Raw genomic sequence first — 55,579 nt, 5'->3', positions numbered from 1 at the left:
GCGCCACCCGCTGCACCCCGTGCCGGTACGCACCACGGGCGGCCCGCCGCACGATCTGCCGGACAGGCCCCGGCTCCTTGTCCGCGACGGGAGCCCCCGGCAGCGGACTGCCGTCCGGACCCAGGTGGTGGCGGGCGAGGATGCCGGGCAGATAGCCGGGTGCCGTCGCGGGCGTGTAGTAGGGGGTCAGCGGCGCCAGCCCGCCCGGCCGGCCGAGGAGTTTGGCGATGCGCTCACGCGCCGCGTCGAAGGCGGTCGCGTACGAGCCGTCCGCCACGACACCCTGCCGGGCCACCCACTCCTCGTCCGGCACCGGACGGTGCCCGGCGTCCAGCTGGTCCCAGGAGGCGAGACAGCCGGAGCCGACGAAGTGGTGGTTGCCCAGCACCTCGCGCACGCCCAGGTCGGACAGGATCACCGTCGGGATGCGCCGGTGCAGGGACTCCAGCGCGGCCGTCGAGCTGATCGTGACCAGCAGGTCGGTGCGGTCGAGGACCTCGCCCATGTTCCCGTACACCAGGCGGAAGTTGGCCGGCGGATCGAGCCGCTGGACCAGCTTCTGGTAGGGCAACTCCTCGATGTGGGTGGTGTGTTCACCCGGCCGGGAGCGCAGTTTGAGCAGCACCTCGCGGTCGGGGTGCAGCCGGGCGTGCCGGATCAGCCGGTCGAGCAGGTACACCCGGTCCCTGCGGTTGTCCGGGACGGACGGCTGGACGGCGAACACCACGGTGTACGGGTCGTGTTCGCCTTCGTAGGGCGCTCCGCCGAGGAAGGGCAGTGCCACCTCGGTCACCGACGAGGCGTCGGCGCCCACCCCCTCGTACACCGCCCGGAAACGCTCGGCGTCCTGGCGGGAGTTGGCGAGGACGAGGTCGGCGCCGTGCCGCAGCAGCAGGCCGTCGGCGAGCTTCTCGTAGACGACGCCGACATAGCCGGTGACCACCACGGGTCGCGAGCTCCGTCCCTCCCACACGCGCTTGAGGCCGTGCAGCATCGCCTGCACGCCGCCGCCGACGAGCGCGAGCACGACGACGTCGTACTCCTGCTCGCCCATGGCGCGCAGGAACTCGACGGCGGTGACCTCCTGCAGGGAGTCGGCTCGCACGCCCACCTCGGCCAGCTGGCGCGCGGTCGGCGTGGCACGGCCACGCAGCAGGAATCCGCTCAGCTCGAGACCGACTTGCGCGTCCTCGTCGGGTGCGGTTTCCATGGACGTGCCCGGAGCGATCCGAGCAGCGGTCAACGCACCCCATTTCCAGCGGGTGTCGGAGTCCGCGAGCACGGCGATTCGCGTGGGCTTCGTTGAACTTGGTGGCACGTCCACGACGCTAGGAAGCAATTCCTAGGTGCGGCCCAACCGCACTTGTCCAAAAAGTTAACAGCAGCCCGCCGAGAGCCGAACTGGCCCGCTGAATCGCCGGAAGCACAGGGGATGCACCGATCCGACACATGGAGTTCACCCTCTGTACGGACATCGGAAAAGTACCCAGCTGGGCGGCCTCCTAGGCTCTCAGCTGTGCCAAAGCTTTCCGTGATCGTGCCGTTCTACAACGTGCAGCAATACGCCCCGGACACCCTCAGAAGCCTTCGACTGAACGCCCGCAAGGATTTCGAGTTCGTACTGGTCGACGACCATTCGAAGGACGAGACTCCGGCGATTCTCGAACGCGCGGCCGACGAGCTTTCCGATGTCGCGCAGGTGCGTTATATCCGCCATGAGAAGAACGGGGGACTCGCCACCGCCCGCAACACCGGCCTGGACGCGGCGCAGGGCGAGTACCTCACCTTCCTGGACGGCGACGACTGGCTGGCCCCCGGCTACTTCGCCGAACTGGTGGCGGCCATCGAGGGGCTGGGCTGCGACTTCGTACGCACCGACCATGTGCAGGCGACCGCCCGCGCGCGCACGGTGCAAAGGGTGCCGATCGGGCGGCGCTGGGAGGTGTTCGACCCGCGTGCGGCGATCCTGCCCGCCGACCGCTCGACCTCCGTGGACTACGCCTTCGCCTGGGCCGGCGCCTATCACCGCCGACTGCTCGACAAGGGCCTGCTGCACTTCACCGACGGGCTGCGCACGGCCGAGGACCGGCCGTGGATCTGGAAGCTGCACCGCGAGGCGGAGTCGTTCGCCGTGGTGAGCCTGCTCGGTGTGTTCTACCGCCGTGGGGTCGCCTCCTCGCTGACCCAGATCGGCGACGCCCGCCAGCTCGACTTCATCCGCGCCTTCGACCAGGTGATAGAGGAGACGGCGCAGGACCCGGACGCCGACCAGCTGCTGCCGAAGGCCGTGCGCACCTACTGCGCGATCATCGCCCACCATCTCTCCGACGAGGAGAAGTGGGAGCCGTCGGTGCACCGGCAGCTGCGGGCGATGAGCGCGGCGGCGATCAAGCGGATGCCGCAGGACATGCTCGGTGACGTCCTGGAGACCATGGACTTCCACCGCTCCACCAAGCTGCGGCGGCTGCGCCGCCGGGTCACCACTGCGAAGGCGGCCGCCTGATGCCCCGTACCACTCGTATCTTCTGCGTCTCGACGCTGTACGGCGCCGCCACCCTGGCCGCGGCGCTGGACTCGGGCTGCTTCCCGGAGCGGGACGGGGAGGAGGAGGCCCGGCGGCTGCTGCTGGTGTTCAACAACTCCACGACGCCGGAAGTGACGTTGCCGGTCGACGAGATGCCGGGCTTCGAGCCGCTGCGCCACCACTTCGACGGCATACTGTCCTGGAACGAGGCGATCCGCCCCTTCCATCCCGGTGCCTGGACGCCGCGTCCGGACGACGTCCCGCTCTTCGAGCGCTATCTGCGCATGCTGTGGGAGCTGGGCGAGGACCGGGTGGAGCTGGTCCTGGAGTCCATCCAGGTCGCCCCGGCGCTGTCCGTGGCCCAGCTGTTCACGGACGCCCCCATCCACGTCTACGCCGACGGCCTGATGAGCTACGGCCCCACCCGCAACAAGCTCGACCCGCTGGTCGGCACCCGGGTGCGCCGACTGCTCCACCTCGACCTGGTGCCGGGTCTGAAGCCGCTGCTGCTCACCGAGTTCGACGTCCCCGCGCAGCTCCTGCCGACCGAGGCCTTCCGCAAGGTCATGGGCGAACTGACCGCCGCCGTACCGGAGTTGCCCGCACTGCCGGACAACGCGGCGCTGCTGCTCGGCCAGTACCTGTCCGCGCTGGACATCCTCTCCCCCGAGGACGAGGAGAAGCTGCACGTACGGATGATGCGCGGGGCCGTCGAGCGCGGTCACCGCGCGATCGTGTTCAAGCCGCACCCCACCGCACCGGCCCGCTACAGCCGCGCCCTGGAGGCGGAGGCCGAGAAGCTGGGCGTCGAGCTGACCGTGCTCGACATGCCCGTCCTCGCCGAGGTGCTGTTCGAGAAGTCGCCGCCCGCACTGGTCGTCGGCTGCTTCTCCACCGCGCTGTTCACGGCGTCGGCGTTCTACGACCTCCCGGTCGCCCGCATCGGCACCGAGCCGCTCCTGGAGCGGCTGACGCCGTACCAGAACAGCAACCGGGTCCCGGCGGTGCTGGCGGACGCGCTGATCCCGGACCTGGAGGGCCGCAAGGGCGAGGAAACGATCCCCGCGCAGACCCTGGACGGCCTGGTCAAGGCGGTCGGGTTCGCCATGCAGCCGCAGATCTACCCGTCGCTGCGCCGGGACGCGGAACGCTATCTCTCGAAGAACCTCGCGGCGCGCACCAAGCGGTACTTCAGGCGCCGCCGGCTGACCTCGCTGGGCCTGCCGGGCGGCATCCCGGAACGGCTCGCCTTCCTGCCGCACAACTCCACCGCGCGCCGAGTGGTGCGGCGCGCACGGGCGTTGAAGAAGGCCGTCAAGCGCTGAGTCGGCCCGGCCCACGAAGCTCCTTGCGGTCGCACGGTGGCGACACCGCGCGACCGCAAGGAGCTTCCTACTTTTTTGGCCCCTTTTGGTCTCCCGCATAGGAACCCCATAGGCCCGCATCCCCAGCTGTTCACCGATGGTTCCCCCGAAGTTCGATTACGGAGGGAACCCGTTCGTATTTCATGCCCTCTTATGAAGGTTATGCGCATCGCAGTCTTCGTCGAGAACCGCAACGGTGTCGGTCTCGCGGCGGAGATCATGAAGGCCCCCGGAGCCCACGCCCACTCGTTCCACCTGGTCACCGCCGACCGGGACGGCGATGTGGCGGGCTGGATCGAGCAGGAGGCCGCGGCCCGTTTCGACGACCTCAAGGTGCACAACCTCTTCCAGGTCGACGAGCCGCTCAGCGCCGCCGAGTTCCTCGAAGAGGTGGGCCGCCGGATCCGCGCGTTCACCGAGCAGGAGCACATCGACCGGCTGGTGTTCTTCAACGACCAGTCGCAGCGCGGCCGCCGGGTCGCCGGGGAACTCGGCCGGACCCTGCCGCTGGTCCTCGTCCAGGACGGACACCTCGACTTCCACTTCAAGAGGACCGACGCGGGCCTGCGCGACCAGAACTGGTACTACGGCTCCTCCTCCCCCGCCGCCGTCTGCGTCTGGGGCCCGGCGACCGCGCACCACCTGTTGTTCCGCTCCGCGGACGCCGACGCGCCGGTCCACATCACCGGCGCGCTCGGCCACAGCGACGACCCGCTGCTGCTGCGCGCGGCCCGCTCCACGACGCACCGGCACGCGAAGCGCCCGGGGGAGCCGCTGCGCATGGTCGTCCTCGACCAGCCGCTCAGCGACCAGCGCAAGCTCTCCCGCAACGACCACCGCGAGCAACTGACGGAGCTGTGCGAAGCGCTCACCGCCTTCGGCGAGGTGGAGATCAAGCCGCACCCCTCCACCCTGCGCGGCCACCTCGAATGGCTGCGGACCCTGCCCGACGTGACCGTGCTGGACGAGAGCGCGCTGCTGGAGGCCGAGGCCCTCGACGGCTACGACCTCGCCATCACCTTCTTCTCCACCACCTATCTGCAGACCCTGCGCGCGGGCACCCCGCTGATCCTGTTCAGCCCGCCCGCGCTGAACATCGTCTTCCCGACGATCAACCACCCGCTGCTGCGCAACGTCGGCACGGTCGGCGAACTCGTCGACGTCGCCGCCGACCTGCAGCGCTCGGGCAAGTTCACGGCCAACGCGCACGGCGAGCCGGTCGAGCACTTCATCACCTTCCACGACGACGTCCCGGCCCGTGTGCTGCGCCGCATCGAGCAGGCCGAGATCCCCCTCGAGCGGCCGGCGCCCCGCTGGTCCGCCCCCGAGGACGGGCCGCGGGGCCACCTCTCGCGCGCCGACCGCGCCCTGCGGGCGGTCGAGGGCCGGATGAACCGGCCGCGCTCGCTGGCGATCCTGGGTCTCGGCTTCTCCTACGTCACCGGTGTGGCGATCCCCGTGCTCACCTACACCCAGGCCCTGCTCGCGCAGTCCCCGGTCGACATCCGCTACTTCGACCTCGGGGTGTACTCGCGCACCGAGGACGTGCTGGCCGACCTGGAGGGCACCGAGGTCGTCCTGATCAACAGCCTTGCCCCGTTCTGGCGTTCGGCGCTCGCCAACGAACTGACCGAGGCGCTGGTCGCGCTGGGCAAGTCCGTGGTGCTGTACGCGCACGAGACCGAGTACGTCATGAACTTCGAGGGCGAGCAGCACGCGCTGCGGCACGCCGAGATGCTCAAGGTGCTGCCGAAGATCAAGGTGCTGTGCGTGTCCACGGCGCAGGCCGACATGTTCCGGCAGATCGGCGTGAGCGATCCGGTCGTCGTCTACAACACCGTGCCGCTCGACACCCACCGCGCCCGGGCCCGGCAGACGCCGGGTGAGCGGCCGCGGATCGTGATGGTCGGCTCGATGCAGGACCGCAAGGGGCTGGACCTGTTCTCGCGGGTCGCGGAACTGGCGTACGCGCAGGGGCTGCCGTGGCGGTTCGCCTGGATCGGCCACAAGACCTGGCGGATCGGTCCCTCGACGCTGCTGTCGGACCGCGTCGAGTGGATGGGAGCGCTCTCCCGGGACCGGGTGCGCGAGGAACTCGCCGCCTCCGACGTCTTCTTCCTCTCCAGCGTGGACGACCCGATGCCGCTGTCGGTGGTCGAGGCGGTGCAGCAGCGGCTGCGGACCGTCACCTACCACCGGGTGGGCTCGCGCGAGGTACTGGAGGGCGTGCCCGGCTACCGCTCCTTCGCCGAGTACACGCCGGAGGCGGCGCTGGACGCGCTGCGGCACGTCCTCGACGAGGAGGTCTCGGAGGAGGAGTACCAGGACGTCGAGGCGCTGTTCGACATCTCCGCCTTCACCGCCCGGATGACGACGGCGCTGGGCCTGGCCGGCCCCGAGGACGTAGCGCCCGCCGCGGCCTCCGAGGAGCCGGACGGCGACACCGCCTACGGCGAGGGCCCCTTCTCCGCGGTGCTCTCCCGGCACGGCAAGTACCTCGCCGAGGACTTCACCCGGCACTTCACCGCGGGCAAGCACGACGACGCGCTGCGGGTCGGCACCGAGATCCTGCGCCGCCGGCAGCCCGTGGACGTGCTGATCGGCATGGCCGAGATCCGTTCCGGGCGCGGCGACGTCGACGAGGCGTGCCGGTTGCTGTCCGCCGCCGCGATCGCGGGCGGCGACCGGATGCGGGTCTGGTCGGAGATCTACCGCGTGGCCGGCGGCCTCGGGGCGCGCGGCAAGGCGATACGGCAGCTCGCCCGCAAGGAGTCGATCCGGATCGACCTCGCCAACCGCTCGGCGCGGCTGCTGAAGTCCGACTGAGGGTGATCCTCGTGGGGTGAGGTCCTGACGTTCGCGTCGGGGCCTCACCCCTTCGGCTTGTAACGGGCCTCGATCCCCGCGACGATCAGCGCCAGGCCCTCCTCGAAGTGCCGGTCGTAGTCCTCGAAGATCTCCGCGCCCACGGACGCCGACAGCGGGAACTCGGCCAGCAGCCGGGCCCGTTCCGCCACGTCGTAGCCCTCCCTGCGCTCACCCGGCGTGGGTTGGACGCCCTGCTCCTCGGTGACGAAACCGATGGTGTACGCGTAGGCGGTCGCGCTCGCCCGGACGGCCTCGGCGAGGGTGAAGCCGGCCGCGGTGAACAGGCGCAGGTTCTCCTCCATCTCCCGGCCGTGCTCGGCGCCGGTGAAGCGTGAGCCGCTGTAGACCTTGGCGCCGTCGCGGTAGCCGAGCAGGGCGGCGCGCAGACCCCGGTTGGCCTTCAGCATGCGCTCCTGCCAGGTGTCGTCCGGGTCGAGGTCGGTCCTGGCGACCATGCGGCGGTACATCTCCGTCGCCATCTCGTCCAGCAAGGCCTGCTTGTCCTTGAAGTGCCAGTACAGCGCGGGCGCCTTGACGTCCAGCTCCCTGGCGATGGCCCGCAGGGTCAGGCCCTCCAGACCGCCCTCGTTCAGCAGCCTCAGGGCGGTGTCCGCGACCCGCTTGCGGTCGAGGGGCGCGCGCTTCTCCGTACTCACGCTTGACAGCTTAACAGCGTTAAGGGCACCCTCATGACCGACGGAACTTAACGACGTTAAGGAGAGTGTGACCGTGGAGGAGTGGATCATGAACACGGACGTACTGGTCGTGGGCGCCGGACCCACCGGCCTCACGCTCGGTATCGACCTCGCGCGGCGCGGGGTGGACGCGCTGGTGGTGGAGCGGGGCGAGGGACTGGCGCCCGGCTCGCGGGGCAAGGGCCTGCAGCCGCGGACTCAGGAGGTCTTCGACGACCTCGGGGTGATCGACGCGATGCGGGCGGCCGGCGGCCCCTATCCGGTCGGGATGATCTGGCAGGACGGCGAGCCGCAGGGCGAGCACCGGATGATGGACCCGGACGAGGACACCGACGAGGACTCGCCGTACCTGCTGCCGCTGATGGTGCCGCAGTGGCGCACGCAGGAGGTCCTGTACGCGCGCCTGACCGAGCTCGGCGGAAAGGTGGCCTTCGGGCACGAGCTGGTGGGCCTGGAGCAGGACGCGGACGGAGTGACGGCGCGCTTCGCGAGCGGCTCCACGGTGCGCGCCCGCTACCTGGTGGCCGCCGACGGAGGACGTTCGGCGGTACGGCGGGCGGTGGGGATCGGCATGGCCGGGGAGACGGTCGACCCCAACCCGGTGCTGGTGGCGGACGTACGGATCACCGGACTCGGCCGCGAGTACTGGCACATCTTCCCGCCCCGGGGCGAGGATGCGGGCTACCTGGCGATCTGCCCGCTCGCCGGGACGGACGAGTTCCAGCTGGTCGCGCAGTTCCCGGACGGCACGGAGGTGGACACCGGCCTGGAGGGCGTGCGCAGGGTGGCCGCCGAGCGCACGCACATCGCGCCGGCGGACATCACCACCCTGTCCTGGTCCTCCGAGTTCCGCCCCTGCGCGGCCCTCGCGGACCGCTTCCGCGCCGGGCGGGTCTTCCTCGCCGGGGACGCGGCACACGTCCACTCCCCCGCCGGCGGACAGGGCCTCAACACCAGCGTCCAGGACGCCTACAACCTGGGCTGGAAGCTGGGCGCGGTGCTGCGGGACGGCGCGGCCGCGGATCTCCTGGACACCTACGAGGAGGAACGGCGCCCCATCGCCGCCCATGTCCTGGGCCTGTCCACCGCCATCCACCGCGACGAGGCGCGTCGCGGCAGGGCGACCCGTCAGCTGGGGCTCGGCTACCCGGACTCCTCGCTGACCGCGGAGACCCGCACGGACCCGGCCGGCAACGTCCGCGCCGGCGACCGCGCACCGGACGCGGAGTGCGACACCGGCCGCCTCTTCGACGCCTTCCGCGGGCCGCACTGGACCCTGCTCGCCCTGGACACCGAGGCACCGGCCCCCGGGGAAGGGGTACGGCTCGTGCACGCGAGCACGCCGAAGCCGTACGGCAAGGGGCTCCTCCTGATCCGGCCGGACGGTTACGTCGGCTGGGCGGGCGACTCCGCGACCGGACTGGACGCCTACCTCACCCGGGTGGGCCTGAGCTGACCCCTGGGCGCTCGCCGGCGACCGCATGTCAGCGCGCTGAGGTAGAGGAAGCCGGCGAGCTGGCCGAAGTCTCGCAGGAGGGGTCTGATCAGAAGGCGTCCGAGGGGACGTAGGTGCCCCAGACCTCCCGCAGCGCGTTGCAGACCTCGCCGACCGTCGCGCGGGCGCGCAGGGCGTCCTTCATCGGGTAGAGGACGTTGTCCTCGCCCTCGGCCGCCTTCTTCAGGGCGTCCAGGGCCGCGTCCACCGCCTGCTGGTCGCGCTCGGCGCGCAGCTTCGCCAGGCGTTCGGCCTGCTGGGCCTCGATGGCGGGGTCGACGCGCAGGGGCTCGTAGGGCTCCTCCTCGTCGAGCTGGAAGCGGTTGACGCCGACCACCACCCGCTCGCCGGAGTCCGTCTCCTGGGCGATGCGGTAGGCGCTGCGCTCGATCTCGCTCTTCTGGAAGCCGTGCTCGATGGCGGAGACGGCCCCGCCGAGGTCCTCGACCTTCTGCATCAGTTCCAGCGCCGCGGCCTCGACGTCGTCGGTCATCTTCTCGATGACGTAGGACCCGGCGAAGGGGTCGACGGTCGCCGTCACGTCCGTCTCGTAGGCGAGGACCTGCTGGGTGCGCAGCGCCAGGCGGGCCGACTTGTCGGTCGGCAGGGCGATCGCCTCGTCGAAGGAGTTGGTGTGCAGGGACTGCGTGCCGCCGAGCACCGCGGCCAGGCCCTGGACGGCGACCCGGACCAGGTTCACCTCCGGCTGCTGGGCCGTCAGCTGCACGCCCGCCGTCTGCGTGTGGAAGCGCAGCATCAGCGACTTGGGGTTCTTCGCGCCGAACTCGTCCCGCATGACACGGGCCCAGATGCGCCGTGCGGCACGGAACTTGGCGACCTCTTCGAGGATCGTCGTGCGCGCCACGAAGAAGAAGGACAGGCGCGGGGCGAAGTCGTCGACGTCCATGCCGGCCGCGACCGCCGTGCGCACGTACTCGATGCCGTCCGCGAGCGTGAACGCGATCTCCTGCGCGGGCGAGGCACCGGCCTCCGCCATGTGGTAGCCGGAGATCGAGATGGTGTTCCACTTCGGGATCTCGGCCTTGCAGTACTTGAAGATGTCGGCGATCAGGCGCAGCGAGGGCTTGGGCGGGAAGATGTACGTCCCGCGGGCGATGTACTCCTTCAGCACGTCGTTCTGGATCGTGCCGGTCAACTGGTCGGCGGACACGCCCTGTTCCTCGGCGACCAGTTGGTACAGGAGCAGCAGCAACGACGCCGGCGCATTGATCGTCATCGACGTGGAGACCTTGTCCAGCGGGATGCCGCCGAACAGCACCCGCATGTCGTCGACCGAGTCGATGGCGACGCCCACCTTGCCGACCTCGCCGTGCGCGATCGGCGCGTCGGAGTCGTGGCCCATCTGGGTGGGCAGGTCGAAGGCGACCGACAGACCCATCGTGCCGTTGGCGATCAGCTGCTTGTAGCGGGCGTTGGACTCGGTCGCCGTACCGAAGCCTGCGTACTGGCGCATGGTCCAGGGCCGGCCGGTGTACATGGAGGGATACACGCCCCGCGTGAATGGGTACTCGCCCGGTTCGCCCAGCTTCTCGGCAGGGTCCCAGCCCTCCAGGCTCCCAGGCCCGTAGACCGGCTCGATGGGCAGTCCGGACTCCGACTCGCGCGCCATGGTGTGATGCCTCCCGCTGAGCTACTGGCCAGTACAGACCGACCCTCCTGCGGAGCGTAGCGGTGCCCGTGCGGCCCTTGCAGGGGAGCACGCTGGGACCTTCCTCACAGGTGTTCTGCGGCCTCCGTCACAACCATGCACCGCCGTTCGCGAGGCGTCACCCGCGGGCAGCATGTCAGGTGACACACGGGCTCATCGGTGAGACGTCGGGGGTCGGATTTGCGTACTACGGGCATGGGCACCAAGGCCGCCGTCGGCGCGGCGCTCGTGGCTCTGGTGAGCGTCTGGGGCTGCACCGTGCAGGGTGGCGACGGCAAGGGCGGATCGCCGGTGCACATCGTGCTGCCGAGCAGCACCCCGGCGACCGCCCGGTCCCACGACACGCGGAGCACGCCCCCCGCCACGTCCGGCTCCGGCGCCGCCGTGCTGTGGTCGCGCGGCGACTCGGGATCGGGAGTGCGCGAACTCCAGGCGCGGCTGCGGCAGGTGGACTGGCTCTTCGACGGTCCGACGGGGTCGTACGACGACCTGACCGAAGCCGCGGTCAAGGGGTTCCAGGGCAAGCGGGGGCTGCCGAAGACCGGTGAGACGGACACCGTCACCTGGCAGCGGCTGAAGAGGATGACCCACGAGCCGGGCACATGGGAGCTGTACCTGATGGGCGGGCAGCCGGCCGGCGCCCCCGATCCGCGCTGCACGACCGGGCGTGTGCTGTGCATCGACAAGACCACCCGCACCCTGCGCTGGATGATCGACGGCCGGACGGTCTCGGAGATGTCCGTCCGCTTCGGCGCCATCGGCACGCCCACCCGGGAGGGCGTGTTCCACGTGTACTGGAAGTCCCGCGACCACTGGTCGACGCTGTACGACTCCCCGATGCCGTACGCCATGTTCTTCAGCGGCGGCCAGGCGGTGCACTACTCGTACGACTTCGCGGCCCGCGGTTACGCCGGCGGCTCGCACGGCTGCGTCAACGTCCGGGACGAGGCGGCGATCTCGAGCCTGTACGCGCAGGTGCGCAACGGCGACAAGGTCGTCGTGTACCGCTGAGGCGTACCGAAGGGGATGTGTGGGGCGCGGGCGGGACCGGGGGAACGTGTCCCGCCCGCGCCGAGGTGCACGAGCCGTGGGTACGGGGGGAACCCCGGCTCTGTGCGACGGCCGATGACCAGTCGGCTCACTCTCTACTGCGTCGGAACGGCCGAAAACGTTACTGGCGCGGCCGAGAAAACATCCCGGCTTGCGTCGGCCCAGGTCAGAGGGGGCGACTGACGGTTCAGAGGGCGGTGTACGTCGGGGTCGGCGCCGGAGTGTGCGCCGCCAGGGGCGCGGCGGACGTGAGGGGGCCGTCGCCCGTGCCCGTTCCGCTGCCGCCGGAGCCGCCGCCAGGCGCTATGTGGTTGCCTTCGTCGTCGCCGCCGTGGCCGCCCTGGTCGCCCTGACCTCCGGAGCCGTTGCCCTCGCCCCGGCCGCCTTTGCCGTTGCCCCTGCCGTTGCCCCGGCCGTCGTCGCCCTTGCCGTTGCCCTTGCCGTCGTTGCCCTTGCCGCCCTTGGCGTTCTTGCCGTCGCGGGAGTTGGCCTCGGCGCCGAGGACGGTCTTGCAGTACTTCCAGACGCGGTCGGGCGTGGCGCCGCCGGCCGCGTTCTCCAGGGCCTGTCTGCGGTGGGCGGTCAGTTCCTTGCCGCCGAGCGCGTCCCGGCACGTCGAGGGAGCCTGCTCGCGCCACCAACTCCCGGCTTCGGCACCGGACTTGGCCGTCGGGTCGTCGTCGGGCGGGCCGCCCGGCGTGCCCGCTTCTGGGGTACCGCCGGTGGAGTCGTCGGGCGTGGGCGCGACCTGGGCTCCGCTCGGCGTGGGCGAGACCGGTGGACGGTCGGGCGTGACCCCGGCCGAGACGGCCGGACTCGGCTTGTCACGGCCGAACGGCGTCGGCAGGATTCCGCTTGTCGCCGCGGCGGCGACCCCGCCGACCATGCCGAGCGCCAGCGCGGCGGCCATCCCGAACCGCGCGGGCCGGCTCCAGCGGGGCCGCCGGGCGGCACGGTCGGGGGCGCCGATACTGATCAGCCCGGCGTCATGACCGCCCCCGGGAGGGCCGCTGTGACCACCTGCACGGCGATCGACATCGGAGGTCTGGCTCACCGCGGGGGTGGTCCGGCCTGGGGTGCGGGGGCCGACGGCGGTCATTCGGCCGGGATGAGCGGCCGAGGCATGTCCGTCACGGTGTCCGTCTCGGTGGCCCGCGCTGGTCTGCTCGGCGGCGCCCGCGGTCGAGCGTGCTGCGCGGAACGCGGCCAGGGCGGCTGCCTCGCCGGGGAGTTCGGCGTGGGCCGGCGCCTCCGGGGTGAGCGACTCCAGGGTTTTCGCGAGCCGTTCGGCCTGGTCGCGGGCGGCGGCGTCGACAGCGTCCAGTGACCCACCGCGCAGCAAAAGCTCCGCTGTTTCGCGGTCCAGCCACTTGTACTGCTCGTCGGCCATCACATGTCCTTCTGCGTCCGCGTGCGCAGATGCGTCACACTCGCGGACGTCACCGCACGCCCGTGCGGTTCTCGCTGGGGCGGCAGCGCGTCGAGGCCGCCGCTGGATTCCGGATCCTCGCCGAGCAGTTCGGCGAGACGCTTCAGACCGCGGTGTGCGGCCGTACGGACGGCGCCCGGCCGCTTGCCGAGCGTCTCGGCCGCGCTCTTGGCGTCGAGGCCCACGACCACGCGCAGCACGACCGCCTCGGCCTGGTCCTGCGGCAGCCGGGCGATCAGGGAGAGGGTGTGGTCGGTGGCGAGGGCCTCCATGGCCTCGCCCGCCGTGTCGGACTCCGCGGGCCTGGCGGTCAGTTCCGTCTCGTCACCGCCGATCGCGGGGCGGCGGCCGCGCATCCGTATGTGGTCCAGGGCGCGATTGCGGGCGATCCGGGCGGCCCAGCCCCGGAAGCGGTCCGCGTCTCCGCTGAACCGGTCCAGATCGCGGGCGATCTGCAGCCAGGCCTCGGAGGCCACGTCCTCCGCGTCCGGGTCGCCGACGAGGGTGCGGACGTATCCGAGCAGCCGGGGGTGCACGGTTCGGTACACAGCACGGAACGCGGTCTCGTCCCCGTCCTGTGCCGCAAGCACCGCGGCGGTCAGCTCCGCGTCGTCCCCCAGCACCCGTAATTCCTCAGTCGACGGTCGGCCGGTGGTCACGGCGATCATGCGAGAGCCACGCCCGGCGCGAAAGGCACGTTACGACCTGAAACCGCTGCTCGTCCATGTCCGTACAATTCTCAACCACTCCGTTACGAGACTGGTCGCACCCGGGGTGTGACAGAAACCGCACTCATGGCGCTGTAGGAGATACGGGCCGCAGCGCGGCCCGACCGCGCGACGGCCGGGGCCTCTCCTGTGGGGGGTGGCGGCCCCGGCCGTTGCTTCGGTGGCCGAAACCGCCGGGTTCGCCGGGGTGGCTGTCAGCCGTTCTTCCCGTTGCCGCCGTTGCCGTTGCCCTTGCCGGCGCTCTTGCCGTTGTCGGACGTGCCGGCGTCGTCGGCTCCGTTCCCCTTGCCGTTGCCGGGCATGGTGGTGGCCGTCTGGAGCCCCAGTTGCTCGGCGCAGTAGGCCGCGACGTTCGCCTCGCCGCCCGCGGCCGTGATCAGCCGTTGCCAGGCCGTCGACTGCAGTGCCTTGCCGTTGCCCTTGACGTGTTCGTAGGCCTTGCAGTGGGCCTCGGTGTCCTGCGCCGTGGACGGGCGGTCCGGGTGCGCGGTGCCGGGCGCGGTCGAGCCGTCCGACGGTCGGGGTGAGGGGTGGGTGGTGGGTGCGGTGGGCTGCGCCTGGGGCGGGTTCTTGTGGTCGGGGCCGGACGAGCCGACGGTGCCGATCGCCGCGAACGCGACGCCGCCCAGGGTGAGACCGGCCAGCGACAGGGTGAGCGTGGCCCTCAGGGAACGGCGGGTGCCGGTGCGCTCACGCGGGCGCCAGTCGTCACGGCGCCGGGTCCGCGCGCGGTGCGCGCCGGCGTCCCTCGCCTCCCGGAACGCGGCCACCGCCCGTCGCTCGGCCTCGCCGTCGACGCCGCCGGACCGCATGACCCCGGCCAGCAGGAACTCCAGTTCTGGTCCGTCCGCCCGCTGCCCGGCCCCGGACACGCTGCCGTCATGGTGCGCACGCCGACGACCGGGGGCACCGCCCTCGCTCTGCCGTTCACCCATGCCCGCATCCATCCGTGTCCGACGGCCGTCCGCCGTCGCCGTAACCGTCACCACCAGGACCGACCCGAAGGCCGAGCCACACACCCGCGCGACCACCGAAGCCGCCACGCGAGCCACCACCGACACCTGCGCCGGCCCATGAACCGACCCATGAACCGACACCGCCAACAGCAGCTCCCGTGCCGGAGTCGGTGCGCGGAGCCGCGGTGGTGTCCTCGTACGTCGTGCGTCCGGTCGGGTCCGTCGCGTCGTCGGCGTCCACGCCGTGGTTGACGTACGTTCCGCCGCTGACGTTCATTTCGACTCCCCCAGCGTCCGGGGGTCGTCATTCGTCACACCCGGGGCGCCGAGCAGGGCGGCCAGGCGCTTCAGGCCCCGGTGGGCGGCCGTGCGGACCGCGCCGGGGCGTTTGCCGAGGACGCGGGCCGCGGCGGGGCCGTCGAGGCCGACGACCACCCGCAGCAGCACGGCCTCGGCCTGGTCGCGGGGCAGTTCGCGGAGGAGTTCCAGGGCGCGCTCGGTGGACAGCGCCTCCAGGGCCTGGTCGTGGGTGCTGTGCGGCCCGGGCAGGTCCAGTACGTCCTGCTCCAGCCCCGCCGACCGGGGCCGTACCTTCTGCCGGCGCAGATGGTCCAGCGCGCGGTGCCGGGCGATGGTCGCCGTCCAGCCGCGGAAGCCCGCCCCGTCGCCGCGGAACCGTCCGAGATCGCGGGCGATCTCCAGCCAGGCGTCCGACGCCACGTCCTCCGCGTCGTCGCCGACGATCCCGCGCAGATAGCCGAGCAGTCCGGGCTGCACGATCCGGTACGCCGCCGCGAACGCGGCCTCGTCGCCCTCCTGGGCCCGCGCGACGGCCGCGCCCAGCTCCCCGTCGGACGCCTGCGTGCGGCGGGATTCCCGTGCCTGGCCCAACGACTGTCCTCGTTCGTACGCGTGCGAAGGTGGCCCTGCCGGGCCCGCCCCGTGCGGCACCTCCGTCCGTGCGCACACCTCCACGCTCATCAGCGCCAGGCGTCACGGAAGTGTCACAGCCCGTCAATCGGGAGCGCCCGGAACCCCGGGGGTGACGTTTGGCCATCGGTCAACGCTGTGTGTATGTGCCACCTGTGCAACACCAGTGACAGGTGTGGCAGGTGTGGCAGGTGTGGCACGTTTGCCGGTCACGGTCTTTCTTTTCTAGGGGTGGGGTAGTGAGTCCACGCGGCACGCGTGCGTACAGACCGCTGAGCTTCAAGCGCCGGGCGTGGCTGACGCTCGGCGCGGTGGTGCTGGGGAGCGGGGGTGTGGTGACGTACGCCGTCGCCGGCCCGTCCGCCGACCACGGCGCCGGTGTCCGGGCCAAGCGCCCGGTGAAGGTCTACGACCTGGCGCTGAAGGGCACCACGAGCGGCAAGCGGGAGCTGCCCCGCACCGAGACCAGACAGTTCTCGATGCTCGGCGTCTCCTGGACGGGACCGACCCAGCGGCTGCACGGCACCGCCCAGGTCCGTACCCGCAGTCTGGAGACCGGCGCGTGGTCCGCCTGGCGCGACCTGGAGACGGACACGGCCCCGCTGGTCGACCCCGAGGCCGGTTCCGACGCCCGCGGCGCGTCCGAGCCGCTGTGGGTCGGACCCTCCGACGGCGTCGAGGTCCAGGTCGTCCACAAGGACGGCTCCACCAGCGCCGGCCTGCCCAAGGGCCTGCAGGTCAACCTGGTCGACCCCGGCGTCGCGACGACCGCCGAGACGAAGGCCACAGAGCCGGCCGCGTACGTCGCGGAGGCGAGCCCGACGGACGGCACGTCCCCGAGCGACAGCCCGAGCCCGAGCGACTCCGTGCCGCCGACGGATTCCGTCCCGCCGACGGACTCCGTGTCACCGACCGACTCCGTCTCCCCGAGCGCCAGCGTCTCCGCACCGCCGAGCGACTCGGCCTCCCCGTCCGCGAGTTCGTCCCCGTCGGCGAGCGCGTCCGTGAGCGTCCCGCCGGCGCCGCCGTCCACCGTCCCCGAGCCGCCGGTCGTCTCGCGGGCCGGCTGGGGCGCCGACGAGTCGCTCAGCCCCGATCCGTCGGAGTACAACGCCGATGTGAAGGCCGTGTTCGTGCACCACACGGACGGCTCGAACGACTACTCGTGCGCCGACTCAGCGGCGATCGTGCGGGGCATCTACGCGTACCACACGCAGACCAACGGCTGGAACGACATCGGCTACAACTTCCTGGTCGACAAGTGCGGCACGATCTTCGAGGGCCGCAAGGGCGGCGTCGACCGTCCCGTGCTCGGCGCGCACACCTACGGCTGGAACCGTGAGTCGGCCGGCATCGCGGTGCTCGGCGAGTACACCACCACCGGCGCCTCCAACGCCGCGCTGGAGTCGGTCGCCCGGATCGCGGCCTGGAAGCTCGGCCAGTACGACGCCGACCCGGCGACGACCGTGCAGCTCAAGTCGGGCGCCGCGCAGACGAACTACTTCGGCACCGGCTTCACCGCGGGCGGTTCCTACACCTTCAACCGGATCTCCGGTCACCGCGACGGCTACAACACCCAGTGCCCCGGCAGCTCCCTCTACGCCCAGCTGCCGACGATCCGCGCCTGGGCGTCCGGCCCGGTGCAGGGCCTGAAGCTCACCTCGCTGTCGGGTGCGGCCCTGTCCGGCTCGACGTACTACACCAAGGGCGCGATCACGGTGAAGTGGTCGACGACGACCCCGGGGTCGCTGATCTCCCGGTTCGAGCTGCTGGTGGACGGCAAGGTCGCGGCCACCGCCTCCGGCACGGCCACCTCGGTCGGCGCCACGCTGCCCTCGGGCCGTCACAGCGTCGCCGTACGGGCCGTGCACCAGTCCGGCAAGACCGCGACGAGCTCCGCGCTGACCGTTGTCACCGACACCACGGCGCCCACCTTCACGACCGCGCCGCAGATCTCCCTGCGCACCGGCACCGTCAACACCACGGCCGTCCCGGTCACCCTCGGCTGGAAGGCGGCCGACGACGCGGCCCTGAAGTCGGTGAGCCTGCTGTCGCCGACGACGGCCACCTTCGGCCCGACCACGACCAGCTCCAGCCGCACCGCCACGTCCGGTACGGCGAGCACCTGGTCGATGAAGGCGTACGACTACGCGGGCAACACCCGCACCTCGTCGCCGTCCTACACGCCGGTGATCCTGCAGGAGACCTCGGCCGTCAAGTCCGGCAGCTGGACGGCCCGTTCGTCCAGCAGCTACCTCGGCGGGAAGTCGTACTCCAGCGGTTCCAAGGGCGCGAGCCTGACGTGGACCTTCACCGGCCGCTCGGCGTCCTGGGTGGTGTCGCGGGCGTCCACCTCGGGTCAGGCGTACGTGTACGTCGACGGCGTGAAGGTGAGCACGGTCGACCTGAAGTCCTCCACGACCCTGTACCGCCAGGCGATCTGGACCAAGACCTGGTCCGGGAGCGCCAAGCACACGGTGAAGATCGTGGTGGTCGGCACGAGCGGCCGTCCGACGGTCACGACGGACGGCCTCGTGTACATCAAGTAGATCATGTACATGAAGTAGATCGTGTACATCAAGTAATACGTCACATAGCGCTGTCGACCGGTTCGGGCGTCCTCTCCTGCGCGGCTTGCGGAGTGGGCGCCCGGTCCGCGTTCACGACCACCCCGGCGATCAGCGCGGCCAGCAGCAACGCCGCCATCGCCCACCAGGTGGCGACGTTGAAGCCGTGCACCGTGGCCTCGGCCGCGAGCTGCCGCCGGTTCACCCCGGGTCCCGCGTGCGCGGTCAGATAGCGCGCGGTCACGGTCGCGGCGATGGTGTTCAGCAGCGCCGTACCGATCGAACCGCCCACCTGCTGCGCGGTGTTGAAGGTCGCGGAGGCCGCGCCCGAGTCGCGCGGCGCGACGCTTCCGGTGGCCAGCGACACGGACGTCATCATCGCCGTGCCCATGCCGAGGCCCAGCATCAGCATCGCGGGCAGGATGTGCGAGGCGTAGGCGGGCTCCACGCCCACCTGCGCGATGATCGCCAGCGCGCCCGCGGCCAGCAGCAGCCCCGGCACCATCAGCGCCCGTGGCGGCACCTGGTTCAGCAGCCGGGCGGCGACCTGAGTGGAGCCGGTGATCATGCCGACGGTGATGGGCAGATAGGCGAGGCCCGTCTTGACCGGCGAGTATCCGAGGATGCCCTGCATGTAGTAGGTGAGGAACAGGAAGACGCCGAACATGCCGATGGTGGTCAGCAGCACGGTCAGGAACGCCCCGACCCGCTGCCGGTCCTTCACCACCGACATCGGCAGCAGCGGCACCCGCGCCCTCGTCTGCCACCATCCGAACACCGCGAGCAGGACGACCCCGGCGCCGAGCAGCGTCAGCACCAGGCCGTCGCTCCAGCCCCTGGACTCCGCCTCGGAGAAGCCGTACACGAGCGAGAGCATCCCGGCCGACCCGAGCAACGCGCCCGGCACGTCCAGACGGGCGCCGGGGTGGCGGACGCCGGACTCCAGCAGGGCCATGGCGCCGAAGAAGGCGATCAGGGCGATGGGCACGTTGACGTAGAGGCACCAGCGCCAGTTCAGGTACTGGGTCAGGAACCCGCCCGCGAGCAGGCCCACCGCGGCACCGGCGCCGATGATGGCGCCGAAGATGCCGAACGCCTTCCCGCGGTCCTTGGGGTCGGTGAAGGTCGTGGCCAGCAGCGACAGCGCGGACGGGGCGAGCAGCGCGGCGAAGACGCCCTGCAGGGCGCGCGCGCCGAACAGCATCCCGGAGTTCGCCGCGGCACCGCCGAGCGCGGAGGCGGCGGCGAAGCCGAGCAGCCCGATGACGAAGGTCGTCTTCCGGCCGACCAGGTCGGAGACCCGGCCGCCGAGCAGCAGCAGCCCACCGAAGGCCAGCGTGTACGCGGTGATGACCCACTGCCGGTTCCCGTCCGACATGTGCAGCGCGGACTGGGCGGACGGCAGGGCGATGTTCACGATGGTCATGTCGAGGACGACCATCAACTGGGCGAGCGCGATGACGACGAGGGCCCACCAACGACGGTTGTCAGCCATGCCCCCATCGTGCTCCGCGTCACACTTGTTTGGGAACGGACGCGTCTCTTATTACGGCGATTTTGCTCCCGCCCCTTAGCGCGACCCTGCTCCCGCCTCCCGGCACAGCAACCGCAGCGACCCGTCACCAAGGAAGCACCGCCGGGCCTCGTCGACCGGGTCCCACAGCCGCCCGTCCGGCGTGCGCAGCCAGTGCTCGCCCCCGCTCGCCCACCACTCGGCACCGGTCTGACGGACGATCACCTCACCCGCGTACGCCCCGAAGCCGCGCAGCACCCGCTCCACGGCGGCGTACGGCGGCGCGTCCCGGCGCATCTCGTCGATCAGGCGGTCGACGCGCCACAGGCTCTGCGCCGAGTAGTCGAGGCGCAGCCGCGCCCCCTCCCGCATCGCCGCCACCGCGTCCGCCGCCCACCGCACGGGCTTCGCCGCCGCGTTCGGCCTGGTCTCCTGGAAGGTAGTCACATAGCCATGAGCGGTCCGGGCGTGCCGTGTGTCACACGAAATCGGGCCCTTCTCCCGGACCGGCGCAGGACCGCCCCAGCTCCGCCCCACCACGGTCACAGGAACCCCTCAGCTGGGCGTTGTGCCCGGGAGTGACGCTTCGCCCGTTCCGTGCGCTCCTCTCACTGATGAGCCTGTACTTCCATCTCCGCGCGGTGCCGCCCTCGGCGCTGCGCAACAGCGCGAACTGGTTGCAACGGCTGTTCGAGGACGACTGGGACACCGTGCGCGAACGTATGGACCGCCACCGTGAGGAGGTCCTGGACACGACCTACCTGGACCAGCACGCCCTCTACGGCCCGGCGGCCGACGTGGTCCTCGGCGGCACCTCGGTGCCCCCGTTCCTGCTGCTGACCGCGGCCCAGGTGGCCCGGGTCAGCGCGTTCCTGCAGTCGACGGACTTCGAGTCCCTCTGGCAGAAGGCGAGGGACGACCTGCTGGCCGACTACGGCGGCCCCGACGCCGAACCGGAACTGCACGCCCTGTTCGCGGCGGCCCACCGCGACCTCGCCGCCTTCTACGCCCGCACGACGGAGTACGGAGACGCCGTGGTGAAGTGCCTACTGCGCTGAGGGCCCCCGGTGCGTCCGCGCCCGCCGCGAGACGACGGCCCGCAGCACCCGGCGCCCCTCCACCGACACCTCCAGCGCCCGCCGCAACCCGGCGGGACCATGCCCGGCGAGCAGCTCCAGAACGGTCGTCTGCCGCCGCAGCTCCGCCGCCACCAGCGGCGACATGCCCTCCGTCAGCCCCTCCCGCCGGGAGTCGACCGAGGAGGCGCGGTCGGCGAGCGGGTCCAGCAGCCGGTGTATCTGCAGCGCGGCGACCGAACACCCGTCGGCCCACACCCGCATCTCCCGTCTCGACCGCTCCGCCGGCGCGGCGGCCAACATCCGCCGAGCCAGCAGGGCCGCCTCGTCCTCGACGGACCCGGCGTACTCCTCCGCCCCGGCCAGCTTGCCCCGCACCTGCTCCAGCAGCGTCCCCCACTCCGCGTCGTCCCCGGCGTCGGACAGGCTCCCCCACAGCGGCCGCAGCACCTCGTCGTCGCCGCCCAGCAGCGGCACGCAGCGATCCAAACAAGCCAGCCCGCTGGCGGCCAGTCCGCGTTCGTCGGCCTGAGCGATCAGTTCCACCAGGCTCATCCACGCCTCCCTCTGCGGGCCCCTGCGAGGCTCCACCGGGCCTTCACCGGGCCCTTCCTTAACGGAGCCCGCACTTCCCCTTACTGCGCGCGACGGCCCGTGAGTGTCACAGGGGCACCACCCCGAGCCGGTCGAGCAGCCGGAAGAAAAGGGTTTCGGCCAACGGATCGGGCTCCGCGGTCAGGACCTCTACCAGCGGCTCCGCCGTCACCTCGTGCCCGGCCTCCGCGGCCCAGGCGACGGCCCGCTCGGCGGCATCGCGGGGTTCCAGGAAGTAGTCCTCGAGGGTGAGCCCCTCGTTCCCGGCGTCGAGGTACCCGGCCATCGCGGCCCGCGCCAGACACGTGGTCCAGGCCCCGCTCTCCGGCGCCGCCGCCTCCACCACCACCGACGCGCTGTCCATGACGTACCCGAAGAGCGCCGGCGCGCCGGTCTGAGCGGCGAGGACGTTCATGTTCCCGAGCTCGCCGTCCTCGCTCGGGTACTCCCAGACCTGCCAGCCGCCGGGCGCCTCGGCCCGCAGCTCCATGCCCTCCTTGGCGCCGGCCAGCGCGTCCAGCCCGGCGAGCGGCCGCTCGTCGCGCCCGACGACGTAGTACCCCCAGTAGCCCATGTCCGTTCCCCCACGGCTCGTCGACTTCGGCTCGCGCCGAACACACCACGGTCGTACGACAAGTACGACTGTTCGCAGCCCTACGGGAGAAGGGAGCCGGCGTCAACCCAGCCGGCCGGCCAGCGCCTTGAACCGCGTCCACGACAGCGCGGGCCGCCCCGGATCCCACAGCTTCTGGACCGTGGCCCGCAGCGGCATCCGGATGCCCGCGGCGACCTGGTCCTGGGTCTGCGAGTTCGACAGGTCGCACCACACGGCGAAGGAGCCGCCGAGGATCTGCCCGTCGTACCGCGAGGGAACCGCCGTGGTGCCGCGCACCACGAGCGGGGTCCACTGCTCGTAGATGCGCTGCCCGGTCGGGTAGACGAAGTTGTTGGGCTGTCCGAGCACGTAGTACAGGTACTCGTCGTTGTAGTTGATGACCTTCCGTCCCGCGCTCAGATACTCGACCGGCTGACGGGCCCCGTACTCCTTGCCGGTCCAGTACCCGACCTGGAGGTCCTTGGCGGGCTGCACCGACGTGCCGCGGAGGAAGCCGTCGTTCCAGGCGCGCATCGTGCGGTCGTGGGCGCGGATCGTGTCCGCGCGGTCGTTGAGCCACCCGGTCGTCAGGTCGGAGACGGTCGCGCCGGAGCCGTACTTGTCCCGGGCGGCGGTGGCCAGCTGCGGGAAGGACGCCTGCGGGTTGGACACGACGAGCGCCTGGTACTCGTCGCCGCCGAGGTTCCACTGGTCGCCGGGGAAGAGACCGGCGTACTCGTTCAGCAGATCGTCGACGATCTTCGCCGCGGCGGGCTTGGAGATGTCGACCGCGCCGCGCACGGGCACACCCCGGACGTTGCGCAGCTGCAGATCCGGATGAGCGGCGATCACCGCTCCCAGATGTCCCGGCGAGTCGATCTCGGGCACCACGGTGATGTGCCGCGAGGCCGCGAGCGCGACGATCTGCTTCACCTCGGCCTTGGTCAGATGCGGCTGTGAGACGACCTCGGGATGGCTGCTGGACTCGATCCGGAAGCCCTGGTCGTCGGAGAAGTGCAGGCCCAGCTGGTTGAACTTCAGGTCACCGAGCTCCCGCACCCGGTCCTCGATCCACCGCGCGGTGAAGTTCTTGCGCGCGATGTCCAGCATGAACCCGCGCACCGGCTTGGCCGGCTGGTCGCGTACGACACCCTCGGGCGCCGTGCGGCCGCCGTGGACCTCCTGCTTCAGCGTGCGCGTGCCGTAGAACACCCCGGAGTCGGCGGGCCCGCTGATGCTCACCCGCCCGCCGCGCACGGTCATGACGTACGACTCCGGATTCGCGCCCTGGCCGCCGCCCAGCGCCAGCCGCACGTCCCCGGCCTTGACGTCGTTCCTCTCACCGGCGTACGTCAGCCCCAGCTCGGAGGCGATCAGCCGGCCCTCGTCGGCCAGCCGCGGATCGCCCACCACCACCCGCTCACCGCGTGCGGGACGCCAGCCGGGTCCGTGCGCCGCGGTGTGCGAGCGCACGGCGGGAATGGTCTGCGGGGCCTGCGAGAGGGGGTACGAGCGGGTGGGGCTCGGTGTCGGGCTGCCCGCGCGCGGCGCGGTGGACGTGGGGTCCGAGCCGCCGCCGGACTTCTGCGCCTGCTCCCGCGCGGACGCGGCGGGCGCGCTGTCGTCGCCCCCCGAGGCCCACAGCCCGAGGCTCACTCCGGCCCCGACCGTCACGGCGAGCGCCGCTCCGATCACGATCCCTGGCTTCACGTTCCGCGCCGGCCGCCGACGCCGCCTGTGCTGACTCACACCGCCAACCTAAGACTCCCGGGCGGACGCGGGGGTCCACCAAGCGTTCCGAAACTCTCCCCTGCGGGTGAAATTCGGGCATCCGTCGGACACGTCACGCCCACTCTCGATAACGTGACGTCACACCTCTCACAGCTTCCCCTGCCGAAACACACGTGACGCCCACACACCTTCCCTGCCGAGCGGCCATACCGACGCTGCCCACCCTCCTGGACGCCTTCAACGCGGCCCCGGCCGACGACGCCCGCAAACTCCTCCTGGACTGCCTCCGCAGCCTCCGCTGGGCCCACCGGGTGGCGGACCACCGCCCCTACCCGGACATCGCCGCGCTGCTGGCCGCCTCCGACGAGGCCGCGTACGACCTGAGCCCGGCGGACCTCTCGGAAGCCCTGGCCGCCGAGGCCCTCCCCACGCTACCCGACGGCACGTACTCAGCCGCCCATACCGCGATGAGAGCGGCACAAGCCGCATACGAGACAAAATTCGGCCACGCCTTCGTGATCTGCGTCGACGGAGTCCCCCCGGGCGAGGTCCTGGACCACGTCTTGGCAGCCATCCGGTCACGGTTGACAAACGATCCGGAGGAGGAGCGGCTCGTGGCGGCCGAGGAACTCCGTCGCCTCGCGAAGGAACGGCTCGGCGAACTCCTCAGGGGCCCAGGAACGGCGCGACCAGCCACGACGGCGCCGCACCCGGCAAATAACAGGACTCCCCACCCCATAAGCCGCAAACGCTAACCCAAACGCGTGCCACATTGATCACACCGGTAGGCCCCCTGTAAGCGTCAAGCCAGCGGCTAGCTACGATGCTGGGGGCCGGTGGACCGTACCCGGCCGGGCCCGACCGACAGCACAAGCCGGCGCGGCCCCAATCCCCGCTCCCGGAGGGACTTCCGTGCCGGCTGGAACGCTGTACCGCGGCCGGGAAGGAATGTGGTCCTGGGTGGCTCACCGAGTCACCGGCGTCCTCATCTTCTTCTTCCTGTTCGTTCACGTGCTGGACACCGCTCTCGTCCGTGTGTCACCCGAGGACTACGACAAGGTCGTAGCCACGTACAAGACCCCGATCGTGGGACTGCTGGAGTACGGCCTCGTCGCCGCCATCCTCTTCCACGCGCTCAACGGCCTGCGCGTCATCGCCGTCGACTTCTGGTCGAAGGGCCCGCGCTACCAGAAGCAGATGCTCTGGTCCGTCGTGGGCATCTGGGTCGTGCTGATGATCGGGGCGATCTACCCCGTCCTCGGCCACGCCGCTCGTGAACTGTTCGGGAGCTGACACCGATGGCCACCACCGAATCCACCCCCTCCGGCGTCGGCCCGGTCGAGGGCGAGTCCCTCTACAACGTCGACAACCCGGCGCCGTTCATCGAGGCCCCGCGCAAGCGCACCAAGAAGACCCCGAAGTCCACCCGGGGCAACTTCGAGATGTACGGCTGGCTCTTCATGCGCCTGTCCGGCATCGTGCTGGTCGTCCTGGTCCTCGGCCACCTGCTGATCCAGCTCGTGCTCGACGGCGGCGTGTCGAAGATCGGCTTCGCCTTCGTGGCCGGCCGCTGGGCGAGCCCCTTCTGGCAGGTCTGGGACCTGCTGATGCTCTGGCTCGCGATGCTGCACGGCGCCAACGGCCTGCGCACGGTCATCAACGACTACGCGGAGCGCGCGAACACCCGGCTGTGGCTCAAGGGCCTGCTCTACACCGCCACGGTGTTCACCATCCTGCTGGGCACGCTGGTGATCTTCACCTTCGACCCGAACATCCGCTAGGCACGGGGCTGCGAGAATCATGAAGATCCACAAGTACGACACCGTCATCGTCGGCGCCGGTGGCGCGGGCATGCGCGCGGCCATCGAGTCCACCAAGCGCAGCCGCACCGCCGTGCTGACCAAGCTCTACCCCACCCGCTCCCACACGGGCGCCGCGCAGGGCGGCATGGCCGCCGCGCTGGCGAACGTGGAGGAGGACAACTGGGAGTGGCACACCTTCGACACGGTCAAGGGCGGTGACTACCTGGTCGACCAGGACGCCGCCGAGATCCTGGCGAAGGAGGCCATCGACTCGGTCCTCGACCTGGAGAAGATGGGCCTGCCGTTCAACCGCACCCCGAACGGCACGATCGACCAGCGCCGCTTCGGCGGTCACAGCCGCAACCACGGTGAGGCGCCGGTCCGCCGGTCCTGCTACGCGGCCGACCGCACCGGCCACATGATCCTGCAGACGCTGTACCAGAACTGCGTGAAGGAGGGCGTGGAGTTCTTCAACGAGTTCTACGTCCTGGACCAGCTGATCACCGAGGTCGACGGCGTCAAGAAGTCCGCCGGTGTCGTGGCGTACGAGCTGGCGACCGGCGAGATCCACGTCTTCCAGGCGAAGGCCGTGATCTACGCGTCCGGCGGTTGCGGCAAGTTCTTCAAGGTGACGTCCAACGCGCACACCCTGACCGGTGACGGCCAGGCCGCCGTCTACCGTCGCGGGCTGCCGCTGGAGGACATGGAGTTCTTCCAGTTCCACCCGACCGGCATCTGGCGCATGGGCATCCTGCTGACGGAGGGCGCCCGCGGTGAGGGCGGCATCCTGCGCAACAAGGACGGCGAGCGCTTCATGGAGAAGTACGCGCCGGTCATGAAGGACCTCGCGTCCCGTGACGTCGTCTCCCGCTCCATCTACACGGAGATCCGCGAGGGCCGCGGCTGCGGTCCCGAGGGCGACCACGTCTACCTCGACCTCACGCACCTGCCGCCGGAGCAGCTGGACGCCAAGCTCCCGGACATCACCGAGTTCGCGCGCACCTACCTGGGCATCGAGCCGTACACGGACCCGATCCCGATCCAGCCCACCGCGCACTACGCGATGGGCGGCATCCCGACGAACGTCGAGGGTGAGGTCCTGGCGGACAACACGACCGTCGTCCCCGGCCTGTACGCGGCCGGCGAGGTCGCCTGTGTGTCGGTGCACGGCGCGAACCGTCTGGGCACCAACTCCCTCCTGGACATCAACGTGTTCGGCCGTCGGGCCGGTATCGCGGCGGCGGAGTACAGCCAGAAGGCCGACTTCGTCGAGCTGCCGGAGAACCCGGCCGAGCTCGTGGTCTCGACGATCGAGCAGCTGCGTACGTCGACGGGGACCGAGCGGGTCTCCGTGCTCCGCCGTGAGCTGCAGGAGACCATGGACGCCAACGTGATGGTGTTCCGCACCGAGCAGACGATCAAGACGGCCGTCGAGAAGATCGCCGAGCTGCGCGAGCGCTACCGGAACGTCGCGATCCAGGACAAGGGCAAGCGGTTCAACACCGACCTGCTGGAGGCCATCGAGCTGGGCAACCTGCTGGAGCTGGCCGAGGTCATGGCGGTCTCCGCGCTGGCCCGCAAGGAGTCCCGCGGCGGTCACTACCGCGAGGACTACCCGAACCGCGACGACGTCAACTTCATGCGCCACACCATGGCGTACCGCGAGGTGGGCGACGACGGCACCGAGACCGTGCGCCTGGACTACAAGCCGGTCGTCCAGACCCGCTACCAGCCGATGGAGCGTAAGTACTGATGGCAACTCCGACCCTGGAGAAGGCGGACGCGGCCCCCGAGCCCGGCTTCGCCGACTCCCCCTACATCACGGTCACCTTCCGGATCCGCCGCTTCAACCCGGAGGTCTCGGCCGAGGCGGTCTGGGAAGACTTCCAGCTGGAGATCGACCCGAAGGAGCGCGTCCTCGACGGCCTCCACAAGATCAAGTGGGACGTCGACGGCACGCTGACCTTCCGCCGCTCCTGCGCGCACGGCATCTGCGGTTCGGACGCGATGCGGATCAACGGCAAGAACCGTCTTGCCTGCAAGACCCTCATCAAGGACATCAACCCCGAGAAGCCGATCACGGTCGAGCCCATCAAGGGCCTCACGGTCCTGAAGGACCTGGTCGTGGACATGGAGCCGTTCTTCCAGGCGTACCGGGACGTCATGCCCTTCCTCATCACGAAGGACACGAACGAGCCCACGCGCGAGCGGCTGCAGACGGCGGAGGACCGCGAGCGCTTCGACGACACCACGAAGTGCATCCTCTGCGCCGCGTGCACGTCGTCCTGCCCGGTCTTCTGGAACGACGGCCAGTACTTCGGTCCGGCCGCCATCGTCAACGCGCACCGCTTCATCTTCGACTCGCGTGACGAGGCGGGCGAGCAGCGCCTGGAGATCCTCAACGACCGCGACGGCGTCTGGCGCTGCCGCACCACCTTCAACTGCACGGACGCCTGCCCCCGGGGCATCGAGGTCACCAAGGCGATCCAGGAAGTGAAGCGGGCACTGATCACCCGTCGCTTCTGATCGGGCGTCTTCGGCGCTCGCGCGTCAAAAGCCGTACGACGAGGGGCCGTTCCTCCCAGTCCGGGAGGGGCGGCCCCTCGCTCGGTATAACCTGATTCGGTTACGGCGACAGACGGGGGACGAGCATGACCGAGCCGAATCCGTACCAGGGTGGAGCGGCTGAGTGGGGGCCGGACAAGCCGCCCGCGCAGCCTCCGACGACGCCTCCACCGGGGTACGGCTATCCCAACTCCGCGCCCGGTTACGGCTATCCGCAGCAGCCCGCCGCACCGGCGTACGGCTACCCCGGACAACCCGCCACTCCGGCCTACGGATTCCCGCAGCAGCCGGGTGCGCCGGCCCCCATGGGCGGCGCGCCGGTGCTGGCCATCGGGGACATCACGGTGATGGGCGACCAGATCATCACGCCCGCCGGCACCATGCCGCTGCGCGGCGCGGTGTGGAACGCCACCGACATGTCGCACACCGAGGAGAAGATCCCGACGGTCGCCATCGTGCTCGCGATCATCTTCTTCATCTTCTGTCTGCTCGGTCTGTTCTTCCTCCTGATGAAGGAGAAGAAGACCACCGGCTTCATCCAGGTCACCGTGACCAGCGCGGGCCGGCACCACTCGACGATGGTCCCGGCCCTCGGCCCGCACACCTTCCCCGCGGTCATGGGACAGATCAACTACGCCCGCTCGCTCAGCAGCATGTGACCCTCACAGCTGGCTGAGGATCGTCGGGTCGGTGATCCTCGTGTCCTCGGCCAGCAGCATCGCCTTGCTGAGAATGACCCTGAGCATGCGGTCGCCCTCGTAGGGCAGGTAGCCGGTCTGCGGGGTGCCCCCGCCCGCCTTGGGGACGATGCACAGGTACTGGTCGTTCGGGGTCATGAGGATGTTGCCCGAGCCGAGGTGGATCTTGTACGTGTGGCGCTCGCCCTTCACGTGCAGGAAGCGGCCCTCGATGACGCACCGGTCGGCTATCGCGAGCCGGGGTATCAACCGCTCCAGCAGCGCCCGGCGGGTCTCGGCGCTCTGGCCCAGCTCGCCGAAGCCGTAGCCCGACCAGTAGGCGCGGAAGCGGCCGCCGGGGCCGCCGTCCTGCCAGGTCGGGTCGTTGCCGACGCTGGCCACACCGACGAACAGGTCGACATCCCGCAGGACTTCGGACAGCACGAGGGCTGGAATGTCGGCGAGGGGAAGCGGGTCGACGCGGCCGACGCCGCCTCTGCGCTCCATGCGGTACTCGCCGCCGCAGCAGTGCGCCCAGTTCTGCGGGGCGTCGATCGGATAGAAGCGGACCTGGTCGGTGCGCAGCCGCAGGAAGCTGCCGGACTCGGTGATCTCCTCGAAGCGCTCGCCGCCGTCGCCCTCGATCCAGTACTCGGCGCGCAGTCCCCAGCGGGGCAGCTCACGGGTGGCGGGCGGTGCCTCGTCGTCGACGGCCAGCCGCAGCTTGTTGCGCCAACCCCGGATCGCGGCGAGGGAGTTGAACTGGTGCTGGCGCAGGACGTGCCCCGCGAAGCGGTTCGAGTACGTGCCCGTGGCGCGCTCGGCGTCGGTGAGGAGGTACACCTCGCGATGGGCCTGCTTGAAGGGCTGGGTGATGCGGTGCCGCTCCAGCCAGTCCCGCCAGGCGACGATCTCGGCGGGGTCATGGCCGACGGGGTGCCAGAGCCGGACCTCGCCGCCCTCGGTGACGGGCTCGTCGGTGAGGGTGCGCAGGCTTCCGTCCGCGTGTCCGACGGTCCTGCCGTCCACCGTCCACAGCAGGCGCCGAGCGAGGGTGCCGACCAGGGGATGGTCCAGGTACCGCTCCCGCCAGGCGCCGTAGGCCCAGGTGCGGTCGGCGAGGAACTGGCGGTCCAGGCGCTCGCTCTGCGCCGAGAGCATCTTGTCGATGTCCCTGACGGACGCCTTGAGCTCCTTGAGCTCTTCGGGGTGGTCGCGCTTCACGGCCGCCGGCGCGCTCTTGACGGCCTTCCCCGTCGCGCTGCGCCACCCCAACAGGGCTTTGCCGCCCGTCACTTCGACCAGGGCGGTGTTCTCTCCGAGCCGCAGCTCCGTCCGGCCCACCTCGGTCAGCCCGTAGGTGGGCACGGCCAGTTCCTCGATCTCCTCGCGGGTGAGGCCGAGGGCGGTTGCGCGGGACTCCAGGGCCGCGTCGATCAGCTTGCCGGTGGCCTTGTACGTCACCCGGGTGGCGAGCCGGGCCAGCTCGGCCAGAGCCGCCTCCCCTTCCATCCGGGCGAGCGCGTTGACTCCCGCGTTGGCGACCTTCGGGTTGCGCGGCCCGAGTCCGGCGACCTTCCGGAGGGAGGTGTCGATGAGCGTTCCCAAGGCGCGTGCGGTGTCGGGGTGCGGTGGCAGGAGGGCGAGCAGCCAGGCCAGCCCACGCAGGGCGTTGGCGTTGTAGGGGTCGTACGCCTCGCTGAGATGGGACTCGTAGTCGCCGTGCAGCAGGGGGAACGTGCGGGGTCGGCCGACGAGGGCGAGCCAGGGCAGGACGGTCACCCGGACACGGTCCGGGCCCAGGGCATCCGCGAGCTCGGTGGCCCGCTTGTCCCACTTGGGGCTGGGCCTTGCCGCGGTCGCGGTCGCGGCGTGGGCGAGCAGGGCGTGCCAGTCGGGGTCGCCGCCCGCGTCCGCCAGGGCCCGTTCGGCCCACTCCTCGCCGACGTTCAGGGCGGGGTGGGTGAGCTTCTTCGCCGTGCGGTGCAGGGTCTCGTCCTGGTAGGTCTCCAGGGCGGAGCGGCGGAAGGCGGCAACGACGGCGGGCGCGAGCGGGCGGCCCGCGGCCAGCTCGGCCTCGGCCAGGGCCTCGTGGTGCGATCCGCTCCAGAACGAGTGCTGCCGGCCCAGCTCGCCGAGCTTCTCCAGCCGCTGCGCCGCCAGCCAGTCCTGGGGCAGTCCGTGCGCGACGACCCCGAGCAGGGTCAGCGCGTTCTCCTGGGAGACGGGTCCGGCCAGGTCCGAGTGATAGGCGGCGGCGAATCCGTCGGCGAGCAGCCTGCGGGTGCCGGGCGGCAGTTCGCGCAGCCGGTCGAGCACGCCGCTCCACAGCCCCGACCAGCTGCCGTTGTTGGCGGCCGCCGCCTTGAGCATGTCGACGGCCAGCTCGTCCAGCTTCCCGGCGGCGACCCGCTGCCCGATGAGGTCCTTGTACCTCTGGACTTCGCCCATGTCATCCCCCCACCAGCGGCACGAGCTTCAGGAACGTCACCTCGGTGCCGAGCGGCAGCTCGACCTCCTCGTCCGGGTCCGTGACCTGCCGGTCCCCCACCAGGAGCAGGAAGCCGTTGCCCGCGAACGCCCTCAGCGCCAGCTCCGTCTGCGCCTCGGGGTCTATCCGGCGGGGCGTGCGCAACGCGTAGCCGTTCAGCACCCGCTCGGCGTCCTGCGGCTGCACCAGCCCCTGGAACACCTCCGGCGTGCGCGCGTTGTACTCGGCGACCTCCTGGAACACCCGGCGCCGGATCAGCTCGCGCACGGCGAGCCGCTCCTCGGCGACCTCGAGCTCCCAGCCCGCGCCCCGATCCCCCGCAGTCGTCTCGTCGACGAACCTCACGAATCCCATGCCGACGACAGTAGAGGCGACCACTGACAATCACCGGTCCCGGCCACTCCCGCCCCTATTCTGACGGTATGTCAGGTGATCACTCGTACAAACTGCTCGGATTCGACAACGTCCTGCTGCCCGTGGGGGACCTCGGCACGGCGGTCGGCTTCTACGAGCGTGCCGGGTTCGCGGTGGGCTTCCGCTTCGACGATGCGGGCATCGCGCTGCTCAAGGTCGGCACCGAGACGCCCGGCATCCTGCTGCGGCAGGAGGACGGGCTGGGACAACGGCCACCGTCCTGGCCCTCGCTGCGGCTGTGGATCGAGGTGACCGACGCCCGGAAGGCGGCGGCCTGTCTGGCCGAGGCAGGTATCGCGCCGCTCGACGAGCCCTTCCCGGTGGCCACCGGCTGGACCGTCGAGATCGCCGACCCCTGGGGCAACGTCATCGGGTTCACGGACTACGGCAAGCGCCCGGAACTGGGCCGCCGCCCCTGAGCAGGGACGCGGGCCGGAAGGAGGGGCGCGTCACCCCGTAGGCTCTCGTGCGTGTCAGCGAAGAACGACGGCAGCAAGTCCGAGCAGACCCGTGCGCTGATCCTGGAGACCGCGATGCGGCTGTTCCAGGAGCGGGGCTACGACAGGACGACGATGCGGGCCATCGCCCAGGAGGCCGGGGTCTCCGTCGGCAACGCCTACTACTACTTCGCCGGCAAGGAACATCTCATCCAGGGCTTCTACGACCGGATCGCCGCCGAGCACCAGGTGGCGGTCCGGGAGATCCTGGCCCGGGAGACCGACCTCGAGGCGCGGCTGGCGGGCGTCCTGAAGGCCTGGCTGGACATCGCGACTCCGTACCACGAGTTCGCTGTCCAGTTCTTCAAGAACGCGGCCGATCCCGACAGCCCGCTCAGCCCCTTCTCCGAGGAGTCGGAGCACGCGCGCGAGGAGGCGATCTCGGTTCACCGCGAGGTCCTCGCCGGCGCCACGAGGACCAAGGTTCCGGACGAACTCCGGGACGTGCTGCCGGAGTTGATGTGGCTATCCCAGATGGGTCTGGTCCTGTACTGGATCTTCGACCGCACTCAGGGGCGGGAGCGCAGCTACCGGCTGGCCGAGAGGGGGGCCCGGCTGACGGCGCGTGGCGTGTCCCTGGCCCGGTTCCGGGTGCTGCGGCCGTTGGTGCGGGAGGTGCACGAGCTGTTCACGGACTTCCTGCCGGGGATGACGAAGGTGCTGCCGCAGCCGGGGGGCGGCGGACGGTCATGATCCACGATCGGGTGAAGGGGGCCTGAACGGGACGTTCGGGTCCTCTCCTGCCTACGATGATGCTCTCGACACCAGCCCACGGGAGGCACGCGATGTCCGCAGCATCCGTCGAGCGGCCCCACGGCCGCCCGCTGATCGCGGAGGCGAACCGGATCATGGATCGCCTGCCGGGCTACCGCGTCGAGATCATCGGAGGCCAGATCATCGTGTCCCCGCCCCCGGACGGCCCGCACGGCGTAGCCCTGACCGACCTCATGCTGCCCTTGATGGCCGCCGGCCTCCATAGAGTGACGTCGAAGGTGGTCCAGGGCATCGGCCTCTGGCTACCGACCGGCACCGAGGACTACGCGGTCCCGGACCTTTCCTTGGTCGATGCGGATTTCACAGACCACTACGTGGAGAACAACTGCTACGACCCCGTCTGTTTTCGTCTGATCGTGGAGGTCACCTCCACCAACTACCGGACCGACCTGCGCGACAAGGTAAGGGCGTACGCCAGCGCCAGGATTCCTGTTTATGTGATCGTCGATCGCAAGCACCAGCGGCTCCACCTCCTGACGGATCCCGCCGGGGACGAGTACGAGAGCCACCGCCCGTACTCCCCCGGCGAGACCGTCACGCTGCCCGAGTCGATCGGCGCCAAGGTCACCCTCGACGTGGACGAGATCCTCAAGGCCGCGCAGAAGAAGGCTAATTGACCGCGTCCACCTCACCCTCGGCCAGCTCCACGTCGTACACCAGCGGCCCCTCGGCCACCACCACGTGCGCCGCCCGTGACCCGTACGTCGGAGCCGTCGTCGCCAGCAGATACGCGCCCGGTTCCGGCACCGACACGATGTACGAGCCGTCCGCCAGGGACGTCACCCGGTCCAGTTGACGCCCGCCCTTCGACAGCAGCGTCACCGAGGCGCCGTCCACCGGGTCGCCGTCGACCGTTCGGATGAAACCGTGGATCACGGAGGCGCCGCCCTCGTCGGTCGCCGGTGACTCCAGCGCCTCCTCCTTCGGCTCGACCGCGAGATGCGGCAGCCGCTTGTCGAGCCAGCCCGGCAGCCACCAGTTCGACGTCCCGAGCAGATGCATCGCCGCCGGCACCAGTGCCGTACGCAGGATGAACGCGTCCAGGGCGACCGCGGCGGCCAGGCCGACGCCCGCCATCGCCGCTCCCGAGTCGCCGCTCAGGACGAAGGCCAGGAACACGCAGACCATGATCAGGGCCGCGGAGTTGATGACCCGGCTGGTCTCCGCCAGGCCGACCCGCACCGCGCGCGCGTTGTCGCGCGTGTGGACCCACTCCTCGTGCATCCGGCTCACCAGGAACACCTGGTAGTCCATCGAGAGGCCGAAGAGCAGGGAGAGCATGATGACCGGGAGGAACGCGTTGATCGGGCCCTCCTTGCCGAGACCCAGCAGGTCCAGGCCCCAGCCCCACTGGAAGACCGCGACGAGGATGCCGAAGGAGGCCGCCGCGGCGATCAGGTTCATCAGGGCCGCCGTCAGCGGGACCACCAGGGAGCGGAAGGCGATCAGCAGCAGCAGGAAGCCCAGGCCGATGATGGTCCCGATGAACAGGGGCAGACGGTCGCCGGTGACCGACGCGAAGTCCTTGGATATCGCGGTCACGCCGCCCACGTGCGCTTCCGCCCCCGCCTGCGGGATCACCTTCTCGCGCAGCGTGTCGATCAGGTCGTCCGTCTCCTTGGACTGAGGTGAGGTCTTCGGGACGACCTGGATCAGCGTGACGCCCTTGACGGGCGGGAAGGGCGCGACCCGGGCCACGCCGGACGTCGACTCGATCCCCTTGACCAGCGCGGACGTGTCACCGCTCTTCGTGACGACCTGGAGGGGGCCGTTGAAGCCGGGGCCGAAGCCCTCGGCGAGCAGGTCGTAGGCCTTGCGGGTGGTCGTGGACGCGTCGTCGTTGCCCTGGTCGGTGGCGCCGAGGCGCAGCGACAGCACAGGGATGGCGAGGACGGCCATGACGACCAGGGCGAGCGCGGCGATCCGGCGGGGACGCTTCTCGACGTTCGCCGACCAGCGGGCGGCAAAACCGCTGGCCCGCTCCGGCTCGGGGCCCTCGGCGGCGAGCCTGCGCCGCTGGCGGCGGCTGAGCACCCGCGGGCCCAGGAAGCCCAGCAGGGCCGGGAGCAGGGTCGTGGCGGCCAGGACGCTGAGCACGACCGTCAGGGAGGTGCCGACGACGACGCCGTCCAGGAAGCGCAGCCGCGTCACGAGCATGCCGGCCAGCGCGATGCAGACCGTACCGCCGGCGAACAGCACGGCCCGGCCGGAGGTGTTGAGGGACGTGACCGCCGACTCCTCGGGGTCCAGGCCGCGCAGGATGCCGCGCCGGTGCCGGGTGACGATGAACAGGGCGTAGTCGATGCCGACACCGAGGCCGATCAGGGAGGCGAGCAGCGGTGCGATGTCGGGGATGTCGGTGCTGTGGCTGAGCAGCTGGGTGGAGAACAGGCCCATGCCGACCCCGAAGATCGCGATGGCGATCGGCAGCAGCATCGCGAAGAACGATCCGAAGGCCAGGAACAGCACGAGGGCCGCCGCGACGATGCCGACCATCTCCGACAGACCCTGCGGGGGCTGCTCGACGCGCTGGATCGCCTGTCCGCCCAGCTCGACCTTCAGACCTTGTCGTGCGGCGCCGTGCGCGGTGTCGACGACGTTCTGGACGACGTCCTTGGGCACCTCGTTCGCCTGCTTGGCGAAGGTCAGCTGGGCGTAGGCGATCGTGCCGTCACGGCTGATCTGCGCCGCCCCCCGGGGACCGGTGTAGGGGCTGGTCACCGCGCCGACCCCGGGCATCTTCGCGATCTTGTCCAGGGCGGGCTGGATCCGGTCCTGGACCGCCTTGTCCCGCACCGAGCCCTGGTCGACCTTCCACACCACGGTGTCGGTGTCGCCCGAGGTGCTCGGGAAGGCCTTCTGCATCAGGTCGTACGCGCTCTTGGAGTCCGTGTCGGGGAGGGAGAAGACGTTCGCGTAGTTCGTTCCCGCCGTGGACGCCGAGAAGCCCAGGCCGAACAGTGCCCCCACCCACAGCAACAGGACCACCAGCCGGTGCTGATAGCACCACCGTGCCAATGCCGCCACGATCAAAGCTCCTTAGTCGGTCGTCGGTCGGTCCCCCAGGTCCTGGCACCAGGATTGGCGGCGCCGCTCGCGCGCGGAGGGAACGCGCCATGACTCTCAAGGAACTCCAAAGAGCGTTCCGGACCCCGCTGTCAGTGGCCCGTCCGATACTGGGGGCATGACGACGGCTCCAGGCACCGTGCTGGTGGTGGAGGACGAGCCGAGCATCGCGGACGTCCTCGCCATCGCCCTGCGCTACCACCGCTTCGAGGTGATGGTCGCGGGCACCGTCCGCGAGGCCCGCGCGCTCGCCGAGCGCACCCGGGCGGACGTGGCGCTGCTCGATGTCATGCTGCCGGACGGGGACGGGCGGGTCCTCGGGCGTGAACTGCGCGCCGAGCGGCCGGACATGGCGCTCGTCTTCCTCACCGCACGCGACTCGCCGGCCGAGATCGTCGGCGCCCTCGGCTTCGGCGACGACTACATCACCAAGCCGTTCAACATCGACGAGGTGGTCGCCCGCATCACGGCGGTGCTGCGCCGCACCCGCCCGGCGGACGTCCTGCCGCAGCGGCCGCCACTGCGCTACGGCGACCTGGAGCTGGACGAGACGACGTACAGCGTGCACCGCGCGGGCCGCAGCGTGGAGCTGACCCCCACCGAGTACGCGCTGCTGCGCTTCCTGGTCCGCAACGGCGGCCGGATCGTGCCCAAGGAGCAACTGCTGCGGCACGTCTGGCAGTACGAGCACACCCCGCAGGAGTCGACCGTCGTGGAGACCTACATCAGCTATCTGCGGCGCAAGCTGGACGCCCTGGGACCGCCGGTGATCACCACGCGGCGTGGCGTCGGATACGGGCTGGCATGAGGCTCGGGGAGAGGCTCGGCCGCCACCGCGGCATCCACTCGCTGCGCGCCAAGCTGACGCTGGCGAACGTCGCCCTGCTCGCGCTCGGCATCGTCGCGGCGACGGCGGTCAGCCTGATGGGCATGCGGCACTATCTGATCGGCCAGATCGACTCCGGGCTGACCAAGATGCGCGCGTCACTGGGCAGTTCGCAGCTCACCATGCGGCAGGTGGACTCGCTGGGCGCCCTCGCCTTCGCCCGGGACCGGCTCGTCGGTACGGACGAGCAGCCGCGGCCGGAGTCGATCTACACCGCCGTCGACGCCCGGTCCAGGCCCCTGAGCGTCTTCGGCGTCGCCCCGACCACCGCCCAGCGCGGCCTGGCCGCCGCCGTGCCCGACCCGCGCGTCCTGGTGAAGGACCCCGCACCGCACGAGGTCACGGTGAACGGCGCCACCTACCGCGCGACCGCCACCCGTCTCGCCGACGGCACCTACGTCCTGCTCGCCACCTCGACGGAGGCCCTGCACCGGGGCATCGGCAAGGCCCTCAAGCTCGACCTGGCCGTCGGGACACTGCTGTTGACGCTCCTGTGCTGTCTGACAATGCTCAGCGTCCACCGCCGGATGCGGCCGCTGGAGGACATGGTGGAGACCTCCTCGGCGATCGCCGAGGGCGATCTGACCCGGCGCGTGCCTTCCAGCGAACATCCGACGCAGGAGGTCGAGCAGCTGCGGTTGGCCCTCAACTCGATGCTGCACCAGGTGGAGTCGGCGTACCGCACGCGCGAGCACAGCGCGGCCCAGCTGCGCCGCTTCGTCGCGGACGCCTCGCACGAGCTGCGCACCCCGCTGTCGGCGATACGCGGCTATCTGCAGCTGTACGACCAGGGGATGCTGAGCGATCCGGACGAGCGCAAGCGGGTCTGGGAGCGGGTGTTGGCGGAGACCGACCGCATGGGGCGGCTGGTGGACGAGCTGCTCACGCTGGCCCGTCTGGACCAGCGGCCCGAGCTGCGCTTCCGCAACGTCGACGTCAGCCGACTGGTGCGGGACGCGGCCGAGGACCTGCGGGTGCAGCAGCCGGAACGGCCCATCGAGGTGGCGGCCGACGGCTCCGTGCTGGTGAGCGCCGACGAGTCGGGGCTGAGACAGGTGCTCGGCAACCTGGTGGGCAACGTCCGCACGCACACGCCGGCCGAGGTTCCGGTGCGGCTCGGCGTGGAACGGGAGGACGGGGTCGTACGGCTGAGTGTCGCGGACGAGGGTCCGGGGCTGTGCGAGAAGGACGCGTCGCGGGTCTTCGACCGGTTCTTCCGGGCGGGCGGGGGTGCGGGCAGCGGGCTGGGCCTGGCGATCGTGCAGGGGGTCGTGCAGGCGCACGGCGGCGAGGTGGCGGTGCGTACGGCGCCGGGCGAGGGGCTCGCGGTGACGGTGACCCTGCCGGCGCGGAGGGCGGCGGCGGTGCCGTAACAGCCGTCGGCCCGGGAGTCGGTCTCACGTGGCGGACAGCACCAGGGCCCAGACGGTCTTGCCGTGCCGTCCTCGGGTCCACACACCCCAGGCCGCCGCGACGGCCTCCACCAGGTGCAGTCCGCGCCCGGTCTCCTCCCACTCCCCCACCACGCGCAGGCGGGGCTCGAGTTGACCCTCGTCGGACACCTCGATGAGACAGGACCCGTCGGCGAGGGCGGTCACCGCGACCTCGAACTCACGCTCTCGGAGCGGTCCGTGGCGTACGACGTTGGTGGCCAGCTCGGACACCAGCAGCAGCGCGTCCGTCAGCGCCGGGTCGTCCGGGCCGTGCCCCCAGTCGGCGAGATGGTCCCGCACCCGGCGCCGCGCCAGGCCCACGGAGGCCGGGTGCCGGGGCAGCCGGAAGGAGTTGCGTCTCAACACGTTTGCTCCTCACCCCGCCCACACCTCCGTCACACCGTCCTGCGTGGGGAGGATGCCCTGCGTCGCGGGGGCGAATGTCCCAACCTGTGAGATCGCGTCAGATCCAGTCCAGGCTCCACAAGCGGAACACGCCGGTCCCGTCGTCCAGATACTGGCTGCCGCCGACGTCCTCGGTGCTGAGCACGTACTCCTTGCCCTGCCACAGCGGGATCACCGGCACGTCGCGGGCGATGTCCTGCTGCAGGGCGCTGAAGTCGGAGGCGGCGTCACCGCGGTCGGCGAACTGCTGGCTGTCCTGGATCAGCCGGTCGACGGCCCTGCTGCTGTAGCCGGTGTTCATGGTGCCGTCCGTGCCGACCAGCGGGGCGCCGAAGGTGTCCGGGTCCGGGTAGTCGGCGACCCAGCCGACGGCGTACGCGTCGAGCTTTCCGGTCGCCCAGTGCTCCTGGAAGTCGGTCCACTCGTAGCCCTTGAGCGTGACCTTGAACAGGCCGCTCGCCTCCAGTTGCTTCTTGATGGCCTCGGCCTCCTCCTGGGAGGAGCCGCGGTTGACGGCGTAGCCGTAGGTGAAACGTACCGGCACCTTCACGCCCGCCTCGCTGAGCAGGGCCTGCGCGGCCTTGGCGTCGGGCTTGGGGTAGGCGTCGAAGAACGACGTGGTGTGGCCAGTGATACCGGTCGGGATCAGCGAGTACAGCGGGTCGACGGTGCCCTCGTACACGGTGGCGGCCAACTGCTCGCGGTTGATCAGCCAGGCCATCGCCCGGCGGACCAGGACGCTGTGCAGGGGCGAGCCCGCACGGGTGTTGAGGTAGAGGTTGCGGGTCTCGGAGCTCTCGGACTCGGAGAGCCGCTGGTCGGGGTCGCTGGGCGACAGGCCGGACAGCACCTTGGGCGGCAGCTGCCGGGTGGCGACGTCGACGTCCTTGGCCTTCCAGGCCTTCTCCAGGGCGTCGGGGTTGGTGTAGTAGAGCAGGTCGACGGGGCGCGCCGCGCTCTTCTCGGCCCCCTTGTAGTGGCCGTTGGGCGTGAGCACCGCCTTCTTGTTCTTCTGGTACGACGTCAGCACGTACGGTCCGGTGCCGTCGGCGCCGGGGCCGGTGCGCAGGCGGTCCTTCGGGTACTTGTGGCTGTCGACGATCGAGCCGGCGCCGGTGGCGACCTTGAACGGGAAGGTGGCGTCGGGCGAGGACAGATGGAAGGTCACGGTCAGGCCGCTGGCGTCCACCGACCGCAGCGTGCTCAGCAGGGAGACCGGGCCGACCTCGGACTTGATCGCCTTGACCCGGTCGAAGGAGTACTTGACGTCCTCGGCGGTCATTGAGCGGCCGCTGGGGAAGGTCAGCCCCTGGCGCAGCGTGCAGCGGTACGTCGTCAGGGCGCTGCCCACGAAGTCACAGCTCTGCGCCGCGTCCGGGACCGGCGCGGTGCCGCCCGGGTCGAAGGTCAGCAGTGACTGGAAGACGTTGCTGAACAGGGCCCAGGAACCCGCGTCGTAGGCGCCGGCCGGGTCGAGCGCCGTGACGGCGTCCGTCGTACCGACCGTGATGGTCTTGCCGTTGTCCTCCTGCGACGGCAGCATCTGCCAGCCGCCGACTCCCACGCCCGCCAGCACGAGCAGCGTCGCGAGAATCCGCATGCGCACGGAACGCATCGGTATGCCCTCTCCGGGCCTCCGCGGGCCCCACCCCACACATGCCACTCCCCTAGTGGCGCGGCTCACCTAATCACAGAGGTTTCAACCGGGGGAAGAGGGATTTGTCGAGTTGAGAAAGAACTTACCGCAAGTGGTTTCAGACAGGTTTCACAGCTTGTGCACAGGGTCCGCGGGGAACGGTTTCGGCCCGGCTCCGCCGACCGTCACGCGTGCGTGGAGGCCAGTTCGATCACGGTGATGTCGGACGGCGCTCCCACACGCGTGGGCGGTCCCCAGGCACCGGCGCCCCGGCTGACGTAGAGCTGGGTGTCGCCGTAGCGGTCGAGGCCCGCGACGGTCGGATTGGCGGCCGCCGCGATGAGGTTGCCAGGCCAGAGCTGGCCGCCGTGGGTGTGGCCGGAGAGCTGGAGGTCCACGCCGTGCTTGACGGCCTCGTGGATCTGGACGGGCTGGTGGGCGAGGAGCACGCACGCGCGTGCCGGGTCCCGGTCGCCGAGCGCCTTGGTGAAGTCGGGGCCCTGTCCCTCGCTCTCGCCCGCGAGGTCGTTGACGCCGGCGAGGTCGAACCAGGGCAGTTCCGTACGGGCGTTCTCCAGCGGGTGCAGGCCGAGGCGCCGTACCTCCTCGACCCACTGCTCGGCGCCGGAGAAGTACTCGTGGTTGCCGGTGACGAAGTAGGAGGGCGCCTTCAGCCGCGACAGGGGCGCCGCCGCCGGACCCAGGTTCTTCACGCTGCCGTCCACCAGGTCGCCTACGACCGCGACGATGTCCGGCTGGGTGGCGTTGACGGTGTCGACGACCTTCTGCGCGAAGTCCCGGCCGAGGATCGGGCCCAGGTGGATGTCGCTGACGACCGCGATGCGGTAACCGTGTGCCGTGCGCGGGAGCTTGGCCAGCGGCACGGTGACCCGCTTCACGCGCGGGCCGCGCAGGACGCCGTAGGTGCCGTATCCGACGGTCCCGACGGCGGCCGTGGCGGCGGCCGTGGCGAGGACCCGCGAGACGAACAGACGGCGGGAGGGGTCGGGGGCGGGCTCCGGGCCGGGCGACGGCTCCGGTTCGCCCTCAGCCGCCTTCGGCGGTACGGCCCCTGCCGGGACCGGCTCCTCCTGGCGTACGGCCGTCACGGTGCCCGTGCGCCGCTTCAGCAGCCGGCGCAGCAGCGGCCGTACCACCTCGGCCGCCACCACCGCCAGCAGCAGGTAGACCGACAGCGCCAGCCACAGGAAACCGGGCCAGGCGAGCACCTGTTGCAGCCAGAAGGGGGCGCCCGTGCGCTCGGCGACCAGGGCGCCGACCGCCAGCACCCAGCCACCCGCGATCGCCACCGCGCCGGCCCGTCGTACGAGGCCGGGGCCCCGGGTGGTGTCGCGGAACAGGCGGCGCCATATGTACCAGTTGGCGGCCACCAGGACGACGAGCGCGAGCAACGCGAAGACGATGATCACCTGCGGTGGACCCCCGCTGTCTGGTTGGCGGCCGTCCCGGTCGGCAGCTGCCCGGTTGGCGGCTTTTCTGCGGTTATGAAGTGCGGCGCAATGCGCGCAGTCCGCGCAACCCGATGCCGCCGATGACCGTCCCCAATACGAAGGAAACGACGGCGAGCGTCAGGTGCACCCAGAAGTACGCCGTGGGGCGACCGTCGTCGAACGCGAGCCCGCTGCTGTCCTTGACCAGGTTTTTGACGAAAGTGACCCAGATGACCCAGCTCCACACCCCGAAGGCGAGCAGGAACCAGGAGACCGGGCGGCTGAGCTTCATACGTTCAGTATCACCGGCGTCCGCGTGGCTCCGTGCCCGGGGTGGGGTGGTGGGTGGGACTTCACGCGCGGTGCCATGTACGTTCTCGTGCGTGTCCGCTCCCCAGAAGACCGCCAGGCGATCCCTGCTGGTCACCTCCGCCGCCCTGTCGTCGCTCGCGCTGACCGCGCCCGTCGCCCTCGCGGCCCCCAGTCCGTCCACCAGCCCCTCCGCCACTCCCCCGGCACGCATGTCGAGCGTGGGCGGCGGCCGCCTCGGCCAGGCGGGCACACAGGTCGACCTGGGCAGCGGCGCCCCGGTGCTGCCGAAGGACATCACGGCGCGCTCCTGGATCGTCGCGGACGCGGAGTCCGGGGACGTGCTGGCCGCGCACAACGCGCACTGGCGGCTGCCTCCGGCGAGCACCATGAAGATGCTGTTCGCGGACACGGTGCTGCCGAAGTTCCCGAGCGGTGAGAAGTACAAGGTGGTGCCCACCGATCTGGCCGGCATGGGCGCCGGCTCCAGCATGGTCGGCATAAAGGAGGGCGAGACGTACTCCGTGCGCGACCTGTGGCTCGGTGTCTTCCTGCGCTCCGGCAACGACGCCGTGCACGTGCTGTCGGCGATGAACGACGGCGTCGACAACACCGTCAAGGAGATGAACCAGCACGCCGAGGAGCTGCAGGCCCTCGACACGCACGTGGTCACCCCCGACGGCTACGACGCCCCGGGGCAGGTCTCCTCGGCCTACGACCTGACGCTGTTCGCGCGCTCCGGGCTGCAGAAGAAGGACTTCCGCGCGTACTGCTCGACGGTCCGCGCCCAGTTCCCGGGCGAGACGAAGAAGAACAAGAAGGGCAAGACCGTCCGCGAGTCCTTCGAGATCCAGAACACCAACCGACTGCTGGCCGGCGACTCCGACGTCTCCGTCTACCAGGGCATCGCGGGCGTCAAGAACGGCAACACCACCAACGCCGGCGCGACCTTCACGGGCGTCGCCGAGCGGGGCGGGCGGGTGCTGCTGGTGACCGTCATGCACCCGGAGAAGAACGAGCACAACGAGGTCTACAAGGAGACCGCCAAGCTCTTCGACTGGGGCTTCAAGGCGGCCGGCAAGGCCCGCCCGATCGGTGAGCTGGTGCCGCCCAGGAGCGCCCAGGCCAGCGCGCAGCCGGGCGCCGAGGGACAGGCCGGCGGAGCCGGCGACCCGTCCGGCGCGCCCTCGGCGGAGGCCTCGACGAAGGCGGCGGCCGAGGCCCGCTCCGGTGGCATGGGGATCGCGCTGGGGATCGCCGGCGGGGTGGTGGTGCTGCTCGCGGGCGCCGCGTTCGTGGTCAACCGCCGCTGGCCGCTGCCCGACCTGGTACGTCGTCGTCCTCGTCCCTGACCTTGCTCACCACCCCTGCCCGCTCCTCGCCCTCCTCCTCGCACAGCTCCTGCTCCTTGCTCTGCGTCGCCGTCCAGGCGGCGCAGAAGAGCACCAGTTTCGAGGTGAAGTTGATCCACAGCAGCAGGGCGACCGGGACGCCGAAGGCGCCGTACATGCTCTTCGCCGCCACCCCCTGCATATAGCCGCTGAGCAGCGTCTTCAGCAGCTCGAAACCGACCGCGCCGGTCAGCGCCGCGACCCCCAGGCGGCGGCGCGGCGGCTCGACGCCGGGCAGCAGGGTGAGGACGTACAGGAGCAGCAGGAAGTCGGCCAGTACGGCGACGGTGAACGCGGCGACGTACAGCAGGATCCCGCCCCAGCCGCCCTTCTCGATGCCGAGTTGGCGGGTGATCCAGCCGACCATCGCGGAGGCGACGGTGGAGGCGGCGAGGGTGACCAGGACGGCGCCGCCGAGGCCGATGAGGATGCCGAGGTCCTTGGCCTTGCGCAGGAGGAAGTTCTCCTCCGGGTCCGGCAGCTCCCAGACCGCGCGCAGACACTCCCGCGTCGAGCCGGCCCAGCCGATGCCGGTGAAGACCAGCAGGACGCCGGCGATGAGACCGACGGTGCCGGCGTTCTGCACCAGGCCGTTGACGTCGAGCTGGTCGGAGATGCCGGGGACCTGCTCGGCGATCTTGCCCTGGAGATCGGTCTGCTGCTTCTGGCTGAGCAGCGCCGCGCCGATCGCCGCGACCACGGTGAGCAGCGGGAACAGCGCGACGAAGCTGGTGAACGTCATCGCGGCGGCCAGCCGGGCCCACTTCACCCGCTCCAGACGCTCGAACGACCGCCACGCGTGCGTGGCCATCGCCCGCGCCAGCAGCGGCCCCACGAAGGGAAGCTTTCTCAGCCAGTCCATGATCCGACTCTGCCCTGGGTACGGATGCCCGACGCGCGAGTACCCCGAAAGAACGCGCGTGTGACGTGTTCAGGGGAGGTTACGCATGTTCTGCGCCGATCGCCCGCATGGCGGCGATACGGTCACCGTCATGCCTGACGCCTTCGGCCTCCCCCAGTCCCTGCTCGTCCTCGGCGGTACGTCCGAGATCGCCCTCGCCACCGCCCGCCGTCTGATCGCCCGCCGCACCCGCACGGTGTGGCTGGCCGGACGCCCCTCGCCCGCCCTGGAGCAGGCCGCGGAACACCTGCGCTCGCTCGGCCCGGACGTGCACACCCTCCCCTTCGACGCGCTCGACCCCGACTCCCACGAGGCCGTCCTGGGCAAGGTGTTCGCGGAGGGCGACGTCGACATGGTGCTGCTCGCCTTCGGCGTCCTGGGCGACCAGGCACGCGACGAGCGCGATCCGGCCGCCGCGGTGCGGGTCGCGCAGACCAACTACACCGGAGCGGTGTCCGCGGGGCTGGTGAGCGCCCGCGCGTTGCAGGCACAGGGCCACGGCTCGCTCGTCGTGCTGTCCTCCGTCGCCGGTGAGCGGGCCCGCCGCGGCGACTTCATCTACGGCTCCAGCAAGGCCGGCCTGGACGCCTTCGCGCAGGGCCTGGGCGACGCGCTGCACGGCACGGGCGTGCACGTGATGGTCGTCCGCCCGGGGTTCGTCCGCTCGAGGATGACGACCGGTCTGCCCGAGGCGCCGCTCGCGACGACCCCGGAGGCGGTGGCGACGGCGATCGAACTGGGCCTGCGCAGACGCTCGGAGACGGTCTGGGTGCCTGGCGCGCTGCGGGTGGTGATGTCGGCGCTGCGGCACGTCCCGCGCGCGGTGTTCCGCCGGCTGCCGCTGTGATGCCCACCGGCTGCGGAAAGGCCCTGTTACCGGCTGCTGATGGTGCCGCGCTCCACGTGCCCCGCCTGCGGCGGCACCACGGACCCGCCGAAGGCGAACTCGCGGAGCTTGCGCCACACACCGTCCGCGCCCTGCTCGTAGAGGGCGAAGCCGGTGCAGGGCCAGTCGGCCTCGTAGGCGGCGAGCTCCTCGAACGCGCGGTCCATCGCCGCCTCGTCGATGCCGTGCGCGACGGTGACGTGCGGGTGGTAGGGGAACTGCAGTTCACGTGGCACGGGGCCGGAGGCGTCACGGACCTGCTTCTGCAGCCAGGTGCACTCCTCGGCGCCCTCGACCACGCGCACGTACACGACGGGTGACAGGGGCCGGAACGTCCCGGTGCCCCGCAGCCGCATCGGGAACGGCCGGCCGGCCGCGGCGACCTCGGTCAGATGCGCCTCGACGGCCGCCAGGGCGCCGCCGTCGATCTCCGTGGGCGGCAGCAGGGTGACGTGGGTGGGGATGCCGTGCGCCGCGGCGTCGCCGAAGCCCGCGCGCAGCTGCTGGATCTGGCTGCCGTGTGGCTCCGGGACCGCGATCGACACGCCGATCGTTACGGTCCCCACGTCGTCTCCTGTCGTCGTGACGGATTTGTTCTCAGCCGTCCGGCTATCGACTGTACGGCCACGGCTGTGTTGTGGGCAGGCGCAACCGTAGTGATGTGCAGCGCTCTGCCCAGTGGTACGTCTGTACGCGGGTGCGTCAGTGCTTGGCGGGCAGGAAGCCCACCTTGTCGTACGTCTGCGCGAGGGTCTCCGCGGCGACGGCACGCGCCTTCTCCGCGCCCTTGGCGAGGATCGAGTCCAGCGTCTCCGAGTCGCCGAGGTACTGCTCGGTGCGCTCCCGGAAGGGCGTCACGAACTCGACCATGATCTCTGCGAGGTCCGTCTTGAGCGCGCCGTACATCTTGCCCTCATACTCCTGCTCCAGCTCGGCGATCGACTTGCCGGTGAGGGTGGAGTGGATGGTGAGCAGGTTGCTGACGCCGGGCTTGTTCTCGGCGTCGTAGCGGATGACGGTGTCCGTGTCGGTGACCGCGCTCTTGACCTTCTTGGCGGTGGCCTTGGGGTCGTCGAGGAGGTTGATGAGGCCCTTCGGCGTGGACGCTGACTTGCTCATCTTGATCGTCGGGTCCTGCAGGTCGTAGATCTTCGCCGTCTCCTTGAGGATGTACGGCTTCGGGATCGTGAAGGTCTCGCCGAAGCGGCCGTTGAAGCGCGTGGCGAGGTCGCGGGTCAGCTCGACGTGCTGGCGCTGGTCCTCGCCGACGGGGACCTCGTTGGCCTGGTAGAGCAGGATGTCGGCGACCTGCAGGATCGGGTAGGTGAACAGGCCGACGGAGGCGCGGTCCGCGCCCTGCTTGGCGGACTTGTCCTTGAACTGGGTCATGCGGGAGGCCTCGCCGAAGCCGGTGAGGCAGTTCATGACCCAGGCCAGCTGGGCATGCTCGGGGACGTGGCTCTGGACGAAGAGCGTGCAGCGCTCGGGGTCGAGGCCGGCCGCGAGGAGCTGGGCGGTGGCGAGCCGGGTGTTGGCGCGCAGCTCGGCCGGGTCCTGCGGGACCGTGATCGCGTGCAGGTCGACGACCATGTAGAACGCGTCGTGGGTCTCCTGCAGGGCCACCCACTGACGGACGGCGCCGAGGTAGTTGCCGAGGTGGAACGAGCCTGCGGTGGGCTGGATTCCGGAGAGCACGCGGGGACGATCTGAGGCCATGTTCACCATTCTCTCAGGTCTGGGGGGCCGATCCGGAACAGGTGGGAAACAGGTGGGAACCGATCCGTCCTGCGCGGTGTAACAAGAGTGTGAGAACGCGGGAGGGGGGCCGCATCGTCGATGAGGCCGCGGTGATCGCCCGGGTGCGCGCCGGAGAGCCGGAGGCGTACGCGGAGCTGGTGCGGGCCCATACGGGCATCGCGCTCAGGGCGGCCGCGGCGCTCGGGGCGGGTGCGGACGCGGAGGACGTGGTGCAGCAGGCCTTCGTCAAGGCGTACTGCGCGCTGGGCAGGTTCCGGGAGGACAGGGCCTTCAAGCCGTGGCTGTTGTCGATCGTCGCCAATGAGACGAGGAACACAGTGCGTACGGCTGCCCGGCAGCGCACGCTCGCCGGCCGGGAGGCGGCCTTCGTGGAGGCGGAGCCGCTGATACCGGAATCCGCGGACCCGGCGGTGGCGACCCTGCACACGGAGCGCCGCGCGGCCCTCCTCGCCGCCCTGGAGCAGCTGAGCGAGGAGCACCGCCTGGTCGTCACCTACCGCTATCTCCTGGAGATGGACGAGTCCGAGACGGCCCAGGCCCTGGGCTGGCCGCGCGGGACGGTCAAGTCCCGCCTCAACCGCGCCCTGCGCAAACTGGGCCGGCTCCTGCCGGATTTCGAGCCCCGGGAAGGGGGTGAAGAGCGTGAGTGAGGGACGGGACGAGCACGGACGGGACGCGTACGGCGGTGAGGGCGGCCGGGGCCCGGTGGGCGCCGGCAGCCGGGGTCCGCGCGGCCGTGACAGCGACCGGGGTGCGAGGGTGCGGGGGCGTGACCGGTGGCGTCGTGAGGACGGTGCCGCCCGGCTGCCGGACGAGTTGCGGGCGCTGGGCCGGTCACTGGAGCCGGACGGCGCGGAAGGCTCGGAGGGCGCGGGCCGCGGCGACGGTTCCTTCGGCTCCGAGACGATGGTCGAGCGGGTGCTCGGGCAGATACTGGCCGAGCATCTGGCGGTCCCGGTCGCCGAACCCCGGGGCGCCCGGGAGCGGCTGCGTGCGGTCCGGCGCTGGACACGGACGCGGTGGCGCTCGCTGACCGCGGCGCTGTGCGGCCTGCTGACGGTCCTCGCGCTCACGCCTCCGGTGCGGGCGGCGGTGCTGGACTGGTTCGACTACGGCGGGGTGCAGGTGCGGTACGACCCGTCGGCGGTGCCCTCGGCGGGCGCCGAGGTGCCCGGCTGCGGCAGGTCGGTGTCGCTCGGTCAGGCGCGGCACCGGGCCGGCTTCGAGCCACTGGTCCCGGACCGGCTCGGGGTGCCGGACACGGTGAGGGTGACGGGCGAGCCGCACGGACGGTTCCTGGTGAGCCTGTGCTGGCGCGAGGGCGGGCGCGGCGGTCGGACGGTCCGGCTGGACGAGTTCCCGGCCTCGCTCGACGTGGGGTTCACCAAGCGGCTGCGGGAGTCACCGGAGTGGATCGGGCTGGGCGGGAGGCCCTCGGCGTCCGGTGTGCAGCGGTACGCCCTGTGGTTCGCCCACCCGCATCTGCTGAGCTTCTGGCTGGTCGACGCGGACGGCGACCGTTTCACCCGAAAGGAGCGGACCGCGGGGCCGACACTGCTGTGGACCCACCCGAGCGGCGACGGCCGCGGCGAGGTGACGCTGCGGCTGGAGGGGGTGGCGTCCAGGTCCAGGGCGGTGGAGATCGCGAAGTCCCTCGAGGCATCGGTGTCGACGCCGTCGCGGAAATCTTCCCCTTGATGTGCGGAGGGTGGGAACCCCGGCGGGTCGGGCGGTGTACCAGAAGTGACACGCGGCTCGCGGTGGGCCGCTGGGAGCGACTGGCTGGGGGATCGCATGTGGAGGGGTCTGGTTCGTGAACTGACGGCCGTGGCGGGAGCGTTGGCGGTCGTGTCGGGGGTGGGGATGGCCGGCCGGGCTGCGGCTTCGGGGTATGACGGTGACTCCTCGGTGCCGAGGCCGTCGGAGGACGCCCAGGCGTCACCGCGGGCTCCGGGCCGGGACGTCCCGGATCTGGCGATGATCATCGAGGGTGGCACCGGGCGGACGGTGGTGCTGCGGTCCCCTGAGCCGGCCTTCGCCCGGCTTCGGGAGCTGTTGCGGCCGACGTTCGAAGGGACGGAGCGAGTGCCGGCGAGCTGGAACGAGGACCGCTATCCGCCGGTGGACTTCACGGTGATCTGGGGGCTGACGGGGGTCGGAGGCTGGCCGCAGACCAACCGGGCGCCGGGTGATGACGTGGCCGTCGAGCGGCAGGACCAGCTGTTCGTGGCGCCGGACGGCACGCCCTGGATACGCAGCGATCCCGCGCCGGACGTCCAGGACGACGACATCCGCTGGCATCGGGCACCGCGCTCGGTGTTCGTCCGGCTGGAGCAGGAGAGGGTGCTCAGCGGGTTGGGCGGGGCGGGGCGCGGTGACAACGGGGGTGCCGAGGACGCGGCCGGGCAGGGGGCCGCTCGGGCGGAGTCCGGCCGAGACGGTGTCCGGTGGGCGGTTCCGGGGCTGGCCGTGGGGATCGCCGTCGGGGCGGGCGGCACCGTGCTGATACGCCGCGCGGCGGCCCGGCGAGATGCGGGGCCGCCGCGGGAGGAACCACGACAGGAACTCATCGATCTGTGAGGGCCTGTGAGAGCCGATCTCCGAGAGTCACCGGTCCTTGACAACTCAAGAGGGTGCGTCGCGCGAGGGGCGCGCTCAGCCCAGGTCGATCTCCGGGTACAGCGGGAAGCCGGCCACGAGGTCGGTAGCGCGGTGGGAGATCTCGTCCGCGATCTTCGGGTCGAGGACGTGCTGGGCCTTGGACGGCGCGCCCGACTTGGTGGTGCCGGGCTCCGCCGTGGTCAGGACGCGGTCGATGAGCCCGGCGACCTCGTCCATCTCGGCGGTGCCCAGTCCGCGGGTGGTCAGGGCAGGGGTGCCGATGCGGACGCCGGAGGTGTACCAGGCGCCGTTCGGGTCGGCGGGGATGGCGTTGCGGTTGGTGACGATGCCGGACTCCAGCAGCGCGGCCTCGGCCTGACGGCCGGTGAGGCCGTAGGAGGTGGCGACGTCGATCAGGTTGAGGTGGTTGTCCGTGCCCCCGGTGACGAGGGTGGCGCCGCGTCGCATCAGGCCGTCCGCCAGCGCGCGGGAGTTGTCGACGATGCGCTGGGCGTAGTCCTGGAACGAGGGCTGCCGGGCCTCGGCGAGGGCGACGGCCTTGGCTGCCATCACGTGCGGGAGCGGGCCGCCGAGCACCATCGGGCAGCCGCGGTCGACCTGGTCCTTGAGGGAGTCGTCGCACAGCACCATGCCGCCGCGCGGGCCGCGCAGTGACTTGTGGGTGGTGGTGGTGACGATCTGGGCGTGCGGGACCGGGTCGAAGTCGCCGGTCAGCACCTTGCCCGCGACCAGACCGGCGAAGTGCGCCATGTCCACCATCAGGGTCGCCCCGACCTCGTCGGCGATCTCCCGCATGATCCGGAAGTTCACGAGGCGGGGGTAGGCGGAGTAGCCGGCGACGATGATCAGCGGCTTGAAGTCGCGGGCGGACGCGCGCAGCGCCTCGTAGTCGATCAGGCCGGTGGCAGGGTCGGTGCCGTAGGAGCGCTGGTCGAACATCTTGCCGGAGATGTTCGGGCGGAAGCCGTGGGTCAGATGGCCACCGGCGTCCAGGGACATGCCGAGCATGCGCTGATTGCCGAAGGCCTGCCGCAGTTCGGCCCATTCGGCCTCGCTGAGGTCGTTGACCTGGCGGACGCCGGCCTTCTCCAGGGCGGGCGTCTCGACGCGCTGGGCGAGCACGGACCAGAAGGCGACGAGGTTGGCGTCGATGCCGGAGTGCGGCTGGACGTAGGCGTGCCGGGCGCCGAAGAGGGCCTTGGCGTGCTCGGCGGCGAGGGACTCGACGGTGTCGACGTTGCGGCAGCCGGCGTAGAAGCGGCGGCCGATGGTGCCCTCGGCGTACTTGTCGCTGAACCAGTTGCCCATCGCGAGCAGGGTGGCCGGGGAGGCGTAGTTCTCGGAGGCGATCAGCTTGAGCATCTCGCGCTGGTCGGCGACCTCCTGGCCGATGGCGTCGGCCACGCCGGGCTCGACGGCGCGGATCACGTCGAGGGCTGCGCGGAAGGCGGTGGACTCGGTGGAGAGGGGCTGCTGCTCTGTCATGTCGTCGGCCTCCGGGTGGCGTGGCTTGAAGCGTTCACGGTTCACGGTTGGCCCAGGCGCACGGCACTCGCTCACTCACAGGCCGCTCCCCGATGGTCGGTCCCATCCCAGCGCGCCAGTCACGGCCCGTCGGCCAGCCTACCGGGCGTGCCGCACAGGTGAGATCCCACGTCCACCATGCGAGCGAGGATAGAAGGGGGCCACGCCGTCGACCTCACCACCGTCCCCTCTCGGCACCGTCTGGAGATCCCGTGACTGCTACGGAGTCGCTCATCGCCGCCGCCGACGCGCACAGCGCGCACAACTACCACCCGCTGCCCGTGGTCGTCGCCTCGGCCGAGGGCGCCTGGATGACGGATGTGGAGGGGCAGCGCTATCTGGACCTGCTGGCCGGCTACTCCGCCCTCAACTTCGGCCACCGCAACCGACGGCTGGTGGAGGCGGCGAAGGCTCAGCTGGACCGGGTGACGCTCACCTCGCGGGCGTTCCACCACGATCGGTTCGCCGCGTTCTGCGAGCAGCTCGCAGAACTGTGCGGCATGGAGATGGTGCTGCCGATGAACACGGGCGCCGAGGCGGTGGAGACCGCGGTGAAGACGGCCCGGAAATGGGGCTACCGGGTCAAGGGGGTGCCCGCGGAGATGGCGAAGATCGTCGTCGCCGCCAACAACTTCCACGGCCGTACGACGACCCTCATCAGCTTCTCGACCGACACGGAGGCCCGAGCGGACTACGGGCCTTATACGCCGGGCTTCGAGATCGTGCCGTACGGGGATGTGACGGCGATGCGTTCGGCGGTCACGGAGAACACGGTGGCCGTGCTGCTGGAGCCGATCCAGGGCGAGGCGGGGGTGCTGGTGCCGCCTGCGGGATATCTGCGGGCGGTGCGGGAGCTGACGCGGGAGCGGGATGTGCTGTTCGTCGCCGACGAGATCCAGTCGGGGCTGGGACGGACGGGGCGGACCTTCGCGTGCGAGCACGAGGGCGTGGTGCCCGACGTGTATGTGCTCGGAAAGGCGCTGGGCGGCGGGATCGTGCCGGTGTCGGCGGTGGTGTCGAGCGCGGCGGTGCTCGGGGTGTTCCGGCCCGGGGAACACGGGTCGACGTTCGGCGGGAATCCGCTGGCCTGTGCGGTGGCGCTGGAGGTGATCGCGATGCTGCGGACGGGCGAGTTCCAGGCGCGGGCGGCGGAGCTGGGCGAGCATCTGCACCGGGAACTGGGGGCGTTGGCGGGGACGGGCCGGCTGACCGCGGTGCGCGGACGGGGTCTGTGGGCCGGCGTCGACGTCCATCCGCGCCACGGCACCGGTCGGGAGGTGTCCGAGAAGCTGATGGACCGGGGTGTGCTGGTCAAGGACGCCCATGGCGCGACGATCCGGATCGCGCCGCCGCTGGTCATCACCGAGGAGGACCTGGACTGGGGCCTGGCCCGGCTGCGGGACGTGCTCGGCGAGTGAGACGCCCTGCATCGCCACCGGCGTCACCACGCACGACCGCCACCGCACGCGGCCGCGGATCCTCTCACCGGATCACATGGGGCAGGAAGCGGGCGTACTCATCCGTGATCAGCCCTGACGACTCCCGGATGCCGAGGCCCGCCGACTCGTCCTCGACGACCCAGGCACCCAGGACGACACGGTTGCCGGAGAAGTCGGGCAGCGGGGCCAACTCCTGGTAGCAGCAGGCCTCGTCGCGCGGAACCGTCTCGGTGCCGGGCTCGTGGATCGTCACTCCGGCGCCCTCGCGGCCCAGCAGGGGCTTGGCGACGTAGCCCGTCGTGTGCGCGAGCTCCCTGGGACCGTCGAGATAGGCGGGCAGAAGGTTGGGGTGGCCGGGGTTGAGCTCCCAGAGGATCGCCAGCAGTGCCTTGTTGCTCAGCAGCATCTTCCAGGCGGGCTCGATCCACAGCGTCGTGCCGGTGCCGCCGCCGTTGTCGAGGGTGTCGAGGACGTGTCCGGCGAAGGGGTCCGTGGTCAGCCATTCCCAGGGGTACAGCTTGAAGCAACTGCGGATGAACCGGAGCTGGTTGTCGACGAAGCGGCCGGAGAGGGGGTCCCAGCCGATCTCCTCCATGGAGATCCAGTCGGTGTCCAGGCCGGCCTGGTCGGCGGTCTCCTTGAGGTAGGCGACCGTGATCAGGTCCTCGCCGAGTTCGTCGTCCGAGGAATGCGCGAAGTAGAGGGGGCTGCCCGGCGGGAGCAGGGCGGCCTGCTTCTGCCAGGCGGCGATCAGGCGTTCGTGGAGGGAGTTCCACTGGTCGGCGCCGGGGAAGCGGTCCTCCATCCAGAACCACTGGGGGGAGGCGGCCTCGACCAGAGAAGTCGGGGTGTCGGCGTTGTACTCCAGGAGTTTCGCCGGGCCCGTGCCGTCGTAACGGAGGTCGAACCGTCCGTAGACCGAGGGGAGTTCGGCCCGGCGCTGCCAGGCCTCCGCGACCGCGCGGGCGACGCCCGGATCGGTGATGCCGAGGTCGGCGAAGCGACCGGTGGTGACGATGTGGTCGGCGGCCCGCAGGCACAGGGCGTGCAGTTCCTCGACGACCTCCTCCAGCGCCTCGACCTCGGGGAGGGTGAAGGAGTAGTAGGCGCTCTCGTCCCAGTAGGGCCGCAGGGAGCCGTCGGGGTGGCGGGTCAGCGGGTAGACGAGCCCCTGTTCCTCGACGATGCGCTGCCAGTCGGGGCGCGGGGTGATGCGGTGGCGTTCCATGGGCGGTGACGGGTCCTGGTCCGATGCGCCGGCTCAGCCGCCGGAGCTGCCCTTGCCGCCGCCGAAGCCGCCGCGGGAGACGCCGTGGCCGCCGGAGCCGCCCGAACCGCCGGATGCCTTGCGGGGCTTGGTGAAGGAGCCGCCGTCGGCCCAGTCGCCCTTCTTGTTGCCGCCGTAGTACCAGGTGCCGTGCACCGAGGACTTGGTGGAGGAGCAGTTCTTGTCGGCGACGACCTTGTAGCCCTTGGCGAGGTTGTAGCTGTCGCGGTCCACGCACCGCTTGTCGGGGTCGGAGGAGCAGGCGGTGAGGGCGGCGGCGAGCAGGCCCATGCCGCCGAGTACCACCGTGCCCGACCGGAGTTGTCTGCGTGCGTCCGCCATGGCGTAACTCCCCGTTGATGTGACTGCCGGTGTGGCTGTGGGTGACCGTGGACGCGGCCGCCTGCTGCGTCCGTTCCGGCCGCCAGCCTAGAGATCGGGGAGAGACCGACCCCCAGCACCCCCGCCCCGGACGCTCTCCCCTACAGTCACTTTGTGATCTTTGGGATGGTGTGCGCGCTCGGAGCGGCGGTCTGTTTCGGTACGGCGACGGTGCTCCAGGCGGTCGCCGCGCGGGCCGCGACCACCGGTGGCGGCGGTGAGGCCGCGCTGCTGCTGCGGGCGCTGCGGCAGTGGCGCTATGTGGCCGGACTCGGGCTGGACGGGCTGGGGTTCCTGCTGCAGATCGTGGCGCTGCGGTCGCTGCCCATCTACGCGGTCGCCGCGGCCCTGGCGTCCAGCCTGGCGGTGACCGGCGTGGTCGCGGCACGGCTGCTGCACGTGCGGCTGAGCCGGATGGAGTGGAGTGCGGTCGGCGTGGTGTGCGCCGGACTCGCGATGCTGGGATTGGCGTCGGGCGCCGAGGGGGACCGCCACGGCTCCATGGCGCTGAAATGGGCGATGCTCGCGATCGCGGTGGCGGTGCTGACGCTCGGGCTGTTGAGCGGACGCTGGTCCGGGCGCGGGCGGGACCTGGTGCTGGGACTGGGGGCCGGGTTCGGGTTCGGGGTGGTCGAGGTGGCGGTCCGGCTGATCGACTCGCTCGCACCGCTGGAGCTCCTCGCCAACCCGGCGACGTACGCCCTGCTGATCGGCGGCGGTGCCGCCTTCCTGCTGCTCACCTCGGCGTTGCAGCGCGGTTCGGTCACCACGGCCACCGCCGGCATGGTCATCGGCGAGACGCTCTGGCCGGCGACGGTGGGCGTGGTGTGGCTCGGTGACCGGACACGGGAGGGGCTCGCCTGGCTGGCGGTGCTGGGGTTCCTCGTCGCGGTGGCGGGAGCGCTGGCACTGGCACGGTTCGGCGAGGCACCGACTCAGTCCGAACCGGAGACCTCCCAGGGTTGACCTCCCAGGGTTCAACCGCGGGGCCGCCGACCTGAGCGACGGAGGCCGGCGCGCGTAGCGGCTGAAGCCGACGGCAGCAGCCGGGGCCGGTGCGCTGCGCTGAGCGACCGGCGACCGGCGACCGGCGACCTTACCGCTGAGCGACCGGCGACCGGCGGCCTCACCGCTGAGACCGAGGCGCGAGCGGCCGAGACGCGGCCGGCGCCACTGAGGCCGGCGCGCGAGCAGCCGAGACCGCCACACGAGCCGCCGAG

51 protein-coding genes and 1 riboswitch (1 of these 52 running past the window's edge) are annotated in these 55,579 nt (G+C 70.9%); of the genes, 25 read left to right on the top strand and 26 right to left on the bottom strand.

Going from position 1 to position 55,579, the window contains the following annotated elements:
- A protein-coding gene (locus tag ABZZ74_RS08260; RefSeq protein WP_356762480.1) for a DUF6716 putative glycosyltransferase crosses the window boundary here: on the bottom strand, nucleotides 1-1,318 show its 5' portion. Its footprint begins 29 nt before the window's first position; the window shows 1,318 of its 1,347 coding nt (coding positions 1-1,318); the start codon lies at nucleotides 1,316-1,318; the stop codon falls past the left edge of the window.
- Nucleotides 1,319-1,516: 198 nt separating this feature from the next.
- Between ABZZ74_RS08260 and ABZZ74_RS08255 the strand changes: the two genes are divergently transcribed.
- From ABZZ74_RS08255 to ABZZ74_RS08245, 3 genes are all read left to right on the top strand, one after another.
- A complete protein-coding gene (locus ABZZ74_RS08255) occupies nucleotides 1,517-2,503 on the top strand; it encodes a glycosyltransferase family 2 protein (RefSeq protein ID WP_133043111.1) in 987 nt (328 codons plus the stop codon).
- A complete protein-coding gene (locus tag ABZZ74_RS08250) occupies nucleotides 2,503-3,849 on the top strand; it encodes an alpha-2,8-polysialyltransferase family protein (RefSeq protein ID WP_356762479.1) in 1,347 nt (448 codons plus the stop codon). Before ABZZ74_RS08255 ends, ABZZ74_RS08250 begins: the two co-directional genes overlap by 1 nt.
- Nucleotides 3,850-4,050: 201 nt before the next feature.
- The gene (locus ABZZ74_RS08245; protein ID WP_356762478.1) at nucleotides 4,051-6,714 is read left to right on the top strand and encodes a glycosyltransferase family 4 protein; all 2,664 of its coding nucleotides are present in this window, start codon (nucleotides 4,051-4,053) and stop codon (nucleotides 6,712-6,714) included.
- Nucleotides 6,715-6,758: 44 nt separating this feature from the next.
- Here the strand turns inward: ABZZ74_RS08245 and ABZZ74_RS08240 are convergent, their stop codons facing one another.
- Nucleotides 6,759-7,412, bottom strand: a complete 654-nt coding sequence (locus tag ABZZ74_RS08240) for a TetR/AcrR family transcriptional regulator (RefSeq protein ID WP_356762477.1) — start codon at nucleotides 7,410-7,412, stop codon at nucleotides 6,759-6,761.
- Nucleotides 7,413-7,500: 88 nt separating this feature from the next.
- Here ABZZ74_RS08240 and ABZZ74_RS08235 point away from each other — a divergent pair, with 88 nt between their 5' ends.
- Nucleotides 7,501-8,907, top strand: a complete 1,407-nt coding sequence (locus ABZZ74_RS08235; RefSeq protein ID WP_356762476.1) for an FAD-dependent oxidoreductase — start codon at nucleotides 7,501-7,503, stop codon at nucleotides 8,905-8,907.
- An 88-nt stretch (nucleotides 8,908-8,995) separates the two neighbouring features.
- Here ABZZ74_RS08235 and ABZZ74_RS08230 read toward each other — a convergent pair whose 3' ends face one another.
- Nucleotides 8,996-10,576, bottom strand: coding sequence for a methylmalonyl-CoA mutase family protein (locus ABZZ74_RS08230; protein ID WP_356762475.1), 1,581 nt, complete (start codon nucleotides 10,574-10,576; stop codon nucleotides 8,996-8,998).
- Between the two features lie 234 nt (nucleotides 10,577-10,810).
- On the opposite strand from ABZZ74_RS08230, the gene ABZZ74_RS08225 reads away from it, so the two are divergent.
- On the top strand, nucleotides 10,811-11,626 hold the full coding sequence (locus ABZZ74_RS08225) for a L,D-transpeptidase family protein (protein ID WP_356762474.1): 816 nt from the start codon (nucleotides 10,811-10,813) through the stop codon (nucleotides 11,624-11,626).
- Between the two features lie 226 nt (nucleotides 11,627-11,852).
- Here the strand turns inward: ABZZ74_RS08225 and ABZZ74_RS08220 are convergent, their stop codons facing one another.
- The 5 genes from ABZZ74_RS08220 to ABZZ74_RS08200 all read right to left on the bottom strand — a co-directional run bounded on the left by ABZZ74_RS08220 (nucleotide 11,853) and on the right by ABZZ74_RS08200 (nucleotide 15,669).
- Entirely contained in the window at nucleotides 11,853-13,055 is a 1,203-nt protein-coding gene (locus tag ABZZ74_RS08220) for a hypothetical protein (RefSeq protein WP_356762473.1), read from the bottom strand.
- Complete coding sequence (locus ABZZ74_RS08215; RefSeq protein ID WP_356762472.1) at nucleotides 13,055-13,717, bottom strand: RNA polymerase sigma factor; 663 nt, start codon at nucleotides 13,715-13,717, stop codon at nucleotides 13,055-13,057. The genes ABZZ74_RS08220 and ABZZ74_RS08215 overlap by 1 nt, the downstream gene beginning before the upstream one ends.
- Nucleotides 13,718-14,016: 299 nt before the next feature.
- Entirely contained in the window at nucleotides 14,017-14,757 is a 741-nt protein-coding gene (locus tag ABZZ74_RS08210) for a hypothetical protein (protein ID WP_356762471.1), read from the bottom strand.
- On the bottom strand, nucleotides 14,750-15,055 hold the full coding sequence (locus ABZZ74_RS08205; protein WP_356762470.1) for a hypothetical protein: 306 nt from the start codon (nucleotides 15,053-15,055) through the stop codon (nucleotides 14,750-14,752). Before ABZZ74_RS08205 ends, ABZZ74_RS08210 begins: the two co-directional genes overlap by 8 nt.
- The gene (locus tag ABZZ74_RS08200; protein ID WP_356762469.1) at nucleotides 15,052-15,669 is read right to left on the bottom strand and encodes an RNA polymerase sigma factor; all 618 of its coding nucleotides are present in this window, start codon (nucleotides 15,667-15,669) and stop codon (nucleotides 15,052-15,054) included. Before ABZZ74_RS08200 ends, ABZZ74_RS08205 begins: the two co-directional genes overlap by 4 nt.
- A gap of 518 nt (nucleotides 15,670-16,187) precedes the next feature.
- On the opposite strand from ABZZ74_RS08200, the gene ABZZ74_RS08195 reads away from it, so the two are divergent.
- Complete coding sequence (locus tag ABZZ74_RS08195) at nucleotides 16,188-18,257, top strand: peptidoglycan recognition protein (protein ID WP_356762510.1); 2,070 nt, start codon at nucleotides 16,188-16,190, stop codon at nucleotides 18,255-18,257.
- A 40-nt stretch (nucleotides 18,258-18,297) separates the two neighbouring features.
- Here ABZZ74_RS08195 and ABZZ74_RS08190 read toward each other — a convergent pair whose 3' ends face one another.
- Nucleotides 18,298-19,770: an MFS transporter gene (locus ABZZ74_RS08190; RefSeq protein ID WP_356762468.1), complete on the bottom strand. Its 1,473-nt coding sequence runs from the start codon at nucleotides 19,768-19,770 to the stop codon at nucleotides 18,298-18,300.
- Between the two features lie 75 nt (nucleotides 19,771-19,845).
- The gene (locus ABZZ74_RS08185; protein ID WP_208778544.1) at nucleotides 19,846-20,235 is read right to left on the bottom strand and encodes a hypothetical protein; all 390 of its coding nucleotides are present in this window, start codon (nucleotides 20,233-20,235) and stop codon (nucleotides 19,846-19,848) included.
- Nucleotides 20,236-20,402: 167 nt separating this feature from the next.
- Between ABZZ74_RS08185 and ABZZ74_RS08180 the strand changes: the two genes are divergently transcribed.
- Nucleotides 20,403-20,846, top strand: coding sequence for a DUF1877 family protein (locus tag ABZZ74_RS08180; protein WP_356762467.1), 444 nt, complete (start codon nucleotides 20,403-20,405; stop codon nucleotides 20,844-20,846).
- Here ABZZ74_RS08180 and ABZZ74_RS08175 read toward each other — a convergent pair.
- The 3 genes from ABZZ74_RS08175 to ABZZ74_RS08165 form a co-directional block, all read right to left on the bottom strand.
- Complete coding sequence (locus ABZZ74_RS08175; protein WP_356762466.1) at nucleotides 20,835-21,419, bottom strand: hypothetical protein; 585 nt, start codon at nucleotides 21,417-21,419, stop codon at nucleotides 20,835-20,837. The two genes, ABZZ74_RS08180 and ABZZ74_RS08175, sit on opposite strands and share 12 nt — an antisense overlap.
- Before the next feature lie 106 nt (nucleotides 21,420-21,525).
- Entirely contained in the window at nucleotides 21,526-22,032 is a 507-nt protein-coding gene (locus ABZZ74_RS08170; protein WP_356762465.1) for a hypothetical protein, read from the bottom strand.
- A gap of 102 nt (nucleotides 22,033-22,134) precedes the next feature.
- Entirely contained in the window at nucleotides 22,135-23,802 is a 1,668-nt protein-coding gene (locus ABZZ74_RS08165) for a family 20 glycosylhydrolase (RefSeq protein ID WP_356762464.1), read from the bottom strand.
- 155 nt (nucleotides 23,803-23,957) lie between these two features.
- Between ABZZ74_RS08165 and ABZZ74_RS08160 the strand changes: the two genes are divergently transcribed.
- The 6 genes from ABZZ74_RS08160 (at nucleotide 23,958) to ABZZ74_RS08135 (ending at nucleotide 28,810) form a co-directional block, all read left to right on the top strand.
- Complete coding sequence (locus tag ABZZ74_RS08160; RefSeq protein WP_356762463.1) at nucleotides 23,958-24,539, top strand: 2-oxo-4-hydroxy-4-carboxy-5-ureidoimidazoline decarboxylase; 582 nt, start codon at nucleotides 23,958-23,960, stop codon at nucleotides 24,537-24,539.
- A 157-nt stretch (nucleotides 24,540-24,696) separates the two neighbouring features.
- Complete coding sequence (gene sdhC / locus ABZZ74_RS08155; protein WP_133043130.1) at nucleotides 24,697-25,077, top strand: succinate dehydrogenase, cytochrome b556 subunit; 381 nt, start codon at nucleotides 24,697-24,699, stop codon at nucleotides 25,075-25,077.
- A 5-nt stretch (nucleotides 25,078-25,082) separates the two neighbouring features.
- Nucleotides 25,083-25,565, top strand: a complete 483-nt coding sequence (locus ABZZ74_RS08150; protein ID WP_356762462.1) for a succinate dehydrogenase hydrophobic membrane anchor subunit — start codon at nucleotides 25,083-25,085, stop codon at nucleotides 25,563-25,565.
- 19 nt (nucleotides 25,566-25,584) lie between these two features.
- Nucleotides 25,585-27,339 (top strand): succinate dehydrogenase flavoprotein subunit, encoded by a 1,755-nt coding sequence (gene sdhA, locus ABZZ74_RS08145; RefSeq protein ID WP_356762461.1) that lies wholly within the window; start codon nucleotides 25,585-25,587, stop codon nucleotides 27,337-27,339.
- Complete coding sequence (locus tag ABZZ74_RS08140; protein ID WP_133043133.1) at nucleotides 27,339-28,112, top strand: succinate dehydrogenase iron-sulfur subunit; 774 nt, start codon at nucleotides 27,339-27,341, stop codon at nucleotides 28,110-28,112. Before sdhA ends, ABZZ74_RS08140 begins: the two co-directional genes overlap by 1 nt.
- A 125-nt stretch (nucleotides 28,113-28,237) precedes the next feature.
- Complete coding sequence (locus ABZZ74_RS08135; protein WP_356762460.1) at nucleotides 28,238-28,810, top strand: hypothetical protein; 573 nt, start codon at nucleotides 28,238-28,240, stop codon at nucleotides 28,808-28,810.
- A gap of 3 nt (nucleotides 28,811-28,813) precedes the next feature.
- Here the strand turns inward: ABZZ74_RS08135 and ABZZ74_RS08130 are convergent, their stop codons facing one another.
- Nucleotides 28,814-31,279, bottom strand: coding sequence for a DUF4132 domain-containing protein (locus ABZZ74_RS08130; protein WP_356762459.1), 2,466 nt, complete (start codon nucleotides 31,277-31,279; stop codon nucleotides 28,814-28,816).
- A 1-nt stretch (nucleotide 31,280) separates the two neighbouring features.
- Nucleotides 31,281-31,673 (bottom strand): hypothetical protein, encoded by a 393-nt coding sequence (locus ABZZ74_RS08125; RefSeq protein WP_356762458.1) that lies wholly within the window; start codon nucleotides 31,671-31,673, stop codon nucleotides 31,281-31,283.
- Nucleotides 31,674-31,741: 68 nt separating this feature from the next.
- Between ABZZ74_RS08125 and ABZZ74_RS08120 the strand changes: the two genes are divergently transcribed.
- The 3 genes from ABZZ74_RS08120 to ABZZ74_RS08110 all read left to right on the top strand — a co-directional run bounded on the left by ABZZ74_RS08120 (nucleotide 31,742) and on the right by ABZZ74_RS08110 (nucleotide 33,621).
- Nucleotides 31,742-32,152, top strand: coding sequence for a VOC family protein (locus ABZZ74_RS08120; RefSeq protein WP_356762457.1), 411 nt, complete (start codon nucleotides 31,742-31,744; stop codon nucleotides 32,150-32,152).
- 51 nt (nucleotides 32,153-32,203) lie between these two features.
- Nucleotides 32,204-32,923 carry a TetR family transcriptional regulator gene (locus ABZZ74_RS08115; protein ID WP_356762456.1) on the top strand — a complete coding sequence of 240 codons (720 nt, stop codon included), beginning with the start codon at nucleotides 32,204-32,206 and terminating at the stop codon, nucleotides 32,921-32,923.
- A 92-nt stretch (nucleotides 32,924-33,015) separates the two neighbouring features.
- Nucleotides 33,016-33,621, top strand: a complete 606-nt coding sequence (locus ABZZ74_RS08110; protein ID WP_356762455.1) for a Uma2 family endonuclease — start codon at nucleotides 33,016-33,018, stop codon at nucleotides 33,619-33,621.
- On the opposite strand, the gene ABZZ74_RS08105 is transcribed toward ABZZ74_RS08110, so the two are convergent.
- Nucleotides 33,614-36,022: an MMPL family transporter gene (locus ABZZ74_RS08105; protein WP_356762509.1), complete on the bottom strand. Its 2,409-nt coding sequence runs from the start codon at nucleotides 36,020-36,022 to the stop codon at nucleotides 33,614-33,616. The two genes, ABZZ74_RS08110 and ABZZ74_RS08105, sit on opposite strands and share 8 nt — an antisense overlap.
- Before the next feature lie 166 nt (nucleotides 36,023-36,188).
- Between ABZZ74_RS08105 and ABZZ74_RS08100 the strand changes: the two genes are divergently transcribed.
- Nucleotides 36,189-36,878, top strand: coding sequence for a response regulator transcription factor (locus ABZZ74_RS08100; RefSeq protein WP_356762454.1), 690 nt, complete (start codon nucleotides 36,189-36,191; stop codon nucleotides 36,876-36,878).
- Nucleotides 36,875-38,329: an ATP-binding protein gene (locus ABZZ74_RS08095; protein WP_356762453.1), complete on the top strand. Its 1,455-nt coding sequence runs from the start codon at nucleotides 36,875-36,877 to the stop codon at nucleotides 38,327-38,329. Before ABZZ74_RS08100 ends, ABZZ74_RS08095 begins: the two co-directional genes overlap by 4 nt.
- Before the next feature lie 24 nt (nucleotides 38,330-38,353).
- Here the strand turns inward: ABZZ74_RS08095 and ABZZ74_RS08090 are convergent, their stop codons facing one another.
- The 4 genes from ABZZ74_RS08090 to ABZZ74_RS08075 all read right to left on the bottom strand — a co-directional run bounded on the left by ABZZ74_RS08090 (nucleotide 38,354) and on the right by ABZZ74_RS08075 (nucleotide 42,173).
- Nucleotides 38,354-38,755: an ATP-binding protein gene (locus tag ABZZ74_RS08090; RefSeq protein WP_208778529.1), complete on the bottom strand. Its 402-nt coding sequence runs from the start codon at nucleotides 38,753-38,755 to the stop codon at nucleotides 38,354-38,356.
- Between the two features lie 97 nt (nucleotides 38,756-38,852).
- Nucleotides 38,853-40,409 carry an ABC transporter substrate-binding protein gene (locus ABZZ74_RS08085; protein ID WP_356762452.1) on the bottom strand — a complete coding sequence of 519 codons (1,557 nt, stop codon included), beginning with the start codon at nucleotides 40,407-40,409 and terminating at the stop codon, nucleotides 38,853-38,855.
- 206 nt (nucleotides 40,410-40,615) lie between these two features.
- The gene (locus tag ABZZ74_RS08080; protein ID WP_356762451.1) at nucleotides 40,616-41,860 is read right to left on the bottom strand and encodes a metallophosphoesterase; all 1,245 of its coding nucleotides are present in this window, start codon (nucleotides 41,858-41,860) and stop codon (nucleotides 40,616-40,618) included.
- Nucleotides 41,861-41,933: 73 nt separating this feature from the next.
- Entirely contained in the window at nucleotides 41,934-42,173 is a 240-nt protein-coding gene (locus ABZZ74_RS08075; protein ID WP_133043145.1) for an SCO4848 family membrane protein, read from the bottom strand.
- A gap of 91 nt (nucleotides 42,174-42,264) precedes the next feature.
- Here ABZZ74_RS08075 and ABZZ74_RS08070 point away from each other — a divergent pair, with 91 nt between their 5' ends.
- A complete protein-coding gene (locus ABZZ74_RS08070) occupies nucleotides 42,265-43,542 on the top strand; it encodes a D-alanyl-D-alanine carboxypeptidase (protein ID WP_356762450.1) in 1,278 nt (425 codons plus the stop codon).
- Here ABZZ74_RS08070 and ABZZ74_RS08065 read toward each other — a convergent pair.
- On the bottom strand, nucleotides 43,490-44,443 hold the full coding sequence (locus tag ABZZ74_RS08065; protein WP_356762449.1) for a YihY/virulence factor BrkB family protein: 954 nt from the start codon (nucleotides 44,441-44,443) through the stop codon (nucleotides 43,490-43,492). The two genes, ABZZ74_RS08070 and ABZZ74_RS08065, sit on opposite strands and share 53 nt — an antisense overlap.
- Nucleotides 44,444-44,573: 130 nt before the next feature.
- Between ABZZ74_RS08065 and ABZZ74_RS08060 the strand changes: the two genes are divergently transcribed.
- Nucleotides 44,574-45,329 carry a decaprenylphospho-beta-D-erythro-pentofuranosid-2-ulose 2-reductase gene (locus ABZZ74_RS08060; RefSeq protein ID WP_356762448.1) on the top strand — a complete coding sequence of 252 codons (756 nt, stop codon included), beginning with the start codon at nucleotides 44,574-44,576 and terminating at the stop codon, nucleotides 45,327-45,329.
- Between the two features lie 26 nt (nucleotides 45,330-45,355).
- Here ABZZ74_RS08060 and ABZZ74_RS08055 read toward each other — a convergent pair whose 3' ends face one another.
- The gene (locus ABZZ74_RS08055) at nucleotides 45,356-45,934 is read right to left on the bottom strand and encodes a 2'-5' RNA ligase family protein (RefSeq protein WP_356762447.1); all 579 of its coding nucleotides are present in this window, start codon (nucleotides 45,932-45,934) and stop codon (nucleotides 45,356-45,358) included.
- Nucleotides 45,935-46,070: 136 nt separating this feature from the next.
- Nucleotides 46,071-47,084: a tryptophan--tRNA ligase gene (trpS, locus tag ABZZ74_RS08050; protein ID WP_208784085.1), complete on the bottom strand. Its 1,014-nt coding sequence runs from the start codon at nucleotides 47,082-47,084 to the stop codon at nucleotides 46,071-46,073.
- An 89-nt stretch (nucleotides 47,085-47,173) separates the two neighbouring features.
- Here trpS and ABZZ74_RS08045 point away from each other — a divergent pair, with 89 nt between their 5' ends.
- From ABZZ74_RS08045 to ABZZ74_RS08035, 3 genes are all read left to right on the top strand, one after another.
- A complete protein-coding gene (locus ABZZ74_RS08045) occupies nucleotides 47,174-47,776 on the top strand; it encodes an RNA polymerase sigma factor (RefSeq protein ID WP_208784087.1) in 603 nt (200 codons plus the stop codon).
- Between the two features lie 109 nt (nucleotides 47,777-47,885).
- Nucleotides 47,886-48,824, top strand: a complete 939-nt coding sequence (locus ABZZ74_RS08040) for a hypothetical protein (RefSeq protein WP_356762508.1) — start codon at nucleotides 47,886-47,888, stop codon at nucleotides 48,822-48,824.
- Nucleotides 48,825-49,103: 279 nt separating this feature from the next.
- Complete coding sequence (locus tag ABZZ74_RS08035; RefSeq protein ID WP_356762507.1) at nucleotides 49,104-49,706, top strand: hypothetical protein; 603 nt, start codon at nucleotides 49,104-49,106, stop codon at nucleotides 49,704-49,706.
- Between the two features lie 75 nt (nucleotides 49,707-49,781).
- On the opposite strand, the gene ABZZ74_RS08030 is transcribed toward ABZZ74_RS08035, so the two are convergent.
- The gene (locus ABZZ74_RS08030; RefSeq protein ID WP_356762446.1) at nucleotides 49,782-51,233 is read right to left on the bottom strand and encodes a glycine hydroxymethyltransferase; all 1,452 of its coding nucleotides are present in this window, start codon (nucleotides 51,231-51,233) and stop codon (nucleotides 49,782-49,784) included.
- 43 nt (nucleotides 51,234-51,276) lie between these two features.
- Nucleotides 51,277-51,366, bottom strand: a riboswitch (ZMP/ZTP riboswitch).
- 118 nt (nucleotides 51,367-51,484) lie between these two features.
- On the opposite strand from ABZZ74_RS08030, the gene rocD reads away from it, so the two are divergent.
- Entirely contained in the window at nucleotides 51,485-52,690 is a 1,206-nt protein-coding gene (rocD, locus tag ABZZ74_RS08025) for an ornithine--oxo-acid transaminase (RefSeq protein WP_356762445.1), read from the top strand.
- A gap of 64 nt (nucleotides 52,691-52,754) precedes the next feature.
- On the opposite strand, the gene ABZZ74_RS08020 is transcribed toward rocD, so the two are convergent.
- Both ABZZ74_RS08020 and ABZZ74_RS08015 read right to left on the bottom strand, forming a co-directional pair.
- Nucleotides 52,755-53,939, bottom strand: coding sequence for a glutathionylspermidine synthase family protein (locus ABZZ74_RS08020; RefSeq protein WP_356762444.1), 1,185 nt, complete (start codon nucleotides 53,937-53,939; stop codon nucleotides 52,755-52,757).
- A 33-nt stretch (nucleotides 53,940-53,972) separates the two neighbouring features.
- The gene (locus ABZZ74_RS08015; RefSeq protein WP_356762443.1) at nucleotides 53,973-54,320 is read right to left on the bottom strand and encodes a hypothetical protein; all 348 of its coding nucleotides are present in this window, start codon (nucleotides 54,318-54,320) and stop codon (nucleotides 53,973-53,975) included.
- 165 nt (nucleotides 54,321-54,485) lie between these two features.
- Between ABZZ74_RS08015 and ABZZ74_RS08010 the strand changes: the two genes are divergently transcribed.
- Complete coding sequence (locus ABZZ74_RS08010; protein WP_356762506.1) at nucleotides 54,486-55,325, top strand: DMT family transporter; 840 nt, start codon at nucleotides 54,486-54,488, stop codon at nucleotides 55,323-55,325.
- Nucleotides 55,326-55,579 lie beyond the last annotated feature (254 nt).

This window comes from Streptomyces sp. NPDC006476 (assembly GCF_040612015.1).
Taxonomy (GTDB): Bacteria; Actinomycetota; Actinomycetes; order Streptomycetales; family Streptomycetaceae; genus Streptomyces; species Streptomyces griseorubiginosus_B.
The sequence above is the reverse complement of the archived record's forward strand: the minus strand, read 5'-3'. Positions and strand labels throughout refer to the sequence as shown.

What these genes read in the sequence shown, in the direction of transcription:
- ABZZ74_RS08250 (WP_356762479.1), top strand. Translation starts at nt 2,503, where the DNA reads ATGCCCCGTACCACTCGTATCTTCTGCGTCTCGACGCTGTACGGCGCC.
- ABZZ74_RS08245 (WP_356762478.1), top strand. Translation starts at nt 4,051, where the DNA reads ATGCGCATCGCAGTCTTCGTCGAGAACCGCAACGGTGTCGGTCTCGCG.
- ABZZ74_RS08235 (WP_356762476.1), top strand. Translation starts at nt 7,501, where the DNA reads ATGAACACGGACGTACTGGTCGTGGGCGCCGGACCCACCGGCCTCACG.
- ABZZ74_RS08230 (WP_356762475.1), bottom strand. Translation starts at nt 10,576, where the DNA reads ATGGCGCGCGAGTCGGAGTCCGGACTGCCCATCGAGCCGGTCTACGGG.
- ABZZ74_RS08225 (WP_356762474.1), top strand. Translation starts at nt 10,811, where the DNA reads ATGGGCACCAAGGCCGCCGTCGGCGCGGCGCTCGTGGCTCTGGTGAGC.
- ABZZ74_RS08220 (WP_356762473.1), bottom strand. Translation starts at nt 13,055, where the DNA reads ATGGCCGACGAGCAGTACAAGTGGCTGGACCGCGAAACAGCGGAGCTT.
- ABZZ74_RS08210 (WP_356762471.1), bottom strand. Translation starts at nt 14,757, where the DNA reads ATGGGTGAACGGCAGAGCGAGGGCGGTGCCCCCGGTCGTCGGCGTGCG.
- ABZZ74_RS08205 (WP_356762470.1), bottom strand. Translation starts at nt 15,055, where the DNA reads ATGAACGTCAGCGGCGGAACGTACGTCAACCACGGCGTGGACGCCGAC.
- ABZZ74_RS08195 (WP_356762510.1), top strand. Translation starts at nt 16,188, where the DNA reads ATGCTCGGCGTCTCCTGGACGGGACCGACCCAGCGGCTGCACGGCACC.
- ABZZ74_RS08190 (WP_356762468.1), bottom strand. Translation starts at nt 19,770, where the DNA reads ATGGCTGACAACCGTCGTTGGTGGGCCCTCGTCGTCATCGCGCTCGCC.
- ABZZ74_RS08180 (WP_356762467.1), top strand. Translation starts at nt 20,403, where the DNA reads ATGAGCCTGTACTTCCATCTCCGCGCGGTGCCGCCCTCGGCGCTGCGC.
- ABZZ74_RS08175 (WP_356762466.1), bottom strand. Translation starts at nt 21,419, where the DNA reads ATGAGCCTGGTGGAACTGATCGCTCAGGCCGACGAACGCGGACTGGCC.
- ABZZ74_RS08170 (WP_356762465.1), bottom strand. Translation starts at nt 22,032, where the DNA reads ATGGGCTACTGGGGGTACTACGTCGTCGGGCGCGACGAGCGGCCGCTC.
- ABZZ74_RS08150 (WP_356762462.1), top strand. Translation starts at nt 25,083, where the DNA reads ATGGCCACCACCGAATCCACCCCCTCCGGCGTCGGCCCGGTCGAGGGC.
- sdhA (WP_356762461.1), top strand. Translation starts at nt 25,585, where the DNA reads ATGAAGATCCACAAGTACGACACCGTCATCGTCGGCGCCGGTGGCGCG.
- ABZZ74_RS08140 (WP_133043133.1), top strand. Translation starts at nt 27,339, where the DNA reads ATGGCAACTCCGACCCTGGAGAAGGCGGACGCGGCCCCCGAGCCCGGC.
- ABZZ74_RS08135 (WP_356762460.1), top strand. Translation starts at nt 28,238, where the DNA reads ATGACCGAGCCGAATCCGTACCAGGGTGGAGCGGCTGAGTGGGGGCCG.
- ABZZ74_RS08130 (WP_356762459.1), bottom strand. Translation starts at nt 31,279, where the DNA reads ATGGGCGAAGTCCAGAGGTACAAGGACCTCATCGGGCAGCGGGTCGCC.
- ABZZ74_RS08125 (WP_356762458.1), bottom strand. Translation starts at nt 31,673, where the DNA reads ATGGGATTCGTGAGGTTCGTCGACGAGACGACTGCGGGGGATCGGGGC.
- ABZZ74_RS08120 (WP_356762457.1), top strand. Translation starts at nt 31,742, where the DNA reads ATGTCAGGTGATCACTCGTACAAACTGCTCGGATTCGACAACGTCCTG.
- ABZZ74_RS08110 (WP_356762455.1), top strand. Translation starts at nt 33,016, where the DNA reads ATGTCCGCAGCATCCGTCGAGCGGCCCCACGGCCGCCCGCTGATCGCG.
- ABZZ74_RS08100 (WP_356762454.1), top strand. Translation starts at nt 36,189, where the DNA reads ATGACGACGGCTCCAGGCACCGTGCTGGTGGTGGAGGACGAGCCGAGC.
- ABZZ74_RS08095 (WP_356762453.1), top strand. Translation starts at nt 36,875, where the DNA reads ATGAGGCTCGGGGAGAGGCTCGGCCGCCACCGCGGCATCCACTCGCTG.
- ABZZ74_RS08085 (WP_356762452.1), bottom strand. Translation starts at nt 40,409, where the DNA reads ATGCGTTCCGTGCGCATGCGGATTCTCGCGACGCTGCTCGTGCTGGCG.
- ABZZ74_RS08075 (WP_133043145.1), bottom strand. Translation starts at nt 42,173, where the DNA reads ATGAAGCTCAGCCGCCCGGTCTCCTGGTTCCTGCTCGCCTTCGGGGTG.
- ABZZ74_RS08065 (WP_356762449.1), bottom strand. Translation starts at nt 44,443, where the DNA reads ATGGACTGGCTGAGAAAGCTTCCCTTCGTGGGGCCGCTGCTGGCGCGG.
- ABZZ74_RS08060 (WP_356762448.1), top strand. Translation starts at nt 44,574, where the DNA reads ATGCCTGACGCCTTCGGCCTCCCCCAGTCCCTGCTCGTCCTCGGCGGT.
- trpS (WP_208784085.1), bottom strand. Translation starts at nt 47,084, where the DNA reads ATGGCCTCAGATCGTCCCCGCGTGCTCTCCGGAATCCAGCCCACCGCA.
- ABZZ74_RS08035 (WP_356762507.1), top strand. Translation starts at nt 49,104, where the DNA reads ATGATCATCGAGGGTGGCACCGGGCGGACGGTGGTGCTGCGGTCCCCT.
- ABZZ74_RS08030 (WP_356762446.1), bottom strand. Translation starts at nt 51,233, where the DNA reads ATGACAGAGCAGCAGCCCCTCTCCACCGAGTCCACCGCCTTCCGCGCA.
- ABZZ74_RS08020 (WP_356762444.1), bottom strand. Translation starts at nt 53,939, where the DNA reads ATGGAACGCCACCGCATCACCCCGCGCCCCGACTGGCAGCGCATCGTC.
- ABZZ74_RS08015 (WP_356762443.1), bottom strand. Translation starts at nt 54,320, where the DNA reads ATGGCGGACGCACGCAGACAACTCCGGTCGGGCACGGTGGTACTCGGC.
- ABZZ74_RS08010 (WP_356762506.1), top strand. Translation starts at nt 54,486, where the DNA reads ATGGTGTGCGCGCTCGGAGCGGCGGTCTGTTTCGGTACGGCGACGGTG.